The organism is Moritella sp. PE36, from assembly GCF_000170855.1.
GTDB lineage: Bacteria > Pseudomonadota > Gammaproteobacteria > Enterobacterales > Moritellaceae > Moritella.
In genome coordinates, this window is the sequence record NZ_ABCQ01000011.1 from 57,672 (window position 1) to 114,227 (window position 56,556).

Here is a 56,556-nt window from a genome sequence, read left to right on the forward strand (position 1 = left end):
CGGGTAACGCTATCGACCTAAAGAAAACCTATCGTTTCACTATTCCATCGTTTAATGCGGCGGGCGGTGACGGTTATCCAAAAATCACTACACACTCAGCGTTTGTCAACACTGGCTATGTAGATGCAGAAGTACTGAAAGAATACATCGAAGCAAACTCACCGATCAATGTCGCTGATTTTGCACCAAAAAATGAAATAACTTATCTGTAAGCTGCAATAAAACAACAATAAAAAAACAATAAAAAAACAATAAAAAAACAATAAAAATAATAGCCGCACAATAATGTGCGGCAAACCTTAAACGAGGTATAACAACAATGTTAAAGAAAACAGCTCTTGCCCTAGCAGTCTCTACATTATTTGTAGGCGCAGCAGCCCAAGCCGCAACCATCTATGATAACAACAATGGCGACACCCTTAAACTCTACGGCGAAGTCGGTGTTGGTGGCCATTTTGGTCCTAACTACGAATACGGCGAATTTTATCAATCTCCTATTGCTGACAATGAACAAGGTTACGGCAACGAATTGGAAAGAAGCTACATCGACGATAGCTTTGCCACTCTGGGTGTGAAAGGTAATTACCAAGAAGTTTACTATCGCCTTGAACTAGATTATGAACGTGAGAACTGGGTTGGAGGTTCAGGCGATATGGTACTGAGCATCGATAAGATGTTTGTCGGTTATAACATCACTGAAAACCATGCTATTGAAGTGGGTATCACCGATACCGCCTTTGACGATTATGATAAACATGGTGACTTAACATTTGATTCCACAGTAGAAACTGGTGAAGCCGGTGATCAGGCGAATACCATCAAGTATGAAGGTAAGATCTGGAACATTAAATTAGGTACTTCTTATTCATATCAAGCAGAATCATCATCAGGTGCACCGTTGGGTGATGTCGTTAATGGTTATATCGGTTACTTTGGTAACATCGTATCAGCGGTTGTAGGTGTTGAACAACGTGCAGGTTCGAACGGTGAATCTAAATACGGTGAGCAACAATTAGTTGGTTTTGGTATGCGTGTAAACGTAACCGACGCAATCACTCTGGGCGTTAATGGTTATATCGAAGATGAAGATAAAGCACAAGAATCAACAACAGTTATTAATAATTCATCAAATATTAATGATGACGTAAAAATATACAATGACTACCAAACTCTAAGAAATAAAGGTGCATTAGTATCTGCAAGTTACAAATTTACGCCTAAATGGGAATTAACTGGTTCTTATAACTACGAAGAATATGAAAAATGGGCAATCAAAAATATTGAATACGACACAACACCATACTCTTGGGGCGACGAACGTACTTGGAGCACTGTTGGTGTGAACTTCCGACCGTCAAGTTCCGTTATTTTTGCTATTGAAGGCAATTTCGGCGAAGCGGCACAAGATGCTTACGCTTACGCCCGTGTTTATTTCTAATATTCCTGTCGTTTAGATACGAGAAACAGTTAAACAAATTTAAGGTAATACCATGAAAAAGAAATTATTAGCACTCGCCATCGGCAGTGTATTATCCGCAGGCGCACAGGCGAGCATTAATGATATTATTATCAGCGAATATGTCGAAGGTACTAGTAACAATAAAGCCATTGAACTTACCAATACAGGTCCTGATAGTTATACCTTTCCAAGTAATATCGAACTGCAATATAGTTCGTTTAGCAACCAAGTTCGAGATGCGGCAGGAGCCAATGTATTAGAAGGCGTTACAATTGCAGCAGGAGCAACAGTTGTTATCTATAACGGTAGTGCAGACAGTACGTTAACAGATGCCATTACAGCAAGTGGCGTAACAGGTGTTAGAACGGCAAGCTTTGCTGAACAAGGTCACAATAGTTTAAATTTTAACGGAGATGATACCGTATCTCTTGTTGATACTACTGCCGGTACGGTTCTTGATGTTATTGGTGAAAACAGTGATTGGGGTGCCAATATCACTTATCGTCGTAGACTATTAGACGGTGACTTAACACCTGTTCAATCATCAACATTTGTGCAAACAGAGTGGGAAGGATTTGCGACAGATAGCTTTGATGACCTAGGAACAGCGACATATTCAGCATATCAAGCACCAATCAGTGCTGTAGCATTAGAAATGATACCTGCCGATGAAGGTTCATTTAAAGCAATGCTTGCACGCTATGTTGATGTAGAAGTCATCATTAGCGCTGATATTGACCCTAATGAAGCAGGTGATCAAGGTTTAGTGATCACGCGTAGTTTTGGATTTAACGTCAACGGCTACAGTAATAACATGAGCGCAGCCTACAAACGTGTAAATATTCAACCAAATCAGGAATTTACTGCAGGAAGTTCTTTCGCTGTAAATCAAGAAAATGAGAACAAAAATAACACGCTCATCATTGACAGCGCTTCATCAGTTGACGATGGTGAAATAGCTTATTACCCAACATTTCATACGGATGCCGCCAATAACGCTATCCGTATTAATGATAAAATTATAACGATACAAGGTAAAATCGTAGAAAGTGAATTTGGCTATAAACTCCTTGTAACAAAAGAAGTGGATAGTTCCAACTTCGACCGAACTGAGCGACCAGTAAACCCAACGCTTAGTACAACGGTAGAAGATGGACATTTTGCCATCAAAATTGCGACTCAAAATGTATTGAATTTATTCAACTCTCCATTTGGCGGAGCTGATAACTTGCATGGCGGAAATCGTGGTGCCAATACAGAGCTCGAATATTTACACCAAAAAGCCAAACTAGTAGAAGCTGTTTATGGCTTAGATGCTGATATTGTTGGCTTGATGGAAATAGAAAATAATGGTTTCTCAGATACCGGCACCATTGCTGAATTTGTAGATGCCATAAATGCTAAATATTACAATCCTAGACCTGAAGATAAAAATGATCCAGAGTCATATGTTAATAAGTATGTATTTATTGGCTTCGATTCAAATGATGATACCGTATTGGATGAACTAGATTCTATTGGTTCTGATGTTATCACATCCGGTATTATCTATCGTCCATCAAAAGTCAGTATCAAAAGTACTAAGATCATCCCTATGCCACAACAGCATGCGCCAGTAACTCGTGATGAGAATGGTAATGCAGTAATCGACCAAAAAGGTCTGGTATTAGAAAGTGGTGATAATTACCAACGAGATACAGTGACAGCAACGTTTGTAGTAAACCAAACTGGTAAAAAATTGACAGTTGCAGTAAATCATTTTAAATCTAAAGGTTCGACTTGCCACGAAGATTGGGCAGGTGTTGACTTCAGCGCAGATCAATTTAACAGCGCTGGCCAGTATACAAATGATGACGGTAACGATGATGCACCTGATTTAGATTTTCAGGGACAATGTGAGAATTTCCGTGTTGCCGCGGCAGTACAACTCGGTGACGAATTAGAGAAAATCGGTGGTGATCGTGTCGTAATTGGCGATATGAATTCATACGCAAAAGAAGATCCTATTTTAGTTCTGACTAAAAATACAACTAATAAAGTGATCAAAACAGCACGTGATACTTTCATCGGTAAGACACCTCAGTTTAGTAAGTCAGGTGACCCAGTCGTCGTTGAAAAAACGTATGGCTACATTAGTGCAGTAGGTAAAAAAGATGAGGAACGTGGAGAAGTTAGCTGGAGTTATGCATACGATGATTCAATTGGTTCTCTTGACCATATCTTAATTACACCGTCATTAGAGTCTCGCCTTATTGATGCAACAGACTGGCATATCAATGCAGCTGAATCCGTCTACTACGATTACAGCACTTATCGTCTAGATGAGACAAATGGCCTAGTATTTTCAAAAGGTGAAAATGGATCTACTAATTTTGTTGTAGACGATGCATATCGTTCATCAGATCACGATCCAGCCATTATGTCTATGTCATATAAATATGGCGAGGTAAGTGATGGTCAACTTCTCCACCTAGTTATTGAAAATGGTGCAGCCAATATTCCTTACAGTATCCCTGCCGCGACATCCGTAAAAGCGGGTGATACTGCAGAAATATCATTATCATCTGACGTTGATATGAGTGAGGTTTTACTTCCTACAGTCGCTATCACTGCAGATGGCCAATCATTAGCTCATATTGAAGTATATGGCATAAATGCAGGCACTTATAACGCGACAATGACATTGGTGCGAGATGGTAAATTGATGTCTGAGTTTACTCAATCAATAACAATTGAAGTGGCAAAAACTGATTCATTGACACCAAAGATTGTCATACCAGAAAGCGATAAGTCGGGCGGTTCATTCGGTATCTTCGGTATTTTATCACTATTAGGTTTAGGTTTCTTACGTCGTACTAAAGCGTAATAAATGGCTATCTAATTTAACGACAAGACAAGTAATCACTTATTACTGAGATCTAGGATATCAGTAATAAGTTATTTGATGTGATTGCTATTCGTCAATCGTTAACAATCCTCTTTAAGCTAAATTTATAGGTAACTAAATATGAATAACAAAACCAAAATAGCCATTGCGCTATTATCACTTACCTCGCTGGTTGCGTGTGATAGCAGTGATGAAACGGCAACAATTAGTAGTAACACAACTGTCGGAGTGACCGCGCCTGCTGGCGTCGATGTAGCTGTTAATGGTAGTTTTGAAAATTGGGAGGCTGATGGCACACCTACTGCTTGGCCAACCATTGATTCAGGAATAACCGTCACTCAAAATCAAAATATTGATTTTGTTAAAACAGATTTAAATTCTGCCATTGTTACGCTTACGAGTACTAGTAACCAAGATTTCCGTCAAAATTTAGATGTGGTCGGTGGTAAAACTTACACCATGACTATGTCTATTTATCATACAGAGGGCGGAATGAAAATACGCGCTTATATGGGGGGGAATTACGCGGATTATAACAATAATCGATCTGATCCTGCCTTAGTGAATCAGTGGCAAGATTATAGCTTTGAGTATGCAGCGACTGACACTAAGAATATCGAAATTGGTATGCGTTTTTATGATTATGGTTCTTTTGATGGTGAAGAAATTGTCTATATCGATAACCTAACCGTAATGGAAACGGGTGAAGATGTAGAGCCTGCACCTCTTCTACCACCACCTCGTATTGGTGATGATCCAGAAGCCCTAAAAGCATATTATCAGAGTGCTGAAGGCAAAACCGATTTTGAATTAAAAACGGCACTTTATAATATAATTAAAGGTCATACTAACAAAACTTATGGCGATTTATGGACTTTCATGTCTACTTACTCATTAGATACTTATTATGAAAATGATAATACTATCTTAGATATGTACACAGAGATCCCTTCTGCATCAGATAGTTTCAATTTCAGACCTGGTGCTACCGATGATGGTGGTAATCAATGCGGTAATTACTCAGCTGAAGGTGACTGTTATAACCGTGAACACTCTTTCCCAAAAAGCTGGTTTAACGATGCTTATCCTATGTATAGCGATGTTCATCATCTTTTTGCAACAGATGGCTTTGTAAATGGTAAACGTAGTAACTACCCGTATGGTGAAGTTGAAACCGCTACTTATACATCATCGAATGGCAGTAAATTAGGCTCACCAACGGCAGCAACAACAACGCTAGGCTTTACGGGCGATACCGTATTTGAACCGATTGATGAATTTAAAGGTGATTTAGCCAGAACTTATTTTTACATGGCAACGCGTTATGAAGAGACAATTGGCTCATGGGAAACTAACTCTACAAACTCAGATGCTGTATTAGATGGTAGTAAAGATGCAGTATTTGAACCTTGGGTAATTGCGATGTTAAAACGCTGGAACGAAAATGATCCAGTAAGCCCGAAAGAACAATATCGTAATGATGCAGCATTTCAATATCAAGGTAACCGTAATCCGTTTGTAGATCATCCTGAATATGTAAGCGAAATTTGGGGTAACTAATCGTTACTTTTACTCGAATAAATAAAAAAAGGCGAATAAACATCAGTTTATTCGCCTTTTTAATCACTTCACTTTATGACCGCATGTGATTGCGATTTAAAAAATTACATATTTATATTAATTGTAAACCATTTCACTTTTTGGCTCAAAATCAGCGACGTTAATCGGTGAGTTGGCTTCAATGTACTCTTTCAGTACTTCTGCATCTACATAACCAGTATTGACAAAGGCAGAGTGTGTAGTGATTTTTGGATAACCATCACCGCCCGCTGCATTGAACGATGGAATAGTGAAACGATAGGTTTTAGCTAGGTCGATATCTTTACCCGCAATGGCCACGTTAGACACTTGCCCGTTTGCAACAGTCATTGAGATCCCAGCGAATTGTGCGAATGCACCAGAGTCTTTCATCTTAGTGCCGACTACATTTAAATAATCCATCACTTCAGCACCTGTCATATCAACATAAGTGATGATATTGCCGAACGGTTGTACCGTTAATACATCTTTATAAGTGATGTCACCGGCATCGATTGACGCACGTACACCACCAGAATTCATGATACCGAAGTCTGCTTTTGCACGTTGCATGTGTGCTGTTGCGATCAAGCGACCAAGGTTTGTTTGGTTGTTACGTACAACGTTACGATCACCTTGTAATAGACCATCAGACTGACCAATCTTGATGTTTAATGCAACTTGGCCTTTTTCCTGAAACGGTTTTAACTTTGCGAATACAGCTGGATCTTGAGCGATCTCATCTTGAATAAGCACACGCACTTTTTTACCATCAACTTTAATTTTTTTCTTTAAGTTAACCGGTATAAGGTTATAAGCTTGCAGTGTGAACTCACCGTTTTTGAAGGTGTAATCAGCACGACCTACGTATTTACCCCATTCATGTGCTTGCACGATATAAGTACCATTTTGCACGTCAGGCGCACAGTCTTGACCAGGTTTGAATTTTGCGTATTCAGCGCCCTCCATACACACAGGCTCTTGTGAATGACCGCCCACGATCATGTCGAGATCGCCTTCGTTCAGGTAGCGTGCCAATTGCACATCACCCGGTGCATTGGAACCGTTGTCACCGTTAAGATAATGACCCATGTGCGTGGCTGCAATGATCACATCTGGATTTTCAGTTGCTTTTAATTCAGCGATTAATGCTTTGGCTTCCACTTTTGGATCGCGGAATTCTAATTCACCGATAAATTCAGGATTACCGATCTTGGCTGTATCTTCAGTCGTTAGGCCGATAACCGCAATTTTGATACCGTCTTTATTAAAGATCTTGTACGCGTCGAACATGCGCTTGCCATCTTTATAGATATTAGCAGAAATGAAGGGGAAGTTTGCCCAACCTTCTTGTTTGGCTAATACGTCGAGTGAATTATCGAATTCATGGTTACCTAATGTCATCGCATCGTAACCAATCATGTTCATACCGATGAAATCGGGTTCAGCATCTTGCAGATCTGATTCCGGTACACCAGTATTAATATCACCACCCGATAACAGCAGTACCGAACCGCCTTCGGCTTTAACCTCAGCGCGGATATTATTAATCAGCGTGGCACGTGCCGCCATACCGCGTTCACCGTATTTATTCTGCCAAAAATTACCGTGGTTATCATTTGTATGAAGAATGGTGAGATTATATTCTTTATCTTGTGTCCATTCGTGCTGAGGCTGTTGGTCAGCTGTAGCGCAACCAGTTGCAATGGCAATCGTTAAAGCAGAGAGCGCAATATTTTTAAGTTTCATAAGGTAGTCCGATTAATCAGGAATGTGAGAAAAATAAAACCTTTATTTAAAATAACAGGCTTTATGTTGGATAATACTATTAAATTTATAAGCTTAGAACCAGTAGTAAGCGTTAACGTAACCTAGCGCATAAAGTGCAGCCTAATACAGGGCATTATCGAGGGGGCATTCATAAATAAGCAAAAAAATACCTATCAACGCTTCGTTGACAGGTATTAGGTGTTATGACTATTTTATTTTGTACTTAGACCTTTATAGCAAAGACATTAAGCCACCAGCAAACAAGATACTGCATGTGTTTCATCACCAGCAAGCTGAGGTTTGGTCTCGGCACAACTTGCTTTCGCAACAGGGCAGCGGGTACGGAATACGCAGCCTGATGGTGGGTTTAACGGTGATGGTAAATCACCTTCCAGCATTTCAATTTTTTTCTGACGCTCAAGTATCGGATCAGGAATAGGCACGGCCGACATCAGTGCTTTGGTGTACGGATGCTTTGGCTCTGCAAACAAGGCTTTTGACTCACCCACTTCGACAGCATTACCAAGATACATCACCAATACCCGATCTGAAATGTGTTTCACAATCGATAAATCATGGGCGATAAAAATCAGGCTTAAACCCAGTTCTTTCTGCAGGGATTGTAATAAGTTCACCACCTGTGCTTGAATCGATACATCCAATGCCGACACCGGTTCATCACAGATAATCATTTTAGGTTTTAAAATAAGTGCACGGGCAATACCAATACGTTGACACTGACCACCCGAGAACTCATGCGGATAACGGTTGATCACGTTTGCCAATAAACCTACCTTGGTCATCATATCCTTCACCTGCTCTTTCACTTCCACTTTAGATAACTGTGGAAAGAAAGTGCGTAGCGGCTCGGCAATAATATCACCCACTGTCATACGTGGATTGAGTGACGCTAGCGGATCTTGGAAAATCATTTGAATTTCTTTACGCTTTTCACGCATTTCATTGTACGGTAACCGCGTTAAATCTTGACCTAACCAAACCACATTACCAGCGGCTGCTGGCACAAGCCCAATTAAGGCGCGGGCAAACGTCGATTTACCACAACCCGATTCCCCGACTATACCTAGCGTTTCACCTTCGTATAACTTGATACTGACACCGTCAACGGCTTTAAGCTTGCTCGGCTTCGCCCAAGGCCATAACGACTTCGACGGAATATCAAACTGCACCTTCAGGTCATTCACTTCTAATAGCAGTTTTCTGTCGGCGACTCTATTTGTCTTTGCCGCTTTTACAGCAACAGGTTCTTGCTTTACTACATCAGTCATTACCATGTCCCCTGGTCTGAGAAGCAGGCACGTAAACGATCGCCAGCAAACGGGATTAATTGCGGTTGTTCTTGTTTACAGTGTTCTTGTACACGATGACAACGATCTTGATATGCACAACCTTTTGGCAATGCTAACAAGTTAGGTGGATTACCCGGAATAGTCGGTAAAACATCATGCTCGGTATCTAAACGTGGTATAGATTTCAGCAGCCCTTCAGTATAAGGGTGGCTTGGAGTATAGAAGATGTCATTTACCTTGCCATACTCCATGGTACGGCCAGCATACATCACCAATACCTTGTCACAACTGCCCGCCACTACACCTAGATCATGGGTGATCATAATAATCGCAGTATTAAACTGGTCTTTTAATTCATTCAACAGCTGCATGATCTGTGCTTGAATGGTTACGTCTAATGCGGTTGTCGGTTCATCTGCAATCAGCAGTTTAGGACGACATAACAATGCCATTGCGATCATTACACGCTGACGCATACCACCCGAGAATTCATGGGGATACATATTAATGCGCACGCGAGCATCCGGGATTTTCACCGCTTCTAGCATAAATACCGATTCTTCAAAGGCCTCTTTGCGTGACATACCTTTATGATGCGTTAGTACTTCCATCATCTGTTCACTGACCTTCATGTAAGGGTTCAATGATGTCATCGGATCTTGGAAAATCATCGCAATCTGTTCTGCACGCACATGATTTAATTCTTTTTCTGGTAGATTTAAGATCTCACGACCTTCAAATTTAGCACTGCCAGAAATAATGCCATTCTTTGCTAATAGTCCCATGATAGCGAACACAGTTTGTGATTTACCGGAACCAGACTCACCCACAATACCCAGGGTTTCACCCGGTTCCAGTGAGAAATTCAAATCATTAACAGCAGTTACAGTGCCGTCTGGGGTGGTGAACTCGACTCTAAGGTCTTTTACATCTAATAAACTCATAATGCTTCCTTAATCTTATTCTTATCGGTCTTTTGGATCTAATGCGTCACGAAGACCATCACCCACATAGTTAAAGCAGAACAGTGTGACTACCATGAATAGCGCAGGAAAACCTAATTGCCAAATTGCTATTTCCATCGTTTGTGCACCTTCTTGCAATAACGCTCCCCAACTGGTCATAGGCTCTTGCACGCCTAAGCCGAGGAAGCTAAGAAAAGATTCAGTTAAAATCATACTTGGAATAAGTAGCGTTGAATAAACGGCAACGATACCTAATACGTTCGGTACGATATGGCGGGTAATAATGCCCCACTTGCTAACACCACAAACATGGGCAGCTTCGATGAACTCTTTACCGCGTAAACTTAGCGTTTGACCACGGACAATACGCGCCATGTCTAACCACGCAATCGCACCAATCGCCACAAAGATTAAGATAATGTCACGACCAAAGAAGGTCACTAACACAATGACCAAAAACATGAATGGAATAGCGTAAAGGATCTCAAGGATACGCATCATCACCCTGTCAGTTTTACCACCGATAAAGCCCGATGCAGCGCCGTACAATGTGCCGATAAGCACAGCAACGAATGCACCCATCACACCAACCATCATCGAAATACGACCACCGATAAAGGTACGTACTAATAAATCACGCCCTAAACTGTCAGTACCAAACCAATGTTCTGCCGAAGGAGCCTGATGCATCGCATACCAATCGGTATCATCAAACGCATATTGACTCAACATAGGGACGAAGATCACTGACAGTGTGATCAAAAATAAAATGAATAAACTGACCATCGCAGCTTTATTACGCATGAAACGAATACGCGCATCCTGCCATAAACTGCGGCCTTCAATTTCTAAATTTGTCGAGAAGTTGTTTAGTGCTTCTACTTTATCTGTTTTAGATAACATACCTAATCCCTTAGTAGCGAATTTTCGGATCAACATAAGCAAGTAGAATATCCACTACTGCATTGAATAAGATAAACAAGAATCCGATCAGGATCGTGACACCCATAACCAAGGAATAATCTCGGTTAAATGCCGCGTTAACAAATAGCTTACCAATACCCGGTAAACCAAAAATAGTTTCAATCACGACCGAACCAGTAATGATACCCACGAAAGCAGGTCCCATGTAGGAAACGACCGGCAGCATTGCAGGTTTCAATGCATGTTTCATGACAATATATGGAAAGCTCAGTCCTTTCGAACGCGCAGTACGAATAAAGTTACTGTTCAGGGTTTCAATCATGCTACCGCGAGTAATACGCGCGAAAGTAGCAACATATAACATCGACATACCCAACACAGGTAATACCATGTATTTAAACGAGCCATCTAACCAACCACCAGCAGGGAACCAACCAAGATCAATAGAAAAAAGATAAATAAGGCCAGGTGCGAGTACAAAGGAAGGCAGTACCACCCCGATCATTGCAGTTGACATAATACTGTAGTCTAACCACGTATTTTGATTTAAAGCCGCTATGGTGCCGACGAAGACGCCGAATACCAGTGCGAATACAAACGCGAAAGCACCAATTTTTGCTGATACCGGTAATGCCGAAGCAACCAGTTCATTAACGGTAAAATCTTTGTATTTAAAAGAAGGACCCAAGTCACCTTGAATAACGTTGGTAAGATAAGTGATGTATTGCTCAAACACGGGTTTATCAAGACCGTACTTAGCGTTAATATTTGCCATGACTTGTGGCGGCAGCGTTCTTTCACTTGAAAATGGACTACCAGGTGCGAAACGCATAAGGAAAAAAGAGACTGTGATCAATACCAGCATAGTGGGTATTGCTTCCAGAATTCGTTTTAAGATGAATTTAAGCATAATCTAACTCAATCTGTGACAATTTAAATATCAGAAAGGACTGCATGCGTTATTCCGCATGCAGTTTGGTATGGACAAACTATTACTTAGCGATGATGTACATATCTTTAGAGTAAAGTTTATCTTCAGCATTGTTTACTGCGTAGCCACCCAAGTATGGGCTTACTAAACGCGCTTTAACATACTGATAGATAGGCGCAATTGGCATATCTTTAGTGAGTAGCGCTTCTTGAGCATAATAAAGCTCTGTACGTTTTGCTTCAGACGTTGCTTTAACAGCTGCTTTTGTTAGCTTATCGTATTCAGCACTCTTATAGTGGATACCACCAGTAGTGTTACTGCCTTCCATTAATGACGTGAATGTAGACGCTTCATTATAATCACCACACCAACCAGCACGAGCGGCTTCAAAATCACCCTGTTTCTTGGTTTCTAGGTAGGTTTTCCACTCTTGGTTTTCGAGTGTTACCGATACACCTAAGTTTTTCTTCCACATCGACGCAATTGCTACCGCAATTTTCTTGTGGTTTTCTGACGTGTTATACAACAAGCTAAACTCTAGCGGGTTTGACTTGTTGTAACCCGCTTCAGCTAACAACACTTTAGCTTTGGCATTACGTTCTTTTTGCGACAGCTTGCCGTAAGCAGGTGTCTCAGGGTTGAAACCAGCAACGATTTCAGGGGTTAAGAAGTAAGCGGGTTTTTGACCTTGACCCAGAATTGCATTAGCAATAATGTTACGATCAATTGAGTATGAAATTGCTTTACGTACACGAACATCATCAAAAGGTGGTTTTTTAGTATTGAAGTTGTAGTAATAAGTACACAGATCACCTTTAATCGAAACTGATTCAGGGTATTCCTTTTTCAGGCGGCGGAAATGCTCATTCGGAATCTCATAAGTGAAATCAATCTCACCAGATAAGAAACGATTCATGTCTGCTACTTGGTTTTCGATTGGTAAGAAAGTCACTTTATTTAAAACTGTTTTTGCGTTATCCCAATATTGCTCATTACGAACGAGTACTAGACGTTCGTTGACGACCCATTTGTTAACGACAAATGCACCATTACCAACGAAGTTTTCTGGTTTAGTCCATTTATCACCGAACTTTTCAACTGTCGCCTTATGTACAGGCTTAACAGTTGTGTGACCCATCATCTTCACGAAATAAGGTACAGGGCTTTCTAGTGTTACTTCAAATGTGTAGGCATCGATGGCTTTAACACCTAAAGTAGATTTGTCTTTGTTACCGTTAATGATATCAGAAGCATTAATCATGGTAGTCATATCGAGATACCATGCATACGGTGAAGCCGTTGCAGGATCAACTGCACGTTGGAAGCTATATACAAAATCATCAGCCGTTACAGCATCGCCATTCGACCATTTCGCATCTTTGCGTAGGTAAAAAGTAAACACTTTATTATCTTTCGTTTCCCAACGTTCAGCAACACCCGGTACTGTATTACCATCTGCATCTTGATTGACAAGACCTTCAAGTAAATCACGGATTACGTGAGATTCAGGCACACCTTCGGTTTTTTGCGGATCTAAAGAGGCAACTTCGGTGCCGTTACCACGAACGAGCTCTTGGGTTTTAGCAAGCTTAACACCGGCTGGGACTTCAGCAGCAGTAGTAGTTAACGAAGTAGCGGCAAACACAAGACCTGCGCCTAATAATAATGATTGGGTGATTTTATTTTTTAACATGTACAACTCCAGTACGACAATTACATCCATGACCTTTAAATTTGTTTTATATTTCAATTTTTGTTGCATTAAAATACCGAGCATCTCTAAAGGAGTAGTATTCAAAGTAACAATTAATTCATTTAATTGCTATATATTCTAAACTATCATCAATCGACAACCGTTAAAACCTAGAATACGACAATACATAAGATTTAGTATCTAAATGTGACGCTAATGTACTTAATAACCCCCTATTGGAATATATGCTCAATAATTTGACAGTATTAATACTTATAGCTCAGCACTAACCTGCTGAATCAACGACTAAAGCAGATGTTAATGTGAGAGGATTCACGCTTTCGGTTTGTTTCGAAAACGAACCTAAACAACGGTTGACAGCGTCCAAAATGAACTTATATGCTCAACACACCAATCGAGACAACCTGTCCTATTGGTTTACTGAGGATAAAAAAATGAAATGGAACTTCAAAAAATTAGCACTTGCAACCGCTATCTCAAGCTCGATGTTAATGACGACACAAGCGAATGCAGGTTGGTTTGATAAACCTGAACCTACCTTTGCAAAAACCCAATATCCGATTGTGATGGTGGGTGGCGCATTTGCATTTGACAGTGCCATGGGCATTGATTATTGGTACGGCATTACCGATGCGCTACGCGAACAAGGCGCCGAGGTATATGTCACTAATCTGTCGAGTGCAGAACTTAACGAAGTACGTGGCGAAGAGTTGGTTTACGATATCGAGCAAATCTTAGCATTAACAGGAGCCGACAAGGTCAACCTTATCGCCCACAGTCAAGGTGCGCTGGCGTCACGTTTTGCAGCAAATGACGAACGCCTTACCGATCGCATTGCATCGGTATCAACCTCCCATGCAATGAATAAAGGCACGCACTTTTCTGAAGGGTTCAGAGATACCGTTGAAGAAGGCAGTACCATTGAAAAACTCGGTGTACCACTCATTAACTTTGTATTTAACACCCTAGAATTATTGTCTGCTAACGAAGATTCCGCTGACGGTGATTATGATAGTCCTGCACGTGGTAAGCAGGATTTATTACGCCTTGCCCAAGCGACCGATCGTGAGAAAGTAGCGCAATACGCAGCCGATTATACCGATATGGCGGTGATGCCGAGTCAGGACTGTATGACCATTAATAACGGTGAACAGGGCGAAGTAGACCCGGCATTCTATGGCCAGACGGAATCAAATGGCATTAAATTTTTCTCTTGGGGTGGTAACCAATACAGTACTAACTTCCTTGATCCGCTTGATTCAATGTTAGTGCCAATATTTGGACTGTTTGTACCTGAATACAAAGAAGAAGGTGGTTTTCAATGGGATGGTTTAGTACCCGTTTGTGGTCAAGCGATTGGTCAAGTCATCAAACTTGATTATAACGCTAACCATTTTGATGCCATTAATCAGTTAATGGGATTAGGCAGTTGGAAATTAAACATTCCAGCCATTTACACCAAACATGCCAATATGCTTGCCCAGCAAGGTTTGTAACGGCAATTTATCAACTGCAAAAGTCTTAACTGTAATCGATCTTAACTGCTACAGGTCGAAGCTTTAACAGTTAACACTGACTATTTATGTTCACAGGCCAAAGCTTAAATGAGCGCTGTATTGGTCTTTTATCAGGGTGATAGAATGCACAACATTAAAAAATCAGCGGCTATGATCAGCCTCTTTATTCTCAGTGCCAGCGGGATCTACCTGTCTGATAATAAAGAGGCTGGCGACAAATCATCAAGTAGTAAATCAACACGCCATATAACCGACAATATCACAGACAAACCCAGTGCCAGTAGTCGCGACCATATTATCGAACCCGAACAACAAGCAAGCTTCACATCATCAATTATATTACGCAAAAAAACCAATACGACAGTCACAGATATAGTGACTTTGGCTAACATTAACATGCCAAAATCACTGAATAATACTGATCCAAGTAGCTTGATCCACACTGATGGTGATAACCAGCTGCTCTTAAATCATGATATCAAAGTATTATTTGATTATTTTTTTAGTTCTGATGGTGACTTAAGCCCTGAAGAGCTGCTTATCAGCATGCAACAATATATTCACCAGGCTTACCCACAACCCGCGGCGCAGCAAGCGTTAGTGTTATTAGCTAAGTACGTAGATTATAAGCAACAAATGAGAGATTTTCATGCGCAGAACTCGGCACTGCAAGATTTACCCGAGCTGGATACCCTGAACTATAATGACAGTAATACTGATAGGAGTGATACCTTACAAACCGTTGAAACATTAATGCAAGATCGTCAGGACATGCGAGAAAAAATATTCTCGATAGCAGAAACGGATGCCATGTTTGGTCAGGAAATTAATTATGATCGATATATGCTAACAATAGCAAAACTCGATGCCGACTTATCACCGACAGAACGTCAACAACAAATAGCACAAACAGCCGAGCAGTACCTCACCGAAGCGCAGCGAAAAGCGCGTAAACAAACGTTTATATTGCAAAATTCACCGCCTAATTTTCGCATTGACGGTAATGGCGAATGCCAAGGAAATAACCAAGATTTCAGCACCCAGCAAGTGACCGCATTATGCGATTTAGCCCGAAAAAGGCTCGCGCGCAATGAAGCAAATAGCTGAGCCAGATGATTAAACGGGTTCGTCACGTAAACAAAAGGCTCACCACATGATGTTATCCATGTCGATGAGCCTTGTTATTATGACGTAAATGAAGTGATACCCAAACTACGTCAAGCTGCTATATCAGAGACTGGCTTGGGTATACGTAAACTAGTTATCAGCCACTACACTTATCGGTTCTGATAATTTCGCTTTACCCTGCATGATGCTGATTTCAACACGGCGGTTACGGCGTAATTCGTTTTCGTCATCGGTTAGCGGTTGGGTATCTGCCATGCCTTGTACAATCAAACGATTTTCAGTGAATTCTTTAACCTTCAACATCTCATGGGCAACTGAAACCGCACGCTGACTCGACAGGTCCCATTTCGAACGATAGAGTTCAGAGTGTAATTGCTCTTTACCCGTATGCCCAGCAATGGTAATAATCCCCGGTATCGTCGCTAATAGCTGTGCTACTTTTTGGATCACAGGACGGAAACGCGGTTGTAAAAATGCCGAGCCCGAAGGGAATGAGCCCTTTTCATTAATACGAATTATGATTTGCTGGCCCAAATTTTCCACCTCAACACCACCACTGTCGATTTCTTCTTTGAGCGCCTCAGCCAGTGCTTTGACTAATTCACTGGTATCTTCCGTGACTTCTATATTTTGTGTTGGGGTATTATCACGGGTAGAGGTTTCTGGTGATTTACCCCCATTACTGTCCTCGGCGAGTTTATTTTTGCCCCCCGCATTTTGATCTTCACCATCTTTAAAATCTAACTCAGCTTCGCTGTTATCAATCGTATGCTGCATTATCGTTTCAATCGGCGTTGGATCCGGGCGACCTGGACGAAATTCCTGGGCAATGACGGTGGTGCCTTTGGGAATGTTTTTTACTTCAATCTGATTTTGTACACCAAAAGCATGCTGCATCGAACCCGCGATTTGCTTAAATTTAACCACATCCATTTCTGAAAATGACAGCAGTAATACAAAAAAGCACATTAACAGGCTCATTAAATCGGCAAATGTTCCCATCCACGCGGGTAGCCCTGGGGGTGGGCAATCACATTCATCAGACATAGGTTATCTCTCTACTTATTTCAGCTGTCATCTGGACACTAACTAAACGTCAGTATCTGCCACTTCACGTTTTGATGAATTAAGGTAATTCTTTAATAAACTTTCGATGACTCTTGGATTTCGACCTTCTTGAATACCTAAAATTGCATCCATAATCAGGGTATTGTTCAGCATCTCTTCTTCAGAGCGTAATTTCAATTTACCCGCAATTGGGATCGCAATCATATTGGCAAAAACAGCGCCATATAACGTCGTTAACAAGGCAACCGCCATTGCCGGACCAATGGATTTTGGATCATCCATGTTTGATAGCATCGCCACTAAACCAATCAAGGTACCAATCATGCCCATTGCTGGCGCGACTTCACCAATCATACTAAATACGTGGATACCGGCTTTATGCCGTGCAGTGGTCAGCTTAATGTCTTTTTGTAAAGTCTGACTGACAACAGTGGCATCGTGGCCATCGACTAATAAATCGATGCCTTTTTGCATGAACTGATTTTTGACTTCCGCTTCTTCTAGGGCTAAAAAACCACCTTTACGCGCGGCATCCGCCATTTCTACTGCTTGTTCGATTAAATCTTCTGGTTTGTCGATTTTGAACATAAATGCTTTAACTGCAATTTTAGACGCCGCTAAAAATTGACCAAAATTAAAATGCATTAATACCACAAACAGTGAACCCACAAATACGATCAATATTGATTGCGTATCAATAAACGTACTTATATCGCCGCCCAACACCATTGCCATTAATACAAACGCAAACGAGCCAACTAATCCTATTAAAGTTGCTAAATCCACAACATTTCCCATCCCAAGCAAATTATCATCAAATGTCTAACGAGTGTATTCATCGATCTATATCGGCAAACACACAAAATCCTTAAGTAATCTTATCCTGCTTATTACTGCCATCGCACAGTTAAGCTGTATATACCTTATTAACTTGGGTATAATACCCGAGTATATTATCAGAGGGACACCCGATGGCGGTAAAAAAACCAGAAAATATGACGTTCGAGGCGTCAATTGCAGAATTAGAGACAATTGTGAACAGCTTAGAGCAAGGTGATTGCGAACTTGATAATGCGTTAAAGCAATTTGAACGCGGTATTAGCTTAACGCGTGCTAGCTCACAAAAACTGCAGCATGCTGAACAACAAGTAGCAATTTTACTCGCCAACGGTGATCAGCAAACGCTTACTCCCTTCAATTCTGACAGTAGTAATTAAATAGTGCAGCTTTCAAACTCGATTACCCGATACCAGGGTCGTATCAACGACTATTTGCAACAGCAAATAAACTTGTTACCAACACATGATACTCAACTTGCCGCAGCAATGGAATATGGTCTATTACAGGGCGGGAAACGTATTCGCCCAGTGATCGTTTATGCCGTTGGTGAGATGCTCGGTGTGAACCTTCGTGATCTTGATGGTCCAGCCGCCGCAATCGAATCAATTCATGCATACTCATTAATTCATGATGATTTACCGGCGATGGATGATGACGATTTACGCCGCGGTCAGCCAACTTGTCACATTAAATTTGATCATGCTACCGCTATCTTAGCCGGTGATGCCCTGCAGCCTTTTGCGTTTGAAATGCTACTCGATTGTGCGCTTGCGCCTGAAGCAGAAAAAAATCGTTTTGCCATGTTGAAATCGCTGACCCAAGCCAGTGGTTATAGCGGTATGTGTGGTGGTCAAGCAATGGATTTAGCCGCGACCGATAAACAGATCTCGCTGACCCAACTTGAAGCTATCCATAATAATAAAACCGGTGCATTAATCAATTGCGCAGCTAAACTGGGTTGCCTAGCATCACCCCATTGTTCGATTGAATTATTAGCGGCATTGGATAAATGGTCTAATGCCATTGGTTTAGCATTCCAAGTACAAGATGACATTCTCGATATAATCAGTGATACTGAAACGCTCGGTAAACCCCAAGGTTCAGATGTTGAATTAAATAAATCAACTTACCCTGCATTACTCGGTTTAGCTGGGGCACAAGAAAAAGCCCAAGCTCTGTATCAACAAGCGATATTCGCCTTAGAAACAATTCCGCATGATACGACCGTTCTCGCTTTATTTACGCAGTACATCATCGAGCGAAATAAGTAACAGATTCTAACAAAGTATAAAATTATAAAAATTATGAGCTTAGATATTTCGAATTACCCTACATTAGCATTGGCGGACATCCCTGAAGAGTTGCGTCAATTACCAGCAGATCGTCTCGATGACTTATGTGATGAACTGCGTAGTTATTTATTACACACGGTAGGTAAAAGTGGCGGTCACTTTGCTTCAGGTTTAGGCGTTGTTGAATTAACCGTTGCCCTGCATTATGTCTACAATACCCCATACGACAAATTGTTATGGGATGTGGGTCATCAAGCCTACCCGCACAAAATTTTAACCGGTCGTCGTGATCGTATGTCTACGATCCGCCAGAAAGGCGGTTTACACCCGTTCCCTTGGCGTGATGAAAGTGAATATGACCACCTTAATGTCGGTCACTCGTCAACCTCAATCAGCGCGGCACTTGGTCTTGCTGTTGCTGCCGACCAAGAAGATAAAAACCGTAAAACGGTCGCTATTATTGGTGATGGTGCGATCACGGGTGGCATGGCATTTGAAGCGTTAAACCATGCTGGCCATATCGACAAAGACGTACTGGTTATTTTAAATGATAACGATATGTCTATTTCAGCAAACGTTGGGGCGGTAAACAAACACTTAGCAAAATTATTGTCGGGTGTTGCTTACTCAAGTTTCCGTGAAAACGGTAAAAAAGTACTCTCAGGTATTCCGCCAATTAAGGAGCTTGCACGTCGCGCCGAAGAACATTTAAAAGGCATGGTCGTACCGAGCACATTATTTGAAGAGTTTGGTTTTAACTATATCGGTCCAATTGACGGCCATGATGTCAATGGTTTGGTGGAAACACTGCGTAATATGCGCAACCTTAAAGGTCCACAGTTCTTACATGTGATCACCAAAAAAGGCAAAGGTTATGCGCCTGCCGAGCAAGATCAGCTTGGCTATCACGCAGTACCTAAATTCAACCCAGCAGAAGATACATTGCCGGTAGCAGCCCCATCAAAGCCAACCTTTTCCAAGATATTTGGTAATTGGTTATGTGATGTAGCGGCAACCGATAAGAAACTTGCTGCAGTCACACCCGCAATGGGCGCAGGCTCGGGTATGATCAAGTTTTCTGAAACTTATCCAAAACAATATTTTGATGTAGCCATTGCTGAACAGCACTGTGTAACGTTCGCTGCAGGTCTGGCGATTGGTGGTCATAAACCTGTGGTTGCTATCTACTCGACGTTTTTACAACGTGGTTATGATCAGCTGATCCACGATGTGGCGATTCAGGACATTCCGGTATTATTTGCCATTGACCGTGCAGGTCTAGTGGGTGCAGATGGTCAAACTCACCAGGGTGCGTTTGATATTAGCTTTATGCGTTGTATTCCTAAAATGGTGATCATGACGCCAAGTGACGAAAATGAATGTCGTCAAATGCTGCATACAGGTTACCAGTATCATGGTCCTGCCGCAGTTCGCTACCCTCGTGGCAGCGGTACTGGTATTGACGTTGAGCAAGCATTTACTGAATTTGAAATTGGTAAAGGTATCGTTCGTCGTCAAGGTGAAAAAGTAGCAATCTTATGTTTCGGTACGCTAATGCATAACGCGATGCCAGCGGCTAAACGTTTAAATGCAACGGTTGTGGATATGCGCTTTGCGAAACCATTAGATGAAGCATTGTTAGCTGAGATGGCGAATAGCCATGATATCTTAGTCACTATCGAAGATGGTGCGATCATGGGCGGTGCCGGCTCTGGTGTGAACGAATACTTGATGGCGAATAAGTTGATGACACCTACATTAAACTTAGGTCTGCCAGATAAGTTTATTCACCAAGGTACTCAAGATGAGATCTACGCTGAATTAGGCTTAGACGATATTGGTATTGAAGCCAGCATTAAGGCGTTTATCGCGCTTTAATTCGCTTTGAAATAACGCACAAAATACCGATAAAGAAAAAGCCCTACTCGATGAAGTGACCCCGTTAAGTTGGACATTTTAGTTAGGCGGCTTGTAAGGCCTGGTTTCGATATTCTATCGGAGTCAGGCCTTTTAATTTGACCTTAATCCGTTTCGTATTGTAATACTCGATGTATTCGTCGAGCTTTTCTATTAATTCATCGGCATCTTTGAAGTTTTGCCTATGATACATTTCTGTTTTTAATAAGCCAAAAAAGTTTTCAGCTACTGCGTTATCTAAGCAGTTCCCTTTTCTGGACATACTTTGTGTGAGTCCATGAGCTAATAGCTGTTTTTGATACGCCCTATGGCGATATTGCCAACCTTGGTCACTATGCACTATTGGTTTTGAGTGCTCATCTAAATTATTAATAGCATCTTTCGGCATATCTGTAACTAATGGTAAACGGGCATCTTTAGCTATCTTGTAAGCGACTATTTCTTTGGTAAATAGATCTATAATTGGTGATAAATAAACTCTCTGATCCCTAACCTTAAATTCAGTTACATCGGTTGCCCACTTTTCATTTGGCTTAGTGGCATTAAAGTTTCGTTCAAGTACATTGGGCGCTGTTTTTCCCGCCCCGCCCTTATAAGAACTGTATTTTTTAGGTCTTACGGTCGATTTTAAATTTAATTGAGCCATCAGCCTTTGTACCGTCTTATGATTTATCGTAATACCTTGTCTTCTAAGTGTTAGATGAATCCGTCGGTAACCATAACGCCCTTTATGTTCATGGTAAATAAGCTTGATAAGTGCTAGCTCACGCTCATAAGTATTCGTTTTTTCACTTACTTTTACTTGATAATAAAATACACTTTTAGCCAACTGAATGACTTGAAGAAGGTGTTTTAAAGCATGATTATTTTTGAGAGCTAAAACTATTTCCGCCTTTTCTTTGTTTGCTGGCGCTTTGCCTGCTCTAGCTCTTCCAACTTTTTTAATACGGCATTCTCAGCTCGTAGATAAGCAAGTTCTTCTTTTAGTTCTTCTGTTGTCATTTCACTATCTGGCTTTACACGCGTGTTGGGTTGTTGCTTCATTGGAGACCTGCCTATTGAGGAACGTTCAAGTCCTCTGAAGCCTGACTCGTTATATGTTTTTAGCCATATAGAAAGTGAACCGGGAGAAGACAGATTTAATACGGCACTAGTGTGAGTGAGCGACCAGCTATTTGTCCACATTAATTTTAATGCTTGTAGCTTTGTTTTTGCACTACTGGCATGTGAATTTGGTAGGAATGCATTTGTTCCGTGAATTGCAAAGACTTGAGTCCAATATCGGATTTGCCGAGAGGATATCGATAGTTCATTTTCTAATGTATAAGATGATTTACCATCTAGACACTTTTTTGCAGTGATGAGTTTAAACTCACGACTATATTTGGACATAAAAAAGACCCTCAATAATTGGTTGTCCAACTATTGGGGGTCACTTCACGATTCACATCCAGTAGGGCTTTTTGCTTTTACATTTCGCCGAATTGATTAAAAACGCCCTACCCGCTGTAAACCCATCCCTGGGAGCTTGGGCTGGCATCCATGCCAGCAACAGTAGGCTTATTTTAATTAATCCGGCTTATACATTTATCTTTATATCGTTTATCCAAAATTAGAAGTTGTGTCTCTCTAATTAAAAGTTAAATACGCTGTTCTTCAACTGCATGGCAGGCAATTAACGATTTACCGTATTTAGTTAATATCGGTTGTTCCACATTACAACGTTCATTCGCAAACTGACAACGAGTATGGAATGCACAGCCTTTTGGCGGATCAAGAGGCGATGGTAATTCCCCCACCAGCTTGATGCGTTCACGACGATGCGCAGGGTTTAACTGCGGTGTACTTGATAACAAAGCTTGTGTATAAGGATGACGAGGATTGGCAAACAACTCTTCTTTGGTTGTGTGCTCAACAACACGGCCCAGATACATTACAATCACGTCATGAGCAATATGCTCAACCACTGATAAATCATGGGAAATAAACACATAGCTTAAGTTTAGCTCGTCTTGTAAGTCCATCATCAAGTTTAATACTTGCGCCTGTACCGATACATCCAATGCTGAAACGGGTTCATCTGCCACCACCACGCTTGGGTCTAACATCAAACCACGCGCAATGGCGATACGCTGACGTTGACCACCCGAAAACATATGCGGATAACGATCGTAATGCTCAGTCTTCAAGCCTACTTTAGCCATAATCGCTAACGATTTTTCTTTACGCTGCTGTTTGTTTAACTTGGTATTAATCTCTAAAGGTTCTTCTAAGATCTGCCCCACTTTTTTACGTGGATTGAGCGAACCATACGGGTTTTGAAATACAATTTGAATTTTTTGACGTAATACCTTAAACGTCGCTTTATCCATTTTTAGCAGATCTTGACCTTCGAAATCAATTTCACCATGGGTTGGGGTCTCGATCATGGTCAGCAAACGACCCAGCGTCGACTTACCACAACCCGACTCACCTACAATCGCCAATGTTTTACCAGCATCAAGTGTAAATGATACGCCATCGAGCGCTTTTACTGTCGCATCTGGTTTACGGAAACCTTGTGGTACTTGGTAGTGTTTTTTCAGATCCACCGCTTTTAATAATGGCTGTTTCTCTGCAGTATTTAAACTTACAACGTCACTCATGCTGCAGGTCTCCCTTCAATAGTTAACGGCGTATGACATTTAACCTGACCTAGCGGGCTTTCATAAGCACCAGGCTCTTCGCTGCGACACTTATCTGTTGCATAAGGACAACGTGGATTAAGCAAACAACCCACAGGACGGTCATAAACGCCAGGAACAACACCTGGTAACGTGGTAAGACGAGATTGACCTATTGCCGATTCTGGTGATGATGCGAGCAATGCTTGGGTATACGGATGCTTAGGATGCTTAAATACTTCCTCTGCAACCCCGGTTTCGACAATTTGACCTGCGTACATAACCACAACACGATCAGCCACTTCCGCAACTAAGGCCAAATCATGGGTGATCAGGATCAGACCCATGTTATTTTTCTTCTGCAGATCAATCAACAAATCAATAATTTGCGCTTGGATAGTAACGTCCAATGCGGTTGTTGGTTCATCGGCGATCAACAATTTTGGATCACAGGCCAGTGCCATCGCAATCATCACACGCTGGCTCATACCACCAGACAGTTGATGTGGATACACATTTACACGGCTTTCCGGCGCAGGGATCCCCACTAAATCAAGTAGTTCAATCGCACGTGCTTTCCGCTCTTTTTTACTGCCGCCTTGGTGTACTTGCAGTGCTTCCATGATCTGATAACCCACCGTGAAACACGGATTCAAACTGGTCATCGCGTCTTGAAAGATCATTGAGATATCAGCGCCCGTCAATTTACGACGTTGCTTTTCTGGCATCTTTAATAGGTCTTGTCCTTCATACAACAGACTATCTGCAGTTACTTTTCCCGGATGTTCAATCAAGCCCATGATCGACATAGAACTGACGGATTTTCCGGAACCAGACTCACCAACAATACCCAGTATTTCACCTTTATCAACACTATAACTAATATTATCAACCGCTCTGAAGCCGCTGAATGTGACTGATAAGTTTTTAATTTCTAACAGTGACATAAACCAACCTCTTACTGTTTCAATTTAGGATCAAGTGCATCACGCAAACCATCACCCATTAAGTTAAATGCTAATACGGTTAACAAGATAGTCACACCAGGGAAAGTAACAACCCACCATGCGCTTTGTACGTATTGGCGAGCATCCGCTAACATAGTGCCCCACTCCGGCGTTGGCGCTTGCGCACCTAAACCAAGGAAACCCAGTGCCGCCATATCAAGAATTGCGTTTGAAAAACCCAGTGTCGCTTGTACGATCAGCGGAGCTAAACAGTTTGGTAATACCGTATTAAACATAATGCGTATTGGACCCGCACCAGCAATGCGTGAAGCGATCACATAATCTTTATTCATTTCACTCATCGTCGAAGCACGTGTTAAACGCACATAGTGTGGAATCGACACCACCGCAATCGAAATCGATGCATTAACAATACTGGGTCCCATAATCGCCACAATCGCGATCGCTAATAATAGGCTTGGCATGGCTAACATGATATCAACCAGACGCATGATCACGGTTTCCACTCGGCCACGGTAGTAACCCGCAACCAGGCCTAATAAGATGCCGATACCCAGAGATAATGTGACTACTAACATACCCACAAACAGCGATAAACGCGCACCGTGGATCAAGCGCGATAAAATATCACGACCAACCGCATCGGTACCAAGCAGATAACCGCCAGTCCATGATGGTGGCTGTAATAGCGCATCACGGAACTGCTCAATTGGCGAATAAGGGGCAATAAAATCCGCAAACACCGCCACAAAAATCATGATTGCAATATAGACTAGGCCAACGACCGCACCTTTATTCGAACTAAAATATTTCCAAAACTCTTGTAATGGTGTTAACGGCTTCAGCTCTATCACTGGCGCGTTGTTTGAAACTTCACTCATAATCTATTCCTTGTATCCTGTACCCTTGTATCCGGTATTCTATTTCGCGTGACGAATACGTGGATTAACCACACCGTAGATAATGTCTACCAGTAAGTTAACTAAGATGATTAATGTGGCAATAATTAAAATACCCCCCTGTACGACGGGATAATCACGACGGCCAATCGATTCAATTAACCATTTACCAATACCCGGCCAGGCAAAAATAGTCTCGGTTAAGATCGCACCAGATAATAAGATACCCACTTGCAGACCAATCACAGTGATCACCGGAATTAAGGCATTACGCAGTGCATGGATAACAATCACACGCCACGGCGCTAGCCCTTTCGCACGTGCGGTACGGATATAATCTTCACCCAACACTTCTAACATTGAAGAACGCGTCATCCGGGCGATAACGGCTAAGGGAATGGTGCCTAATACAATCGAAGGTAAGATAAGGTGATGAATAGCAGAACCAAATGCGCCAACCTCATCAGATAGCAAGGAATCTATCAGCATAAAGCCTGTCACGTGATCAATCCACAGTGATACATCGATACGCCCCGAAACCGGCGTCCAGCCCAGATTTACCGAGAACACTAACATTAATAATAATGCCCACCAGAAGATCGGCATGGAGTAACCGGTTAATGACACCCCCATTACGGTGTGATCAAATACAGAACCACGTTTTACTGCGGCAATAATACCAGCGGGTAAGCCGATTATAATCGCGAACATTGCGGCTAAGAATGCCAGTTCAACCGTCGCCGGAAATAATTCAAAGAATTCTTCTACAACTGGTTTTTTGGTTACCAGAGAGTTACCTAGATCACCTTGTAGGATACCCCCTACATAAGAAAAATATTGCTTCCAGATGGGCTGGTCTAAACCAAGCTCGGCAGCTAACATGGCGTGACGCTCTGGCGAAATGCCGCGTTCACCCGCCATGATTTCGATCGGGTCACCGGGGATCATATGAATGAGCGTAAAGGTCAGTAAGGTAATACCGATAAATGTCGGGATCACAGTACTTAGTCGCTTTAAAATAAATTGGAACATAGAAAACTCTGCGGGTATTTAAAGGGTTATCGGTAAAGATAACGCGAGCCGTTAGGGTCTCGCGTTATCTTATTTTCGTTATTAAAACGAGATACTTTCTAAGCTAGCGCTATACTTACTGTTCTAAGCTAACGCTATACTTATTTTTCTAAGCTAACGCTATAGAAGTTGTGACCACCAAGTGGATCAATCACGTAACCTTTAACTTCTTTACGCACTGGTTCAAATACAACTGAGTGGGCAATGGTTGCCCACGGCGCTTGTTGTTTGAATATTACTTGTGCTTTTTCATACAAGTCAGTTCTTACCGCTTGGTCTGCTGTGGTTTTAGCTTCTTTAACAAGTTTGTCAAATTCAGCATTACACCACATAGAACGGTTAGCACCGCCAACCGCGTCACAACCCAGTAATACCGCTAGGAAGTTATCTGGATCACCATTATCACCAGTCCAACCCAGTAGAATAGTTTCATGCTCGCCTTGCGACGCACGTTTTAGGTACTCGCCCCATTCAAACGTCACAATTTTCGCTTTCACGCCAATTTTCGCCCAATCAGACTGCATGATCTCAGCCATACGACGTGCGTTCGGGTTATATGGACGTTGTACTGGCATCGCCCAAATATTGGTTTCAAAACCATCTGGGAAGCCCGCTTCAGCCAATAATGCTTTGGCTTTAACTAAATCAAATTCGTAATCTTTGATGTCGGTGTTATATGACCACATTGTTGGTGGAATCGGGTTGGTTGCCGCTTTACCCGAACCATTGAATACCGCGTCAATGATTGCAGGCTTGTTCACCGCCATGTTCAATGCTTGGCGTACACGTACATCATCAAATGGTTTTTTGTTGACGTTAAACGCAAGGTAACCAATGTTCAGGCCTTCTTGAGAAAGCAGGTTGATGTTTTCATCTTCTTCCATCATTTTACGATCTGATGGATTCGGGAATGCCATGATCTGACATTCGTTGTTTTGCAGTTTAGCAAAACGTACTGATGCATCTGGTGTAATAGAGAACACTAAACGATCGATAGCGGGCTTGCCATCCCAATAGTCCGCATTACCCGCATAACGAATAAGTGAATCTTTTTGATATTGCAGTAGTGCAAATGGACCAGTACCAGAAGGCATTACGTCAAGTTGCGCTGCCATGCCTTTTTCAAGGAATACTTTCGCTTGCTCAGCTGACATGATTGAAGCAAAGTCCATCGCTAAGTTAGCAAGAAAAGGGGCTTCAGGTCGATTAAGGACGAACTGTACTGTGTAATCATCTACTTTCTTAATTTCTTTGAGCAATGAGCCCATGCTCATAGCATTGTAGTACTCGTATGAGCCACCTGATATTTTATGGTAAGGGTTTTCGGTATTACCTTGGCGGTCGAATGAGAACACAACATCGTCAGCATTGAATGAACGCGTTGGGGTAAAGTCTTTCGTGGTATGGAATGGTACATCGTGACGAAGTTTGAACGTATAAACCAGACCATCTTCTGATACGTCCCAGCTTTCTGCTAGTGCAGGAATAACTTCGGTGGTACCTAACTTAAATTCAACCAAGCGGTTAAAAATCGTTTTTGATGATGCATCAAACGTGGTACCTGTGGTAAATAATGCCGGATTGAAACCTTCAGGGCTTGCTTCTGAACAATATACAAAAGAAACAGGTTTTGTTTTTGCTGCTGAAGATGATTCTTTCGCTACTTTATCGTCTGAACAACCACTTAAACCTAAGGTGATTATACTGGCAATAGATAGCGATAACGCGACTTTCCCTTTATTCATGCCTTACTCCATTATGCGATGTTGATAACGTTAACAGCAGATACTAGACCAGATCTGAGTTAACGCCATTTTTGCAGGTAGGTATAAATTACCCGCGAATTGTAATTTTCACAGAGAAATTACGTTCTTAGCGCAGTGATGTAAACCTCTGATAAAGGAATAAATAATGACAACAGGACGTAAAAACCTCGTCAAATAGTGGGATCAGCTAGTTTAATTATTTAAATCCACAGATTTAACAAGGGATTAAAGTTATGCTGCAAAGATAAAATATAGTTTAAGCATGACCAACTTATGGATATCCCTTATAATTCAATGGAATAATTGATAGCTAAAAGTAATAACCATAGAAAGCAGAGGTATACGAGGCAGGATAGATGACTGAATGTGATTTAAATCACGAATTTTGTAAAATTGGCTATATCGATGGTTAGCGGTTATAAATCAAACCCGTATAATTTAACGAATTAGAGTTATAACACAGTTAAATAAATCGTTATAGCACTCAAGGCTGGCGTTAATTAACGATTTAATAAAATATACAGTATTTTATAGGCCAAACAACTATTAGTCGTTTACGCCTTAAACTTCATAGCCACGAGACTAATCAATATTAACAAAAGCGTAAACTCAGCTAAAAACGCTTCAAAAAGACATTTTTACAGAATTAAGTACGCGAGCAACTGAACACCTAACAAAGCAAAGATACCAGCCAGTACATCATCAATCATGATACCAAAACCACCGTGGGTATTTTTATCTAACCAACCAATCGGGCCCGGCTTTACAATATCAAAAAATCGAAACAGTGCAAAACCAAGAATAACCCACATCCAACCTTGCGGCGCCGCAATCATAGTAATGCCATAACCGGCTATTTCATCCCAAACAATGGCACCGTGATCATGCACGCCCATGGCTTTACTGGCACTTGCGCAAATATATACCCCAATCACAGATGCTAACGCAACAATAGCAATGTATTGCCATAAACCTAACTCAAATACACTGGTCATGAGCAGATATAGCGGGATAGCCGCAAGCGTGCCCATCGTGCCAGGCGCTTTCGGTAACAAACCACTACCAAAACCAACGGCCGCTAGATGCACTGGATTAGCGTAGTTTAATTTTTGTAGTTCTGGCGATAAAAAATCTTTTTTCATTGGAAGTGGTCCCATCCTTGTAAAGCGAGCGTCGTTAATTGCTTCTCATTAAAATAGTTAATTTGTTGTTCTTGTTCCGATTGTCCAGCACTGACTATTTCACCAATATGCGTATAAGGTAAATCATGCTCAGCCATTACGTCTTCTAATTGTGCTTTATTCTCTGCTGACACGGTAAATAGTAATTCATAATCATCACCACCAGCAAGTGCATACTGTGGCCATAGCGCTTTACTTACATAAGTTTGCAAAGCCGTTGATAAAGGTAACGCAGAGAGTTCAATATTTGCCGATAGCGCAACACCACAAGCGCGGCTAGACGCCTTTAGTATATGCTTTAAATCTGACGCCAATCCATCAGAGAGGTCGATACAACTATTCGCAATACCAACCAAGGCTTGGCCGGTGCTGACTCTTGCAGTTGGACGTTGATGACGAGCAATTAAATAATCTTTGTCGTTCTTCGTTAATAATGCTTCATCGCTATTCTCTGGATGAAGGTCTGTACGGTTATTGGCATCAATTAATAGTTTTAATCCTGCATTAGCGTCACCAATCGTGCCACTGCAGTAAATTAAATCACCAGCTTTGGCACCGTGCCTTGGTAAGGCTTTACCTTGCTCAACAAAGCCTTGTAAGGTAAGCGTTAACGTCATATTACCTTTGGTGGTATCTCCACCGATAAGGCTGACACCATAACGATGTAATTGCTGATGTAAACTATCACTGAATGCGCTTAGCCATTCAGTATCAAAACTCGGTAAGGTTAATGCTAATGAGGCCCAAGCGGGTTGTCCGCCCATCGCCGCTATATCACTGATGTTCACGGCTACGAGCTTATGGGCGATATCCGTAGGGTTGGCATCGCTAAGAAAGTGAATACCACTGACCATGGTATCTGTGGTCACCACTAATTGCTTACCAGCAGGCACAGACAAGATCGCACAGTCATCACCGATCCCCGTTATGACATCGTCACGTGGAACCGATTTATTCGTAAAATATTGTCCAATTAAATCAAACTCGCCTGTCGCCATAGTACTGCTGTTTCCATTATTATATCCAAACTAGTCTCTGATATAGCATCGTGAAGTAACTTGGGCATAGGTTGCCATTAATCTTGCTATTGTACTTTTAATTAAGACCAAGTTGTATTTTTAATTAAGACCAAATTGTATTGTTAATTAATGCCTAAAGAGTGAATTTTAGGCATAAAAAAAGCCAGCAACCTGTGCTAGCTTTTTTGCATTGAAGAAAATAATTAAATTATTTTTTCAAACGTAATTGCAATTTACTTACAATCTTATCTAATACGCCGTTAACGAATTTGTGGCTGTCTTCAGCACCAAAGTCTTTCGCTAATTCGATAGATTCATTGATCACAACTTTATAAGGTACATCTTGACGCTTTAGTAGCTCAAATGTAGAAAGACGTAAAATTGCTTTCTCAACCAAGTCTAAATCATTCAAAGGACGAGATAGGAATGGACTCATTAACTCATCAAGTTCAGCTGAGTTTAAGCTTACGCCTAATACCAACTCACGGAAATAAGTCGCATCTGTGCCACTAAAATCTTGATCTGTTACAAATTGGTGTTCAATATTTGCAACAGTTTCTTGTGTCATTTGCCATTGATAAATTGCTTGTGTGGCAAACTGACGTGCCTTACTACGTTCCGAAGGTTTCATTTTTTCTCCAATAATACATCAACTTGATGCAAAACATTGACCATTTCAAGTGCACTTAGAGCAGCCTCCGACCCTTTATTACCAGCCTTGGTACCAGCACGCTCAATTGCTTGCTCAATTGTGTCAGTAGTTAACACACCAAATGCAACAGGAACATCATAGTCCATTGCAACTTGAGCAAGACCTTTATTACATTCGCCAGCTACGAATTCAAAATGTGGTGTACCACCACGAATTACCGTACCTAAAGCAATAATTGCATCAAACTGTTTTGTCGCAGCTACACGCTGAGTAACAAGCGGTAATTCTACAGCACCAGGAACACGCACAATCGTGATGTTGTCTTCGCTAACTTGACCAAAACGTTTTAGTGAATCGATAGCACCCGCTAACAAACTTTCATTGATGAAACTGTTAAAACGAGAGATTACAATTGCAATTTTTGCTTCTGGAGCAGGAACATTTCCTTCGATAACTTTCATGTGTACAAATCCTATATCACGGCGCGTAATTTTACGGCCAATTTTAATTATTATGAATCGGCTGACGAAAGGGCTCGGATTGTACCAAGCTTTCGCCAGCAAGCAAACTTATTCTACGACTATCGCTAAAACTTATTCCATGGCTATTTCTAAAATATATTCTAAGACCAGCCTAAAACTTATTTCGAGATATATTCGACAACTTCTAAGCCAAAGCCAGATAGTGAATGGTAACGTTTGTCTGAGCTTAATAGCTTCATCTTAGACACGCCCATATCCGCTAAAATTTGTGAACCGACACCAACACGGCGTGACGTACCCTGCCATTTAGCTTTTGGCTGGGTTTCGCCTTTATCTTCTTTGGCAAATTGTTTCACTTTTTCAATGATATCAAGGGAGTTTTCTTCATTGCCTAAGATAACCATGACGCCGCCATCTTGACTGATACGTGCCATTGCATCCGCTAATGACCATGAGATTTTGCTCGCTCGGTCGGTATGCAAAATATCGGTCATGGTATTTTGTACATGTACACGTACCAATGTTGGCTGCCCAGCAACAACTTCACCTTTGCGTAATGCATAGTGAACTTGATTATCAATGGTATCGCGGTAAGTCACTAAATCAAAATCACCGTATTCTGTCGGTAATTTACATTCAGCGACACGCTCGATGGTGGTTTCATTGCTATTACGGTATTCAATTAAATCAGCCACTGTGCCTAATTTGAGACCGTGTTTTTCAGCAAAGATTTCTAGATCTGGGCGACGCGCCATTTCACCGTCATCTTTTAATATCTCAACAATCACACCAGCTGGTTCACAACCGGCTAGACGTGCAAGATCGCAACCTGCTTCAGTATGACCAGCGCGTGTTAATACGCCGCCGTCTTGTGCTGCAAGTGGGAAAATATGCCCAGGCATGACGATATCAGCAGGTTTTGCATCACCTGCAACGGCAGATAAAATTGTCACCGCACGGTCGGTTGCAGAAATACCAGTGGTCACGCCTTCAGCCGCTTCAATCGAAACAGTGAAGTTAGTTGAAAATTGCGCCGTATTGTCTTGAACCATCAAAGGCAGTTGCAGTTTCGCTACACGGTCTTTGGTTAATGTCAGACAAATTAAACCACGACCGTGTGTCGCCATAAAGTTAATCGCTTCTGGCGTGACTTTGTCAGCCGCCATGATCAGATCGCCTTCATTCTCGCGATCTTCATCATCCATCAAGATAACCATTTTACCTAGGCGGATGTCTTCAATAATATCTTCAATACGACTTAGTGCCATGCTCATAGCCCTTTTATAACAATTAAAAACTGATCGTTAATAGATGTTTTACTTTAAAAATCCATTACTCGCAAGAAAATCCATGGTGATGCCCTGTTCCGGTGTGCTTGATTCAGCGGCTTTATCACCTAGCATAATGCGTTCTAAATAACGGGCAATCACATCTACTTCTAAGTTAACTTTACGACCGACTACATAACTTTCTATCGTTGTTTCTAATGCAGTATGCGGTACGATCGTCAATTTGAATTTAGCGCCGTCAATTTCATTGATCGTTAAACTAATACCATCAATGGTAATTGAGCCTTTTTCGGCGATATAACGGGCTAATTCGTTCGGTGCTTGTAACCAATACTCAGTCGCACGACCAAGTTTACTGATCTTAACAATCTCGGCAACGCCATCCACGTGGCCACTGACTAAGTGACCACCGAGACGCGTGCTTAGGGTTAACGCTTTTTCTAAGTTAACCTTATCACCAATACGGTAATGCGCAAAACCAGATCGCTTGATCGTTTCTAATGACACATCAGCGCGGTAACCATTGCCGAGTAGTTCAACAACCGTCAGGCATACACCATTGGTCGCGATACTGTCACCAAGTTTCACGTCACTTAAATCAAGATCACCACTATCAACAGTGATGCTCACATCAGCCCCTTTGGGGGTTAAACCAGTGAGCGTGCCCACGGTTTCAATAATTCCTGTAAACATTAGTATTCCGGTTTTGCTGTAATGCGAAGATCGTCACCAATCTGCGTGATATCGGTAAAGCTAAATGTAGGCACTTGCGCCATTTCAGTTAGCTCGCTTAATACTGCTAGTCCTCTGGCACTATCACCCATCAGCTTAGGTGCCAGATAAATAATTATCTCATCCACCAGCTTATTTTCAAGTAACGCACCAGCAAGTGTTGCGCCCGCTTCAACCCACAGGTCATTAATATTCTGCTGGGCTAGCGTTGTCATTAACTGGTTTAGATCTATGTTATGGTGACTATCTTGCTCAATTTCAATTCGTGATACCGATTCATTCACCAATAACTGTTCTGTAGACGAATTCTTAGTCGCGACATTAACTGTATTTTTAACGCCATTAACTAATAGTATCTGACCGGGCTGCGCAAATAGCTTTAATTCTTTAGCTGACGGTTCAAGGTGCGCATCCAAGCGGCGATGATTATCCAGAACGACACGTATAGGCTGACGTACTTGTGACTGCTCTGCTTGAATTAATGACTTCTCTGCATAATCTAACGGATAATCGGCTTGGCTTGTGCCTAACTCACTATAACGGACATTGAGTGACGCATCGTCCATGATAACCGTACTGGCGGTGGATAAAATTGCACTGGCTTGAGCACGGTATACTTGTACATCAGAACGAGCTGCAGAACCGGTGATCCATTTGCTCTCACCGTTTTTCAATGCTGTACGCCCGTCTAAGCTTGCTGCCATTTTTAGACGTACAAAAGGACGTTGTTCGCGCATTCGTAAGATAAAGCCTGGATTCAAGGCATGGGATTGCGCCGATAACAGCCCCACACGTACTTTAATACCCGCGGCAATTAATATTGCAATGCCCTTACCTGCCACTTGCGGATTCGGATCGACCATGGCAATGACGACTTCATGAACGTTAGCATTAACCAAGGCTGCTGCGCAAGGCGGTGTACGACCATAGTGGCTACATGGTTCGAGTGTCACATAACAAGTGGCACCTTGGGCATCATCACCCGCGGAATTTAAAGCATGGACTTCAGCATGAGCCTCACCCGCACGTAAATGAAAACCTTCACCAATGACTTTATCTGCTTTAACGAGCACACAGCCAACATTTGGATTCGGAGCCGTGGTAAAACGGCCTTTTTGTGCAAGTGCGATCGCACGTTGCATATGTAAATGGTCAGTATCATTGAACTGACTAATTGAAACTATTTCTTCCAATAGCAGGTCTAACTCAGCACGTGATTTGTTTGGCATAATCAATGAGGACTCAGATAACGGATTATTTGTCGAGTTTGGCGATTTCTTCATTAAATTCTTTTACATCTTCAAAAGAACGATAAACAGAAGCGAACCGTACATAAGCCACTTTATCGAGCTTTTTCAATACGTCCATCACCAGTTCACCCACAAAACTTGATTCGATTTCACGCTCACCAGTGGCTCTTAAACTCGATTTGATCTGATTAATACCAAGTTCAATCTGCTCTGCGGCAACCGGACGTTTTTCTAACGCACGATAAATACCACTAACCAGTTTATCTTCGTTAAAAGGTTCACGTGTATCATCCGTTTTAATGATGCGTGGCATCACTAACTCGGCAGTTTCAAAGGTAGTATAACGTTCATGACATTTCGCACACTCACGGCGGCGACGCACCTGATGGCCTTCAGCCACAAGACGAGAGTCGATAACTTTAGTTTCAGTCGCTGAACAAAATGGACAGAACATAAACAATCCTATTGAATAATATTATTCTGAGTCTATCGTTAAACAGCAGGCGGGTACAGAAAAGTGCAGGTAATTTCGTGGAATTAATAAATAAGTTAACAAATTGTTGAATAATCAGTCGGTTTCCAACCTCTACTTTAATGAGATAAAAACCGACCTAAATTTACTTCACGCTTACTCAGCGTTACGGTTCACATCACTTACAAACTGACTTGAAGCAGAAATACCTTGCCGATCAAGTTGGTTGGTTCCCGCACCCAATAGTGGTAAACGCGCCTTGTGATTATAGCTTAATCTACTTAGCATTAACGCCGAGTTAACTTGTTTTACTGATGGCGTTTTTACTTTGTTTGATTGACTACGGCTGCTAATTTCATTTTCAATCGCTTTAATCTGATCAGCACCCTGTATTAATTCTTTATTTTTCACTGTCGTGGTACGACGACGCTTAGCATTAATATCAGTGTTCGATTTAACTAATTCAGCAACTGAAGTGGTACCGGTCCCACTATTATCCGTTGCTAAATGTGCTCGGAAGAGCTTTTTATTTATTTCGGCTAAGAATTTATTCTGAACTTGCTCAGGTGTCGCTTTGAACTTGTTGTCAGCAGAGCGTTGACTCGCAAGGATCACAGGTTCAGCAATAACAAGTGTTTCATTGTTACGATTTAATTTCTTTTTAATACCGGCGAGGAAAGCGTTGTGGGGTTTTGATTGTGCCTTACGCGACACCTTCGCTATCGTGCGAGATGCAACGACTGGCTTTAGCGCTTCAGGTTTTAGCTCTCTAGGTTTAAATACGGCAGCTTGTTCAATCAATGGCGTATCAACGACAACCATAGCCGCAGTCACTGTGATTGATTCAACAGGTTCAAAAATATAAGTCGAGGCTGATTGCGGTCTCTTTGCAGGTTGGATTACTTCCACACTTTGCTTACGCTTTAACTTGTTTTGGATACCCGCTAAGAATTTATTTGTCATTTTACGCGGTTGCTTTATTTCCACATTTGCAATGGTATTTAACGCTTGGGGAGATGTTGACGCTAACTGCGTAGGCAAGATAGGTTGAGCTACGTCATTGCTTTTAGTATCGACATTGCCGTAAACACGCCTGTGGATCCCAGCCATAAAGCTATTTTTAGCTAATGTTTGTTTCACTTTGTTATTTGCTTCAGCAATATTAGCCGCTGCTACAAGCGCTTGCTGTACTTTAAACGCTTCGTGTTTAGCAACACGTAATGCATGCTGCTCAGCTTGCTGACGGGCGAGTTGTTGTTCAATTAACACCAAATGAGGATCACGACGCGTGAGAACCTTGTCAATTTGACGCTCAACGTTGGCATTTGCAACGATATCATCAAGACCATCCAGTAAATTATTTACTTTTTTAGCTGGAGATAAATTGTTTACGACATCATTCATATCAGCGTGTTTACGACTAGCTCGACTTTGCGCCGCATTTTTTTCCACGATTTGACGTGGGAACTGACTATAATGCATCGCACCATCGGCATCGCGCCAACTATATACTTTAGCAAATGTCGAAAAGCTCACCGAGCCACATATTAACGCTAATAATAAACGTTTATAATTACCTTTTGAATTCAGCATCATCCCTTATACCTCACCCTATCCATTGCTTGAACTTGAGCATTCCTTCCCAAGTATTTATTTATTCATTGTCCTAACCGCTAAACAGAACGACATGTTACGATTATGTTAACACCTGTGCGCTGAATTTAAAACTACCGGATTATATTTACCGCCCACCGACGTCACAATTAAGATTTAAATAATGCTGAAACGTTATGAACAGTTAAATATCAATGTATTGAATATGCGATTAGCATCAGAATAACGATTAGTTAGTTCGGCATTCTTACCATATTTACCACAATGTTCCTTTGCCATATCAACCACTTCTATCGTTTCAAACTGACCAAGTTGATATTCATAAGAAGCACCATTTTCAGTTTTAGTTAATACGTCAACTGAACTACAACCACTTACTACAACAGCAAATACTACAATGCACATCCTTTTACCTAGTTGCTGAGGTATAGCTTTTAATACATTTATCAGTAGCAATTTATTCATCATATTTCCCATCCTTGGTCTATGAAACTAGATTAACAGCAGTACATGAAACTAACAGCTGATCATATGATCCTGAGGCAATAAAAAAGCATGGAAATAGCATGATTTGGGGTATGAGGTGGTATTAGGCATGGTAAATACGTTGATTTTTAGGCACAAAAAAACCGTAAATGACCAACTTAAAACTTTAATTAAAGCTCAGTCGCATTTACGGTTAATACATGAATCAAAGTTCATAGACCTTGAGGTCTACACATTTAATTACTTGTATACAGGATAGTCAGCACATAGTGCTTGTACGTTAGCACGTACAGTAGCAGCTACTTCTTCATTACCGATGTTATCTAATACGTCACACATCCAACCTGCAAGTGCAGCAGCTTTATCAGCTGGGATACCACGGCGAGCAAGTGCTGGTGTACCGATACGTAGACCAGATGTAACAAATGGTGAACGCGGATCGTTAGGTACAGAGTTTTTGTTTACGGTGATATGTGCATTACCCAGTGCCGCATCTGCGTCTTTACCTGAGTATTCTTTGCCAATCAGATCAACTAAGAACAGGTGATTTTCAGTACCGTTTGATACGATTTTGAAACCACGTTCTTGTAATACTGCAACCATGCTTTTCGCACAATCGAGTACATTTTGTTGGTAAACCGCAAATTCTGGTTCCATCGCTTCTTTAAATGCAACCGCTTTAGCAGCGATAACGTGCATTAAAGGACCACCTTGACCACCAGGGAAGATTGCTGAGTTTAATTTTTTCTCAATCGCTTCGTCTGCTTGCGCAAGGATAAGGCCACCACGTGGACCACCTAATGTTTTATGCGTCGTTGTAGTTACAACGTGTGCATGTTTTATTGGGTTTGGATATAGACCAACAGCAACTAAACCTGCAACGTGTGCCATATCAACGAATAGGTAAGCACCTACTTTATCAGCGATTTCACGGAATTTAGCCCAATCAACAACACCAGAGTATGCAGAGAAACCAGCAACAATCATTTTTGGTTGATGTTCAATTGCTAACGCTTCAACTTCAGCGTAATCAAGTTCACCCGTTTCAGGGTTGATTCCGTACTGAACTGAATTGTAGATTTTACCCGAGAAGCTTACGCTTGCACCGTGTGTTAAGTGACCACCATGAGCAAGGCTCATGCCTAGTACAGTATCACCTGGTTTAACTAATGCCATATAAACAGCAGCATTTGCTTGTGAACCAGAGTGTGGTTGTACATTCGCGTAATCAGCACCAAACAATTGCTTAGCACGTTCGATTGCTAAAGTCTCAGCAATATCAACATACTCACAACCGCCATAGTAGCGTTTGCCTGGGTAGCCTTCGGCATACTTGTTAGTAAGCTGAGAGCCTTGAGCTTCCATTACGCGTGGGCTTGTATAGTTCTCTGAAGCAATTAGCTCGATATGATCTTCCTGACGAGTTACTTCTTGTGTCATTGCTGCCCATAATTCTGCATCATAGTCAGCTATATTCATATCACGTGTAAACATCCGTTTTCTCCTGATTGAGATAATACAAGTTGGTCCGTTAAGTTAACATCTAGTTAGCAATCTTAACATCTAGTTAGTAAGTTTAACATTTTACTAGTAAACCTAAAATTTAGCTAGCAACGCCAAACAGGAGCACATTGTAACGTGAATGTTGCCGACTTCCTACTAGAATGCCTTGAGAAAATTTCAATTTTGTGTGAAAACACTGCATTTTAAATTAACTTTGATCAAAACTGACTCCTCGGTTAATTTAATTCGCTATAATGCGCCACAATTACAGCATTTACACTAGCCCCTCACCCTTTGGAGAACACAATGGATGAACTAACTCAATTATGTCAAACCCGCTCAGAGATCTACTGGTGGCTTTCAACAACATTAGCAACAGAGTTATCTGATGAACAGCTGGGTAAATACCAGTCCGCTGAGATCCAAGCTTTCTTACAAGGGTTAGCCGCAACACCAGCGTTAACAGCGCCAGTTGAGAAGTTGATCAGTTCATTAGCCGCTGCAAACCTACGTAACGATGCGCGTTTAGAATTATGCGCTGATTATGCCCAAGTATTCTTAGGTAACAGTAAATCATCAGCGCCCCCGTATGAGTCAGTATTCACCAGTGAAAATGGTCACTTGATGCAAGAATCATATCAGCAGATGACCGCGTTGTTAGATGAGCACAACATCAATATCAATGACAAATACAGCGAGCCAGCTGATCACATAGCTATCCAGTTAGACTTCATGGGTAACTTGATCTTAAAAACATTAGATTCTGAATCAGAAGAGGCGATCCGCGCTAACTTTGCACTACAGCACGACTTCTTACAAACGCACTTACTTAACTGGTTAGGTGATTTTGAAATGAAAGTAAAAGCCTGTGATAAATTTGGCTTTTATGCGGCGGTAGTAGCACTGCTATTAGCATTCGCGCAATTAGATTCGGATTGGTTAGAAACAGAGTTAGATTAAGAACAAGAGCGACCCCACCCTAGCCCTCCCCTTAAGAAAAGGGAGGGAACAAGAGCAGTGCGGATCTTGCTTTTTCTCCTCCCCTTAACTTTAGGGGGAGGTTGGGAGGGGGTTATTTCAAACCACGAATAAATTCTTGTAGATCAGCGCCTACTTCAGGGTGACGCAAGCCATACTCAATGAAAGCTTTCATGTAACCTAACTTTGAACCACAGTCGTGTAACTTACCACTAATGTGGAAAGCTTCTACTGTTTCTAATTTCATCAGATCATCAATAGCATCCGTTAACTGAATTTCATCACCCGCGCCAGGTGCTGTACGTGCTAGCAAGTCCCAAATTGCGGCAGGTAAAACATAACGGCCAGCAACAGCAAGATTTGATGGCGCTTTATCTTGTGCAGGTTTTTCAATAACAGCCGTCATAGGTGTAGATTCACCAGCGCTAAGTTCAACACCACCACAATCAGCAACACCATAACCCGACACTAAATTCATTGGCACAGGTTCAACCATGATCTGACTAAAACCGGTTTCATCAAAGCGGCGCATCATGCTGGCTAAGTTTTCAGTTTTTAGATCTGCACTGACTTCATCCATCAATACATCAGGTAATACTACCGCAAACGGTTCATCACCAATAATTGGTTTTGCGCACAATACTGCATGCCCTAATCCTTTAGCGACACCTTGGCGAATATGCATGATCGTTACACCTTTTGGTGCAATTGCCTGTACTTCCGCTAACAACTGACGTTTAACACGTTTTTCTAACGTAGATTCTAATTCAAACGAGGTATCAAAATGGTTCTCAATGGCATTTTTAGAGGCATGAGTAACAAGTACGATCTCGGTGATACCTGCAGCTGCACATTCATTAACGATATATTGAATAAGTGGCTTATCAGCCACTGGTAACATCTCTTTCGGGATCGCTTTGGTTGCAGGCAACATACGTGTACCGAGACCAGCTACTGGAATTACCGCTTTAGTTATCTTCAAGATTTTATCCTTTTATTCTTTGCGTTTTACAATTTACGATTTACGATTTATACGCTATAAAAGTCACGGTACCAGTCAACAAAGGCTTTCACGCCTTCTTTCACTTTTACTTTCGATGTGTAACCTGTAACTGCAAACAAATCTTGGGTATCAGCATAGGTTGCATAAACATCTCCCGGCTGCATTGGCATAAAGTTTTTCTTGGCTTTAATGCCTAACGAGTCTTCTAATGCTTCAATGTAATCCATTAATTTAACCGGGCTACCATGACCTATATTGTAAACTCGATAAGGCGCGCTACTGGTTGCTGGGCTGCCTGTTTCAACTTTCCATTCAGTATCTGGTGTTGGTATTACATCTTGAATTTGCAATACCCCAGCAACGATATCATCGATATAGGTAAAGTCGCGTAACATGTCACCGTTGTTATAAACATCAATGGTTTCACCAGCAATGATCGCCTTAGTAAACTTAAACAGCGCCATATCCGGACGACCCCAAGGACCATACACGGTAAAGAAGCGTAGACCCGTTGTCGGCACGCCATATAAATGCGAGTAAGTATGCGCCATCAATTCATTTGATTTCTTCGATGCTGCGTATAACGAAATAGGATGGTCAACACTGTCACTGGTACTAAATGGGGTTTTGTTATTTAAGCCATAAACCGAGCTAGATGAGGCATACACTAAATGCTTCACCTGATTATTACGGCAACCTTCTAACACGGTTAAGAAGCCGGTTAAGTTGCTATCAGCATACGCCATTGGATTATCAATGGAATAACGTACGCCCGCTTGAGCAGCTAGGTGAATAACGCGATCAAATTGATGCTCTGCAAATAACGCCGCGACACCGTCACGATCGGCGAGATCCAATTCAAGAAAGGTAAATAGCGCTGATTTTGTTGTATTGGCTAAACGCGCGTGTTTTAAATTAACATCATAATAGTCATTTAAATTATCAACACCAATCACTTGATGGCCTTGTTGACATAGTAACTCTGCACAGCGCGAACCAATGAAGCCTGCTGCGCCAGTAATTAAATATTTCATTTATTTTTCACTTATATTTATAAATTATACTTTCACTTTATTAATATAGTATGAACCTAATCATTACCAAATAAGTCGCGAGTATAAACTTTGTCAGCGACGTCAAGCAGTTCGTCCGCTAAACGGTTCGATACTATGACATCAGCAAGGGCTTTAAATTCATTGAGGTCGGTAAGCACCGGAGATTTAAAGAATTCACTCTCAGTCAATACTGGCTCATACACCACAACTTTAATGCCTTTGGCTTTAATGCGTTTCATGATGCCTTGAATTGATGAAGCACGGAAATTATCTGAGCCAGTTTTCATAATTAAACGATAAATACCAACAACTTGCGGGTTTTTAGCAATAATAGCGTCAGCGATATGATCTTTACGTGTCGAATTGGCATCAACAATGGCGCTAATTAAGCTGTTAGGCACATTTTCATAGTTGGCGCGTAATTGCTTAGTATCTTTTGGCAAGCAGTAACCGCCATAACCAAACGACGGATTATTGTAATGACTACCAATACGTGGGTCTAAACCCACACCTTGAATGATCTGACGGGTATCTAAACCATGGGTTTCAGCATAACTATCCAACTCATTAAAATAAGCTACGCGCATAGCAAGATAAGTATTGGAGAAAAGTTTAACCGCTTCAGCTTCGGTAGAATCAGTAAATAGTACCTCAATATCTGTTTTAACCGCACCTTGCATTAACAAGCCAGCAAAAATTTCGGCACGCTTAGACTGTTCACCGACAATAATACGCGATGGGTGTAAGTTATCGTATAACGCACTACCCTCACGTAAAAACTCAGGTGAAAATAAGATATTATCGCAACCAAGGCGTTGTTTTACTTCTTTAGTATAACCAACAGGTACCGTCGATTTGATCACCATCACCGCACTCGGGTTAATCGCCATCACATCTTTAATCACCGCTTCTACTGATTTGGTATTAAAATAATTATGTACCACATCATAATCTGTCGGCGTCGCGATAATCACATAATCAGCATTAGCATAAGCAAGTTGCTTGTCAGTCGTCGCGATAAGATCAAGTTCTTTATTCTCGAGGAAATCTTCAATCTCATTATCAGAAATAGGCGATTTTTTGTTGTTAATAAGTTCGACTTTTTCAGCAATAATGTCTAATGCAATCACGCTATTATGCTGCGCTAATAACACAGCATTTGATAATCCAACGTAACCTGTACCAGCAATGGTAATATTCATGGTGTTGACCTGATTATGGGTGGAAATAACTTGAGAGATATTCTAGCATTAAATTATAACTACAAGTTAATGCTAGCATTTAAATTGTCTATATGAGCGGCGTATTTTATTTAACGCCTTACTCAATGAGGTCAAAACTAAGTGCGGTCCCACGATAAATTATACCCTTAGCGACCTTACCTAATACAGCGTCATAATGTTTCGGTGCTAAGCCAAAACCAGGACGAATACTGCGAACATTTTCAGCCGTTAATAACTCACCAGCAGCGATATCTTTAACCACATATAACGAACGGCGAAATTTAACATTACCTTTTTCGACGTCTGTTCTTTCGTAATTCACTTTACCTAGTGCTTGCCAAGCGGTGTGGGTATCACGACACAGCTGACCGAATTCTGCCGGCTCAAGCGAAAAGCTATCATCTGCACCGCCACCATTACGATCTAAAGTGACATGTTTTTCAATCACACAAGCGCCGAAAGCTACCGACACAACCGCAGTTGCATTATCAATAGTATGATCTGATAAACCGGAAAGTACATCAAAACGCGCTGTAATATCACTAATAGTACGCAGATTATATTGCTCAGCTGGAGCCGGATAACCACTGACGCAATGTAACACGACTAATTCTTCACAGCCATTTTCTCTTGCTGTGGTTACCGCATCTTGGATCTCGGCCTTATTCGCCATTCCCGTTGAAATAATCATCGGTTTACCGGTTTGTGCCACCCGCTTAATCAAGGGTAAATCTATAACCTCAAACGAAGCGATCTTATAAGCTGGCGCATCCAACTCTTCTAACAAATCAACCGCAGTAAAATCAAACGGTGAACTAAAAATAGTGATACCTAACTCTTTTGCTTTAGCAAATAAAGCTTGATGCCACTCCCACGGCATATGTGCGCCCTTATACAGCTCATATAAGCTTTGTCCATGCCACAAACCACCCTTGATCTGAAATTCATCACTATCGCAATCCATAGTAATGGTATCTTGAGTATAGGTTTGTAATTTTATCGCATCAGCACCTGCTTCTTTCGCCGCTGCCATGATTGCAAAAGCACGATTGATATCGCCATTATGATTAGCCGATAGTTCGGCAATAATATAGGGCGGAAAGTTAGGACCAATTTTACGACCATCGATAGTAATAGTTTGCTCAGTCATGATGTTAATGAATACTCTTCGATAAAGGGAGGCATAGCTATTTAAGCCTGTGGATAGCGGATAAAGGTTTCTACTGTTAAGCGTTGGAAACGAGACTGAGTGAACAACTGTTGTGACACTGTATTAGCCATTAACACTTTAGCATGAATAGTGAAATACGGGTGAAGCTCATCCAAGTATGCAAGTGCTCGCTTAGCAAGCCCCTGACCATAATAATTTGGATCAATAAAAATAGACAGTAAGTATTCCCCAGCCCCTATTCTATCTAAACGCACGACCCCGACATTGCAACGGCTGCGATACTGCTTATTATCAGTTGCATCTAGTATCGTTATAATATAAAAATAATCTTCAGACTGACCGATCTTATTTATCATCCAAGTTTGATGTTCAGACCAACTCGGCACTTGTTTATTTAACGCAAATTGTCTTGTCGCAGGCTGGCACTGCCAATCATATACCGGTTTAATATCCGCCAATGCCGCACGGCGTAATAGTAACGTTTCGGTTTTATCTAAATGTGTAATCGCCTGTAATACCCGGTTCAATCCCAGTCCATCGCATAACTTAAGGTTATTCTTTCTCAACGCTGACCAATTCTGCAATAACCGCTGATAGGTTAACATCAACAGCTGAGCAATATCGTCGAGTTCAACTTTGTATGCCGCGTCAACAGCAACTAAGTTACGACTTATAGTCTGCTGATTTTCAGCCAATGGAATGATAATACTCGGTAACCCCAAACATGCACGTTCCCAAGAGGTCGTGCCTGGCGCACCAATCGCGACTTGATGTTGCACCATTAATTCAGCCATATTATCGACAAAGTCTAACTGGGTAACCCACTCACTATGCTGTAGACAAAAATCCTGGACTTGCTGGTAATGCGGTGCGCGTGGTCCTAATAGCACAGTAACCAAAGGTCTTGTTAGCACAGGCTCTACAGCAAGGGCCATTAATACCGACAAAGTCGCGTTAGGTTGATCAATGCCGCCCATGCTTAATAATAATTTAGGCATGAGGGGGAGTTTATCGTCGGCTAGCAACTGTTGACGATAATCACTAAACTGCGGGTTTAATAATGCGAACTCACAGCCAGTTAATACCTTAGTTTCATCATGACTTGGTTGAGGTTGAGGTTGAGGTTGAGATTGATATTCATCACTGCTGCGTAATAAGGTCTGATCTAAGATCAAATCTGCATGGTGACTACGTACTAAATCATCAATCACCATGACCTTACAATGTAATACTTGCTGTATACGCTGTTGCCAGTTTGCATTCAATGCATAATGATCAACGATAACCAGATCTACCGCAGCCACCAGCGTTAACAAGTTGTCCGAATCTTGTTGCCAAGGCACTTGTAACCACGCCACGTAATCGGCGTTAGTCGTAGGAACCTGTTCAGTTTTTGATTGCGCTAATTTATAAACGCAGAAACCTTTATTTTCAATAAAAGCAACTAAATCGCCAGTTTGAGGACGACAAGCAAAACTAACTTGATGACCCTGCGTTGTTAGTCCTTCTGCTAATACCAAGCAACGCATCACATGACCACTGCCGATATGTACCGACGCATCGGTACGAATGACAATATTCACCTAAACCTTCATGACCGCATATAACGCTTCCGCAAATTCCCAATCCTCCAAGGTATCTACATCTTGCACCCTTTTACGCGGTATCAAGATAGCTTTTGAACAAAGTGAGAAAAAGGGTTTCCCTGCTTTAAATGCCGAGACCTTACCCCAATAGAATTGACCAGCATCGTGGAAAGCTTCTTGTAAGTCTTGCGAACGGGTATTTACATGCTCAGGCTGCAACATTTGTACACTGCCATTGTCGTTTAATGAAATAGCCCGCTGAATAGGGAAAGCAAAGGACGTTGCGCTAAAGGCATAATCAATATCACCTGCAGATACAAGTGCTAATCCCTTCGATAAGTCGTTTGATGATATAAACGGCGCCGTTGCATAAATACAGCAAAGTAAATCCACGGTTATATTTTGCGACTCACACCATCCTATCGCATGTTGAATGACATCCATGGTTGTTGCATGGTCATCGGCAATCTCGGCAGGACGCATAAACGGCACTTCAGCCCCATATTTCCTGGCAATATCGGCAATTTCTTGATCATCTGTCGACACGATTATTTTATCAAAGCAGCCAGATTCTTGCGCAGCTTCAATTGAATAAGCGATCATGGGCTTGCCATGAAATAACTTGATATTTTTACCCGGAATACGTTTACTGCCACCGCGGGCAGGAATGATCGCTATTTTCATATGAATTGTTTAACCATCGATAAGTAAGGCGGTACGAAGTGCAGCTACCACTTCATCTTGCTGTACATGCGTCATGCCGTGGAATAACGGTAATGAAATTGCCTGTTGATAATAATGCTCAGCCGCAGGGAAATCACCATAGGCAAAGCCCATTACCTGATAATATGGCTGAGTATGTACTGGGATGTAATGCAAGTTAACACCAATACCCAGCTCGCGTAATTGCCTGAATACTTCTCTCTGAGAAAAAAGCTTCTTAGGACAGTTTTTCTGAGATGCCTGTTTTTTAGATAACGTTGTATTATCAAACTTCAGCCCTACGACATACAAATGCCAAGCCGAATTGGTCTGTTTAAGTTGCTTAGGCAAGGTTAGCGGCAAATCGGCTAATAACTGATTATAACGTAAAGCAAGACGTCGACGCTCAGCAACAAACTGCGTCAATCGCTGCATTTGACTAACCCCTAACGCCGCTTGTAACTCCGTCATCCGGTAATTAAAGCCAAGCTCTACTTGCTGATAATACCAATCGCCCTGCTCTTCAATTGGCAGTCCAGTGACAGGCGTCATCAAGGTTTTATCGCGAGTAATACCATGACTGCGTAATAACGCCATCTTATCAGCTAACGTTTGTTGATTGGTTAATGCAGCGCCGCCTTCTGCGGTGGTCACTATTTTCACCGGATGAAAACTAAATATGGTTATATCACTATAGTCTCCACAACCTATCGGTTTATCTTGATAAGTCCCACCAATCGCATGCGCGGCATCTTCAATGATCTTAAAACCGTATTGTAATGATAAGGCATGAATAGCGGCCATATCACAGGATTGACCACATAAGTGCACAGGAATAACCACTTTCGGTAGTTTACCTTCTGCTTTAGCGGTAATTAATTTTTTCTCAAGCGCCTTGGGACAAAGATTATAAGTAATAGGGTCAATATCAACAAAATCAACCTTAGCGCCACAATATAAGCCACAATTCGCCGAAGCTACAAAGGTAATCGGCGTCGTCCACAACCAATCCCCCACACCAAGGTCTAGCGCTAAACAAGCAAGATGTAAGGCGGATGTAGCGCTGTTACAAGCGACTGCATACTTAGCACCAGTATGATCAATCAAGGTCTGCTCAAATAACGGTACTTGCGGACCTTGGGTAAGAAAGTCTGATTGCAATACAGCTATCACAACATCAATGTCTTGTTGGTTAATATCTTGTTTACCATACGGGATCATGACAACACTCATTATTAGAAGGCCTTACAACTTTTGATACAGAGTTATAATTTTTGATAAAGAGTTATAACTTTTGATAAAGAGTTATAACTCTGCCAACCGATCAAAATCGCGGATCTGTTGAATATCAAGGAAATCAGGATTATTACCGGAATGGTATTCATAACCTTGTGGTACTGCTTGGCCTTTTTCGCCTAATTGATTGACACTATAATCAATATTTTTATCGAAAAAGATAATAGTCGGACAGATAACATAGTGATCAGCAAATTCTAAGGTTAAATGCGAGTCATCCTTAGGGCACATGATCTCATGTAATTTTTCACCAGGACGAATACCGATGATTTCAGTTTTAATACCAGGCGCGTAAGCCTCAACTAAATCCATAATATGCACAGAAGGGATCTTAGGAATAAATATTTCGCCGCCCTGCATTCGCTTAAAGTTGGTCAACACAAAATCAACGCCATCTTGTAGGGTGATCCAAAAACGGGTCATATCTGGATGAGTGACGGGTAACGACTCAGCCCCTTTGTCTAACAAACCTTTAAAAAACGGCACCACAGAACCACGCGAACCAACAACATTACCATAACGCACACAAGCAAAACGGGTTGGGCCACTACCAACCATATTGTTTGCCGCAACAAATAGCTTATCCGACGCTAATTTTGTCGCGCCATACAGGTTAATTGGATTAGCGGCTTTGTCCGTAGATAAAGCAATAACCTTTTCGACTTTGTTAGCAATTGCTGCTTTAATCACATTTTCGGCACCGTGGATATTGGTTTTAATACATTCCATCGGGTTGTATTCTGCGGCAGGTACTTGTTTTAGCGCGGCTGCATGGATCACAAAATCGACATCCTGCATCGCTTGCATCATACGCTCAGCATCGCGCACATCACCAATGAAATAACGCATGCAAGGATCATTAAACTCCTGCTGCATTTCAAACTGCTTGAGTTCATCGCGGGATAAGATGATTAAACGTTTTGGCTTATAGTTAGCAAGTATGGTTTTCGTGTATTTTTTCCCAAAAGAACCAGTGCCGCCAGTGATGAGAATGGATTTGTTGTTAAACATATTTATCCTTTTTTAGCGCGAGAAAAACTAAACGCATGTTCAGATACAATTCCCGAGTGTCAAAAAAATCAGCATATCATTAATATCAGCAATAATTATACCGCTTTTAAGCAGATACTAAAATCCCCCTCCCCTTACTCTTTTACAAAAGTAGGGTGAGGGGGATTAAATGCAAAATACGCCAATAAATTATAGCTGTTGAAAATATTTCTCAAATTTATCGACAGTATTCTTGGTTGAAAACTCGTTCGCTAATTTTGCTTTACCTGCTACACCAAACTCAGTAATCGCTTGTGGGTTACAATGGAAAAAACGTACTTTTTCAGCAATTGCATTCGCATCTTTTACTGGTACGACAAATCCTGTCGTGCCATCGACTACTACCTCTTTACCACCACCGGTTGTCGTCACGATTGTAGGTGTACCACATGACATAGCCTCCATGACCGCTCGCGGTAAACCTTCGCCACTGATAGACGGTTGTACAAGTACATCACAGGCGGTAATGATTTCAGGGGCATCTTTACGATAACCCGTTACATGAATACGAGCTTTCATCGGGTGTTTCGCAATAAGGCTATTGTAAGGTTCTTGATCAAGTCCCTTACCAACTAATACTAAGTGAAAGTTATCTAAATCTATAAGCTGACTAGCAGCCTCTAACATAACTTCAATGCCTTTACTTGGCCGCACATTACAAGCACATACCACAGTAAAATCGGTTTCTTTAATACCGAATTCAGATAAATCCGCCGCCTTATGGTCATACCAAGCCAGGTTATGCCCTTTATGGATAGTAACAACTTGATCTTTACCTTTCCAAGCTTGCTGCAGAATATCCTGTCTTACCGCTTCAGAAACACAAATAACACCATCAACTCGCGGATGTAAAATAGTAAGGTAAGCACTCGGATCATGACGATATAATCCACCTGTTGTGCCACGATAAGCAACTAACTTAACCGGTAAACCGATACAAGCAAAAGCCGCATTGGGGATCGTTTTAGAATTGGTTGCATAAACAACATCATAATCATGTTGTTTTAATTCATGTCGTAGGATCTTTATTGTCTCAAAGCATATTTTACGCTTCGGATAGCCGAATATAACTTTAACTCCAGCCTCTTGATAATAGCTCAAGGCATTTGAATCTTCAGGTATCATAACGGTTACGTCATGCCCTTTATTAGCAAGACCAATAAATGTTTCAACTTCAGGACGTACGCTATTGTATGCATTGGCAAAACCAGGAAATGCTAATATTCTCATTGTTAACCTATCAAATTATGTAGTAGTAAAGACCCATTCAGTTGATTACATTAGTCTTTTGGTGCTTACTTGGTATGATTCTTTTTATTGTCACTGATATGTTTAAACTTCAACAATGTATATTTGTTAAAGGTATATTGAAATTGTATTGCCGCGATCAAAAAACCAATTCGACCATCTAAAAAACCACGACGTAAAAAGTAATGACGGATAAAAGCAAAAACAGCAGACAAGGAACCTTTTAACATTGAGCCTTTTTTACCTTTGTCATACTTTTCTTGCGCCCAAGCTTCTGCGTAACCAGTACGTTTTTGTAAATAAATACTCAGGTCAGAAAACGTATAATGCAGCAGGTTATGCTGCAGGTCGATAATTGGCGCGTCTTTACACTCTAAAGATTCGTGCACCATTTTTTGATTGTAACGATAGCGACTACGGTTATAAATACGCGGTAATTTATCAGGGTACCAACCACTGTGATAAACAAATTCACCACAAAAATGAGTCAATCGGTTAACACTAAATACCTGTTCATCATTCGCATTGGCTACTGCGGCTTGAATTTCTAACGCTAATTTTTCAGGCACAACTTCATCCGCATCAATTGAAAAGATCCAATCATTCGTTGCTAAGGCTTCGGCGCGACGTTTCTGCTCACCAAAACCAGGCCAATCTTCGCGGACAAATACCTTATCAGTATATTTTCTGACAATAACAAGGGTTGTATCTGTACTGCCTGAATCAACAACTACAATTTCATCAGCCCACATCACAGATTGTAAGCATGCTGCTATTTTACTTTCTTCATTCTTACAAATTATGCAAACAGAGATCTTGTTATTCATTGCTGGAACCTTTATTTAAATATTGAGCGGTATCGACATAGACTTTATCTTAGCAATGACGTTTACAAACCATACTATGCCGTTTATAGATGTGTCGTTATCGGTTATAATATCTAAATTTAATATTATGAACTGCACGTTTGGTCGTTTCAGATAAGTTGAAAATTTCTCTTCTTAAACGCCCAGAAAGAGAACGAGAGGCATTTTTTTCATAACCAATATCTGATTCAAAATGAATATCTTCAGAGACACAAGGAGGCTCAAGTCCAAACGGTTCGGCACCGTGAATCCAAAAACGGTCCATATAAATATCAACAGCCATGTACCACGCTGTTGAATATTTTAAAAATTTCTTAGCACCATTAGGTGTTAAAAAATAGCCCATAGTACTCATATGGCCCTTACTTGCTCTATGGATACTAAGATTTCCAATAGTTTCGATAGTTGTAAGTCTTGCTTTGCGTCGACGATGTGCGGATAGTCTAACAAACTCATATTTAGAGTCTAATTCCGGCACTAAATCATAGAATTCAATAAAACGCTTTTTATCAATCGCAATATCGTCTTCAATAACTATGATAGGTTTGTTCAACTCAACACATTTTTGCCAAAGTAAATAATGACTTGCGTAGCATCCTATCTGACCTTTCGTCAAAGACTTAGATCTGTACGCCTGGCTTAATCCATCATCATACATATCCAATATCGAAAGCCTAGATTCATGGCCATTAACGGCTGGGAACATTTCATACTTAACAGGCATTGAATCAAGTTGCGCTGAGATATATTCTTTTCGCTCAACAGAATGTTCTAAATTTACTACAAAGATATCAGTCATAAATGTTAGCGATTAACCCCATAACTTTTAGTTTTCAGCGTAAAAATTAATAATAAATACATAAACAAAGTAGCGCCATGATTAAAAGGTACATCAGTTAAACCTGCCGTTGCATAAACGATCGAAATCCCTATACCTATTTGCTGATTAACGCCAGGCAATAAGAATAGTAGAGGATAAGTTAATAACGCTAATAACAATATTAAGCTAACTATACCGCCACTAACTAAACGGTCTATATATTGATTATGATAATGTTTAAATTCAACAAGCCGTTTATATACTCCGCCTCTTGCTACAATTTCATTCAACTTTTCTTGATCTCCATTACCATGACCAAGTATCGGCCGCTCAGCTATAACTTCCGGCGATATCATCCACAATTCTAATCTAATGCCAATGGATGAAGTAAAATCACCCGATTTAATTTGGACTATTTCAGTGCTAGTTTTATCAATCCGTTGTTGAATCTGAGGTTTCGCAACATATACTCCAATAGATAAAATAACTAAGGTAATTAGCGTATAACGCCAATTGATATGTTTAATCTTCACTTTCAAAAACAAGATCAGGATAGCGGCGATAACAACACTTAACCATATACCTCTCGTTTGGTTAATAAGTAACGCGGCAATTGATAGACTAAAACATAATGACAGCATCATTTTATTTCGATTATTTTTTTCATCAAGCAGTAAAACTAACGTTACAATTGCAATAACAGCGCCAATCGTCGCATGAGGTATCGCGTTGAGCGGCCAATCAACGCGGTGAATTTGAAGATATTCGCTTAAATAATAGGTACTCGACAACACAACTGTAGAGCCTAGAGCAACCAACCATTTTAAATGGTACTTAGAAAGAAGTATTCGAGGAAAAGTAAGTAGTAAGAGCATAGCACCGAGCAACGCCCTCATTTCTCGAGAACTGGAACCGTGATAATAATAGCTAAAAACAGCATATATGGTCAGGGTAAATATTAACCATAAACCTCTATCTCGTAAATTTTGTTTTATTGAATCAAAACCATAATGTAATAATGTCGCTGTTATGGATATCAAAATAGCAACAATCATTAATTTATCACCATTTCGAAACAACAACAACCCACTAAAGGCCCATATGAAGGGCATTAATATTAGTGCATTGTATAATTTTTCTTTCATTTTACATCTGACCTTAAGTATATTAGCTAGATAATGACAGCCTAATCAAAGAGCTTATACTAACTTAACTATAAAGATAGTTCACTCGGTTACTGCTGAATAATAGAAGTTTACAATATTTACAAATATCAAGAGTAGTTTCAGAGAGTTCAGAACCAAGCTGATAGTCAATATCATGTACACTTGACACTACAATGTTAATAGCTCTTTAATCACACGAGCAATATTATCAACTGCTTTTCCATTATATAATTCAACAGAGCGACCGTCATTAAGCTTAGAATATTCTATCTTAATAGCACCCCATAATTCAGATGCTTCAATAATACCGGTAGCTAAGCCATAGCCAGCATAAGACTCTAGCGTTGAGTATACAGTCTTTTCTATTGACACTAAACCTAGTCCTAAACATTTTCCTTCGAGGCCTACCGTTGAGTTTGCTGTAACGACTAAGTCAACTTTAGCCAATACTGCATTTAAATCTTCTACCGGTTTAGAAATTTCGCAATATTCATAAGCGTCATAATTATAAACTCGATTAGGGTGGGGTCTGAACACAACCTCAATCTTACCTTCTTTTGCTAATCGATTTAACTCCTCTCTAACTTCTATATCTATATTTTCATTCTGGGCGATTACCCCTTTAAACCTTAAATGAGTTTTGGGAAGATCATCGTCAGCAAGTAAAACTTTAGGCTTTGCTGTTGAAAAATTTGTCCTACATTGCTCTTTAAGACTATCAAATACAGGGCTACCCGTTACAACAACATCTGTAGAGCTTAAATTACTGTGATTTAAAACAATACCTTTAAGAGTCTCTGATAATACACAAATTTTAGTCGCTAAGTTATTTTCCACGATATCAAGCAAACCACCAAAAAAACCAAGATTATCATTAATACAAATACTTGGTATTTGCAACGCTTTAGCTGCAATCAATGCAGCTCTCTCGGCCCTTGGAGAGTTTGTTGTTACAACTAGGTCAATATCTAATTGCTTTATAATTTTGGTTAAGCTCCTAGTCGGCAATAAACAAGCTCGACCTTCTTCAATAAATTTTTCATGCGCTAACTTAACACAACCTAGTTCTGTAACAAGATCTGAAAAAGAAGCGCCTAAATAACTAATAGACTCAGCAATAGACACTACATTATCATTTGGAATGTTCTTAACTAACTCTCGTCCAAAAGTAATGGATTCATTAGTTTTGATACATTCAAAATCATTAAATCCAACATATGGAATACCAGATTTTGACATAAAAGGTTGGGCTATAGTTAATGCCAAAACTGTAATATCATATTCATTTTTTAAATGGTGATATAACGGAGCAATAATTTTCATATGCCCTCCTCCATAACAAACCATCAATAATTTTTTCATTTAACTCTCGCTGTGAGTAATTTAATCGAACCTACATAATAGTTCGACACTGCCCATACTAAAAATAGTTACAATCATATCTTGAAAGTATTTGCATTTTCTTAAGATCACAAGGTTCAACACTAAAAAAGTCAACATCAACTTCATTTTATAAATCGACAGTATGTTGATTAAAAGAATGTTCAGGGCAACCGCATGAGTGTTTATTTTTTAGACGACCCTGCAATCAACACTCTTTCCAACATTACTGTGTTCATCAAGCAATACCTTTGTTTCCCTGCGATACTCACCTTCGTTGACTCAGCCCTAAGCATATTGAGAGCCATGTGACGCAGGCAAGACAGGTTTTACGCTCCGTTGCTTTGTATATCAGGCACGTATCTTCATTCATACTGACGTCAAGTACCCAATGCATCGACTGTATGCCCCAGTGTTCGCGAACAGCACTCGTAGCTTACTTTGCTGTTAATATTTTCGAACTAATGTAATAACGGTATTCTTGGCTTGTCGATTTTCCTTTTTCACATCGGAAAACCTCAACCATTATGATGCTTTTTAGCCCTGTCCAACGAGAGAAATTACCTTCTAAAACATCACAACTTAACACATAGCATTGACGAGACTCTACACGGCCATGACCCGTTGTCAAATTCAATGCCTTGCGCTGTCGTTGTTCTTTGATGACTAAAAGATTTCTCTACCGTTTTACGCAATTTACCTTGGTTATTTTTAACCGCAAGTAAGTAGTCCCCGCCTTGATTAACTATGCTTTGGCAATTTTGGTCTGGCATGCCATCGCATCGATTGTCACGAGAGCGCCACGTAAGTCCAGCATCTTTAAAAGTTCGGGAATGGCGGTGATTCCGTTGCATTTTTGATCTGTTTTTATCAGCCCAAGTACCAGCTTATTCGAAGTAGCGTAAGCACTAATCATATGGATGGTACTGGTCCTGTCTTACTTCGACATAAGAATAATCTATTATAAACTCAAACAGTGGTTTTTCGTGTTGCTCAACAATGACTTTAAACAGTTGATATTCATAATAGCGTCTTCTTATTTGAACTTATCTAATATTATCGATTACATTTACTTTATTGTTTCTAAAAACTCAAAAGCAGACCAAAAACCTTCTCCGCCATTTTTATGTCCCTGCCATACTTCTGGGATAAATGGCACATTGGGATTATCGCTGTCTAGTAATGACATTAATGCAGGAAAATTAACATCGCCCTTCCCTATTTCAATCCCTTCTCCATCAGCACCTTTAGCATCAACAATATGTAAGTGCACGTTATATGGAGCAACTTTTTCTACAAATTCGAGCAAGTCCCAACCATAATAACTGCATGACATCATGGAGTGAGAAATATCTAAGCAAATTTTTATTTTAGGATTGTTTTTACAGAACTCAACTATTTCATCCGCACCAACAAAAAGATTGTGGTAGCTTTGACCACCAAAATGCCATGGGAAAGGGGGCATAGTCTGAATAGCAATTGTCACACCATCTAAATCAAGTTCATTCAGCGCTTCTGAAATCAATTGATATTTAGCAGCATTGAGTTTTTCATCAGTAAACCCATTACGATTCCAACCACCGGCATTAACAACAATCACAGGATCTTTCGTTTTAGGGAAATATTGATTGAGATTGCGTGTGATATTCACAACGTCTTGCAACA

50 protein-coding genes and 1 pseudogene (1 of these 51 cut by a window edge) are annotated in these 56,556 nt (G+C 40.9%); 10 read left to right on the plus strand and 41 right to left on the minus strand.

Annotation, left to right across the window (positions count from 1 at the left end; genetic code table 11):
- The 4 genes from ushA (PE36_RS08870) to PE36_RS08885 all read left to right on the plus strand — a co-directional run.
- Positions 1–212, plus strand: partial view of a bifunctional UDP-sugar hydrolase/5'-nucleotidase UshA gene (gene ushA, locus PE36_RS08870; RefSeq protein ID WP_006031664.1) — the final stretch only. The gene continues 1,456 nt to the left of window position 1, outside the view; only the last 212 of its 1,668 coding nucleotides appear in the window; the start codon falls outside the window, past its left edge; it ends in the stop codon at positions 210–212.
- A gap of 107 nt (positions 213–319) precedes the next feature.
- Positions 320–1,438, plus strand: coding sequence for a porin (locus tag PE36_RS08875; RefSeq protein WP_006031665.1), 1,119 nt, complete (start codon positions 320–322; stop codon positions 1,436–1,438).
- Between the two features lie 52 nt (positions 1,439–1,490).
- The gene (locus PE36_RS08880; protein WP_006031666.1) at positions 1,491–4,325 is read left to right on the plus strand and encodes an ExeM/NucH family extracellular endonuclease; all 2,835 of its coding nucleotides are present in this window, start codon (positions 1,491–1,493) and stop codon (positions 4,323–4,325) included.
- 141 nt (positions 4,326–4,466) lie between these two features.
- On the plus strand, positions 4,467–5,906 hold the full coding sequence (locus PE36_RS08885; protein ID WP_006031667.1) for an endonuclease: 1,440 nt from the start codon (positions 4,467–4,469) through the stop codon (positions 5,904–5,906).
- Positions 5,907–6,023: 117 nt separating this feature from the next.
- On the opposite strand, the gene ushA (PE36_RS08890) is transcribed toward PE36_RS08885, so the two are convergent.
- The 6 genes from ushA (PE36_RS08890) to PE36_RS08915 form a co-directional block, all read right to left on the minus strand.
- Entirely contained in the window at positions 6,024–7,673 is a 1,650-nt protein-coding gene (ushA, locus tag PE36_RS08890; protein WP_006031668.1) for a bifunctional UDP-sugar hydrolase/5'-nucleotidase UshA, read from the minus strand.
- A 266-nt stretch (positions 7,674–7,939) separates the two neighbouring features.
- Positions 7,940–8,989 (minus strand): murein tripeptide/oligopeptide ABC transporter ATP binding protein OppF, encoded by a 1,050-nt coding sequence (oppF, locus tag PE36_RS08895; RefSeq protein ID WP_006031669.1) that lies wholly within the window; start codon positions 8,987–8,989, stop codon positions 7,940–7,942.
- On the minus strand, positions 8,983–9,948 hold the full coding sequence (locus tag PE36_RS08900; RefSeq protein WP_006031670.1) for an ABC transporter ATP-binding protein: 966 nt from the start codon (positions 9,946–9,948) through the stop codon (positions 8,983–8,985). The genes oppF and PE36_RS08900 overlap by 7 nt, the downstream gene beginning before the upstream one ends.
- Positions 9,949–9,969: 21 nt before the next feature.
- Positions 9,970–10,872: an oligopeptide ABC transporter permease OppC gene (oppC, locus tag PE36_RS08905; protein WP_006031671.1), complete on the minus strand. Its 903-nt coding sequence runs from the start codon at positions 10,870–10,872 to the stop codon at positions 9,970–9,972.
- 10 nt (positions 10,873–10,882) lie between these two features.
- The gene (oppB, locus tag PE36_RS08910) at positions 10,883–11,803 is read right to left on the minus strand and encodes an oligopeptide ABC transporter permease OppB (RefSeq protein ID WP_006031672.1); all 921 of its coding nucleotides are present in this window, start codon (positions 11,801–11,803) and stop codon (positions 10,883–10,885) included.
- 82 nt (positions 11,804–11,885) lie between these two features.
- The gene (locus PE36_RS08915) at positions 11,886–13,517 is read right to left on the minus strand and encodes an ABC transporter substrate-binding protein (protein WP_043994378.1); all 1,632 of its coding nucleotides are present in this window, start codon (positions 13,515–13,517) and stop codon (positions 11,886–11,888) included.
- Between the two features lie 455 nt (positions 13,518–13,972).
- On the opposite strand from PE36_RS08915, the gene PE36_RS08920 reads away from it, so the two are divergent.
- Positions 13,973–15,034: a triacylglycerol lipase gene (locus PE36_RS08920; RefSeq protein WP_006031675.1), complete on the plus strand. Its 1,062-nt coding sequence runs from the start codon at positions 13,973–13,975 to the stop codon at positions 15,032–15,034.
- 144 nt (positions 15,035–15,178) lie between these two features.
- Positions 15,179–16,162, plus strand: a complete 984-nt coding sequence (locus PE36_RS08925) for a lipase secretion chaperone (protein WP_043994375.1) — start codon at positions 15,179–15,181, stop codon at positions 16,160–16,162.
- 150 nt (positions 16,163–16,312) lie between these two features.
- On the opposite strand, the gene PE36_RS08930 is transcribed toward PE36_RS08925, so the two are convergent.
- Complete coding sequence (locus PE36_RS08930; RefSeq protein ID WP_043994376.1) at positions 16,313–17,230, minus strand: flagellar motor protein MotB; 918 nt, start codon at positions 17,228–17,230, stop codon at positions 16,313–16,315.
- A 42-nt stretch (positions 17,231–17,272) separates the two neighbouring features.
- Positions 17,273–18,037 (minus strand): flagellar motor protein PomA, encoded by a 765-nt coding sequence (pomA, locus tag PE36_RS08935; protein WP_006031678.1) that lies wholly within the window; start codon positions 18,035–18,037, stop codon positions 17,273–17,275.
- A 185-nt stretch (positions 18,038–18,222) separates the two neighbouring features.
- Between pomA and xseB the strand changes: the two genes are divergently transcribed.
- From xseB to dxs, 3 genes are read left to right on the plus strand one after another with little or no spacing between them, the layout of a single operon-like run.
- Positions 18,223–18,468: an exodeoxyribonuclease VII small subunit gene (gene xseB / locus PE36_RS08940; RefSeq protein ID WP_006031679.1), complete on the plus strand. Its 246-nt coding sequence runs from the start codon at positions 18,223–18,225 to the stop codon at positions 18,466–18,468.
- Between the two features lie 3 nt (positions 18,469–18,471).
- Positions 18,472–19,362, plus strand: coding sequence for a (2E,6E)-farnesyl diphosphate synthase (gene ispA / locus PE36_RS08945; RefSeq protein ID WP_006031680.1), 891 nt, complete (start codon positions 18,472–18,474; stop codon positions 19,360–19,362).
- A gap of 33 nt (positions 19,363–19,395) precedes the next feature.
- Entirely contained in the window at positions 19,396–21,261 is a 1,866-nt protein-coding gene (gene dxs, locus PE36_RS08950; RefSeq protein WP_006031681.1) for a 1-deoxy-D-xylulose-5-phosphate synthase, read from the plus strand.
- Between the two features lie 82 nt (positions 21,262–21,343).
- On the opposite strand, the gene PE36_RS08955 is transcribed toward dxs, so the two are convergent.
- The 18 genes from PE36_RS08955 to glyA form a co-directional block, all read right to left on the minus strand.
- The gene (locus PE36_RS08955) at positions 21,344–22,246 is read right to left on the minus strand and encodes an IS3 family transposase (protein WP_157517771.1); all 903 of its coding nucleotides are present in this window, start codon (positions 22,244–22,246) and stop codon (positions 21,344–21,346) included.
- Entirely contained in the window at positions 22,183–22,692 is a 510-nt protein-coding gene (locus PE36_RS08960; RefSeq protein WP_006031683.1) for a transposase, read from the minus strand. Before PE36_RS08960 ends, PE36_RS08955 begins: the two co-directional genes overlap by 64 nt.
- Before the next feature lie 248 nt (positions 22,693–22,940).
- Positions 22,941–23,945: a peptide ABC transporter ATP-binding protein gene (locus PE36_RS08965; RefSeq protein ID WP_006031684.1), complete on the minus strand. Its 1,005-nt coding sequence runs from the start codon at positions 23,943–23,945 to the stop codon at positions 22,941–22,943.
- Positions 23,942–24,910 carry a dipeptide ABC transporter ATP-binding protein gene (gene dppD / locus PE36_RS08970; RefSeq protein WP_006031685.1) on the minus strand — a complete coding sequence of 323 codons (969 nt, stop codon included), beginning with the start codon at positions 24,908–24,910 and terminating at the stop codon, positions 23,942–23,944. The genes PE36_RS08965 and dppD overlap by 4 nt, the downstream gene beginning before the upstream one ends.
- 11 nt (positions 24,911–24,921) lie before the next feature.
- Positions 24,922–25,812 (minus strand): dipeptide ABC transporter permease DppC, encoded by an 891-nt coding sequence (gene dppC, locus PE36_RS08975; protein ID WP_006031686.1) that lies wholly within the window; start codon positions 25,810–25,812, stop codon positions 24,922–24,924.
- A 39-nt stretch (positions 25,813–25,851) separates the two neighbouring features.
- On the minus strand, positions 25,852–26,862 hold the full coding sequence (locus PE36_RS08980) for an ABC transporter permease subunit (RefSeq protein WP_006031687.1): 1,011 nt from the start codon (positions 26,860–26,862) through the stop codon (positions 25,852–25,854).
- Between the two features lie 140 nt (positions 26,863–27,002).
- Complete coding sequence (locus PE36_RS08985) at positions 27,003–28,646, minus strand: ABC transporter substrate-binding protein (RefSeq protein ID WP_006031688.1); 1,644 nt, start codon at positions 28,644–28,646, stop codon at positions 27,003–27,005.
- A gap of 659 nt (positions 28,647–29,305) precedes the next feature.
- Positions 29,306–29,809, minus strand: a complete 504-nt coding sequence (locus PE36_RS08990) for a phosphatidylglycerophosphatase A (RefSeq protein WP_006031689.1) — start codon at positions 29,807–29,809, stop codon at positions 29,306–29,308.
- Positions 29,806–30,846 (minus strand): thiamine-phosphate kinase, encoded by a 1,041-nt coding sequence (gene thiL / locus PE36_RS08995; RefSeq protein ID WP_006031690.1) that lies wholly within the window; start codon positions 30,844–30,846, stop codon positions 29,806–29,808. Before thiL ends, PE36_RS08990 begins: the two co-directional genes overlap by 4 nt.
- A 229-nt stretch (positions 30,847–31,075) precedes the next feature.
- Positions 31,076–31,498, minus strand: a complete 423-nt coding sequence (gene nusB, locus PE36_RS09000) for a transcription antitermination factor NusB (protein WP_006031691.1) — start codon at positions 31,496–31,498, stop codon at positions 31,076–31,078.
- Complete coding sequence (gene ribE / locus PE36_RS09005) at positions 31,495–31,980, minus strand: 6,7-dimethyl-8-ribityllumazine synthase (RefSeq protein ID WP_006031692.1); 486 nt, start codon at positions 31,978–31,980, stop codon at positions 31,495–31,497. The genes nusB and ribE overlap by 4 nt, the downstream gene beginning before the upstream one ends.
- Positions 31,981–32,159: 179 nt before the next feature.
- Positions 32,160–33,269 carry a bifunctional 3,4-dihydroxy-2-butanone-4-phosphate synthase/GTP cyclohydrolase II gene (gene ribBA, locus PE36_RS09010; protein WP_006031693.1) on the minus strand — a complete coding sequence of 370 codons (1,110 nt, stop codon included), beginning with the start codon at positions 33,267–33,269 and terminating at the stop codon, positions 32,160–32,162.
- Between the two features lie 48 nt (positions 33,270–33,317).
- Positions 33,318–33,983: a riboflavin synthase gene (locus PE36_RS09015; protein WP_006031694.1), complete on the minus strand. Its 666-nt coding sequence runs from the start codon at positions 33,981–33,983 to the stop codon at positions 33,318–33,320.
- Positions 33,983–35,305: a bifunctional diaminohydroxyphosphoribosylaminopyrimidine deaminase/5-amino-6-(5-phosphoribosylamino)uracil reductase RibD gene (gene ribD / locus PE36_RS09020; protein WP_006031695.1), complete on the minus strand. Its 1,323-nt coding sequence runs from the start codon at positions 35,303–35,305 to the stop codon at positions 33,983–33,985. The genes PE36_RS09015 and ribD overlap by 1 nt, the downstream gene beginning before the upstream one ends.
- The gene (nrdR, locus tag PE36_RS09025) at positions 35,277–35,726 is read right to left on the minus strand and encodes a transcriptional regulator NrdR (protein ID WP_006031696.1); all 450 of its coding nucleotides are present in this window, start codon (positions 35,724–35,726) and stop codon (positions 35,277–35,279) included. Before nrdR ends, ribD begins: the two co-directional genes overlap by 29 nt.
- Positions 35,727–35,900: 174 nt before the next feature.
- Complete coding sequence (locus PE36_RS09030) at positions 35,901–37,340, minus strand: DUF4124 domain-containing protein (RefSeq protein ID WP_006031697.1); 1,440 nt, start codon at positions 37,338–37,340, stop codon at positions 35,901–35,903.
- 192 nt (positions 37,341–37,532) lie between these two features.
- Entirely contained in the window at positions 37,533–37,826 is a 294-nt protein-coding gene (locus PE36_RS09035; RefSeq protein ID WP_006031698.1) for a hypothetical protein, read from the minus strand.
- Positions 37,827–38,084: 258 nt separating this feature from the next.
- A complete protein-coding gene (gene glyA / locus PE36_RS09040; protein ID WP_006031699.1) occupies positions 38,085–39,338 on the minus strand; it encodes a serine hydroxymethyltransferase in 1,254 nt (417 codons plus the stop codon).
- 315 nt (positions 39,339–39,653) lie between these two features.
- On the opposite strand from glyA, the gene torD reads away from it, so the two are divergent.
- Positions 39,654–40,307: a molecular chaperone TorD gene (gene torD, locus PE36_RS09045; protein ID WP_006031700.1), complete on the plus strand. Its 654-nt coding sequence runs from the start codon at positions 39,654–39,656 to the stop codon at positions 40,305–40,307.
- Positions 40,308–40,419: 112 nt separating this feature from the next.
- On the opposite strand, the gene galU is transcribed toward torD, so the two are convergent.
- The 15 genes and pseudogenes from galU to PE36_RS09120 form a co-directional block, all read right to left on the minus strand.
- Complete coding sequence (galU, locus tag PE36_RS09050; RefSeq protein WP_006031701.1) at positions 40,420–41,307, minus strand: UTP--glucose-1-phosphate uridylyltransferase GalU; 888 nt, start codon at positions 41,305–41,307, stop codon at positions 40,420–40,422.
- A 47-nt stretch (positions 41,308–41,354) separates the two neighbouring features.
- Entirely contained in the window at positions 41,355–42,362 is a 1,008-nt protein-coding gene (locus tag PE36_RS09055) for an NAD-dependent epimerase (protein WP_006031702.1), read from the minus strand.
- Between the two features lie 56 nt (positions 42,363–42,418).
- Positions 42,419–43,585 carry a nucleotide sugar dehydrogenase gene (locus PE36_RS09060; RefSeq protein ID WP_006031703.1) on the minus strand — a complete coding sequence of 389 codons (1,167 nt, stop codon included), beginning with the start codon at positions 43,583–43,585 and terminating at the stop codon, positions 42,419–42,421.
- A gap of 118 nt (positions 43,586–43,703) precedes the next feature.
- Entirely contained in the window at positions 43,704–44,756 is a 1,053-nt protein-coding gene (pseI, locus tag PE36_RS09065) for a pseudaminic acid synthase (protein WP_006031704.1), read from the minus strand.
- 41 nt (positions 44,757–44,797) lie between these two features.
- Complete coding sequence (gene pseG, locus PE36_RS09070) at positions 44,798–46,360, minus strand: UDP-2,4-diacetamido-2,4,6-trideoxy-beta-L-altropyranose hydrolase (protein ID WP_006031705.1); 1,563 nt, start codon at positions 46,358–46,360, stop codon at positions 44,798–44,800.
- Positions 46,361–47,047 carry a pseudaminic acid cytidylyltransferase gene (pseF, locus tag PE36_RS09075; protein WP_006031706.1) on the minus strand — a complete coding sequence of 229 codons (687 nt, stop codon included), beginning with the start codon at positions 47,045–47,047 and terminating at the stop codon, positions 46,361–46,363.
- A gap of 9 nt (positions 47,048–47,056) precedes the next feature.
- Positions 47,057–48,286, minus strand: a complete 1,230-nt coding sequence (gene pseC, locus PE36_RS09080) for a UDP-4-amino-4,6-dideoxy-N-acetyl-beta-L-altrosamine transaminase (RefSeq protein ID WP_043994383.1) — start codon at positions 48,284–48,286, stop codon at positions 47,057–47,059.
- 84 nt (positions 48,287–48,370) lie between these two features.
- Positions 48,371–49,372: a UDP-N-acetylglucosamine 4,6-dehydratase (inverting) gene (gene pseB, locus PE36_RS09085; protein WP_006031708.1), complete on the minus strand. Its 1,002-nt coding sequence runs from the start codon at positions 49,370–49,372 to the stop codon at positions 48,371–48,373.
- Positions 49,373–49,561: 189 nt separating this feature from the next.
- The gene (locus PE36_RS09090; RefSeq protein ID WP_006031709.1) at positions 49,562–50,641 is read right to left on the minus strand and encodes a glycosyltransferase family 4 protein; all 1,080 of its coding nucleotides are present in this window, start codon (positions 50,639–50,641) and stop codon (positions 49,562–49,564) included.
- Between the two features lie 65 nt (positions 50,642–50,706).
- The gene (locus PE36_RS09095; RefSeq protein ID WP_006031710.1) at positions 50,707–51,486 is read right to left on the minus strand and encodes a glycosyltransferase family 2 protein; all 780 of its coding nucleotides are present in this window, start codon (positions 51,484–51,486) and stop codon (positions 50,707–50,709) included.
- A gap of 97 nt (positions 51,487–51,583) precedes the next feature.
- A complete protein-coding gene (locus tag PE36_RS09100) occupies positions 51,584–52,324 on the minus strand; it encodes a glycosyltransferase family 25 protein (protein WP_006031711.1) in 741 nt (246 codons plus the stop codon).
- A 5-nt stretch (positions 52,325–52,329) separates the two neighbouring features.
- Entirely contained in the window at positions 52,330–53,490 is a 1,161-nt protein-coding gene (locus PE36_RS09105; protein ID WP_006031712.1) for an O-antigen ligase, read from the minus strand.
- 189 nt (positions 53,491–53,679) lie between these two features.
- A complete protein-coding gene (locus tag PE36_RS09110) occupies positions 53,680–54,873 on the minus strand; it encodes a hypothetical protein (protein ID WP_157517770.1) in 1,194 nt (397 codons plus the stop codon).
- Between the two features lie 203 nt (positions 54,874–55,076).
- Positions 55,077–55,828 (minus strand): annotated as a pseudogene (locus tag PE36_RS23990) (ISAs1 family transposase); the annotation flags it as partial.
- 132 nt (positions 55,829–55,960) lie between these two features.
- Positions 55,961–56,556, minus strand: a 596-nt coding sequence (locus tag PE36_RS09120; RefSeq protein ID WP_006031716.1) for a sugar phosphate isomerase/epimerase, incomplete at its 5' end; no start/stop codon positions are given.

Bases quoted from the DNA above. Each gene is read 5' to 3' on its own strand.
- PE36_RS09090 (WP_006031709.1), bottom strand. From the start codon at position 50,641: ATGAGAATATTAGCATTTCCTGGTTTTGCCAATGCATACAATAGCGTA.
- PE36_RS08920 (WP_006031675.1), top strand. From the start codon at position 13,973: ATGAAATGGAACTTCAAAAAATTAGCACTTGCAACCGCTATCTCAAGC.
- torD (WP_006031700.1), top strand. From the start codon at position 39,654: ATGGATGAACTAACTCAATTATGTCAAACCCGCTCAGAGATCTACTGG.
- PE36_RS09055 (WP_006031702.1), bottom strand. From the start codon at position 42,362: ATGAAATATTTAATTACTGGCGCAGCAGGCTTCATTGGTTCGCGCTGT.
- PE36_RS09105 (WP_006031712.1), bottom strand. From the start codon at position 53,490: ATGAAAGAAAAATTATACAATGCACTAATATTAATGCCCTTCATATGG.
- PE36_RS08885 (WP_006031667.1), top strand. From the start codon at position 4,467: ATGAATAACAAAACCAAAATAGCCATTGCGCTATTATCACTTACCTCG.
- PE36_RS08925 (WP_043994375.1), top strand. From the start codon at position 15,179: ATGCACAACATTAAAAAATCAGCGGCTATGATCAGCCTCTTTATTCTC.
- PE36_RS09060 (WP_006031703.1), bottom strand. From the start codon at position 43,585: ATGAATATTACCATTGCTGGTACAGGTTACGTTGGATTATCAAATGCT.
- PE36_RS08880 (WP_006031666.1), top strand. From the start codon at position 1,491: ATGAAAAAGAAATTATTAGCACTCGCCATCGGCAGTGTATTATCCGCA.
- nrdR (WP_006031696.1), bottom strand. From the start codon at position 35,726: ATGTTCTGTCCATTTTGTTCAGCGACTGAAACTAAAGTTATCGACTCT.
- PE36_RS08985 (WP_006031688.1), bottom strand. From the start codon at position 28,646: ATGAATAAAGGGAAAGTCGCGTTATCGCTATCTATTGCCAGTATAATC.
- PE36_RS08980 (WP_006031687.1), bottom strand. From the start codon at position 26,862: ATGTTCCAATTTATTTTAAAGCGACTAAGTACTGTGATCCCGACATTT.
- dppD (WP_006031685.1), bottom strand. From the start codon at position 24,910: ATGTCACTGTTAGAAATTAAAAACTTATCAGTCACATTCAGCGGCTTC.
- PE36_RS09095 (WP_006031710.1), bottom strand. From the start codon at position 51,486: ATGAATAACAAGATCTCTGTTTGCATAATTTGTAAGAATGAAGAAAGT.
- nusB (WP_006031691.1), bottom strand. From the start codon at position 31,498: ATGAAACCTTCGGAACGTAGTAAGGCACGTCAGTTTGCCACACAAGCA.
- pseI (WP_006031704.1), bottom strand. From the start codon at position 44,756: ATGACTGAGCAAACTATTACTATCGATGGTCGTAAAATTGGTCCTAAC.
- PE36_RS09035 (WP_006031698.1), bottom strand. From the start codon at position 37,826: ATGATGAATAAATTGCTACTGATAAATGTATTAAAAGCTATACCTCAG.
- PE36_RS09100 (WP_006031711.1), bottom strand. From the start codon at position 52,324: ATGACTGATATCTTTGTAGTAAATTTAGAACATTCTGTTGAGCGAAAA.
- ushA (WP_006031668.1), bottom strand. From the start codon at position 7,673: ATGAAACTTAAAAATATTGCGCTCTCTGCTTTAACGATTGCCATTGCA.
- PE36_RS08990 (WP_006031689.1), bottom strand. From the start codon at position 29,809: ATGAAAAAAGATTTTTTATCGCCAGAACTACAAAAATTAAACTACGCT.
- oppB (WP_006031672.1), bottom strand. From the start codon at position 11,803: ATGCTTAAATTCATCTTAAAACGAATTCTGGAAGCAATACCCACTATG.
- PE36_RS08960 (WP_006031683.1), bottom strand. From the start codon at position 22,692: ATGTCCAAATATAGTCGTGAGTTTAAACTCATCACTGCAAAAAAGTGT.
- pseC (WP_043994383.1), bottom strand. From the start codon at position 48,286: ATGATCCCGTATGGTAAACAAGATATTAACCAACAAGACATTGATGTT.
- PE36_RS09015 (WP_006031694.1), bottom strand. From the start codon at position 33,983: ATGTTTACAGGAATTATTGAAACCGTGGGCACGCTCACTGGTTTAACC.
- ribD (WP_006031695.1), bottom strand. From the start codon at position 35,305: ATGAAGAAATCGCCAAACTCGACAAATAATCCGTTATCTGAGTCCTCA.
- glyA (WP_006031699.1), bottom strand. From the start codon at position 39,338: ATGTTTACACGTGATATGAATATAGCTGACTATGATGCAGAATTATGG.
- ribE (WP_006031692.1), bottom strand. From the start codon at position 31,980: ATGAAAGTTATCGAAGGAAATGTTCCTGCTCCAGAAGCAAAAATTGCA.
- PE36_RS08930 (WP_043994376.1), bottom strand. From the start codon at position 17,230: ATGTCTGATGAATGTGATTGCCCACCCCCAGGGCTACCCGCGTGGATG.
- PE36_RS09110 (WP_157517770.1), bottom strand. From the start codon at position 54,873: ATGAAAAAATTATTGATGGTTTGTTATGGAGGAGGGCATATGAAAATT.
- PE36_RS08875 (WP_006031665.1), top strand. From the start codon at position 320: ATGTTAAAGAAAACAGCTCTTGCCCTAGCAGTCTCTACATTATTTGTA.
- PE36_RS08965 (WP_006031684.1), bottom strand. From the start codon at position 23,945: ATGAGTGACGTTGTAAGTTTAAATACTGCAGAGAAACAGCCATTATTA.
- dxs (WP_006031681.1), top strand. From the start codon at position 19,396: ATGAGCTTAGATATTTCGAATTACCCTACATTAGCATTGGCGGACATC.
- pseB (WP_006031708.1), bottom strand. From the start codon at position 49,372: ATGTTTAACAACAAATCCATTCTCATCACTGGCGGCACTGGTTCTTTT.
- PE36_RS09030 (WP_006031697.1), bottom strand. From the start codon at position 37,340: ATGATGCTGAATTCAAAAGGTAATTATAAACGTTTATTATTAGCGTTA.
- xseB (WP_006031679.1), top strand. From the start codon at position 18,223: ATGGCGGTAAAAAAACCAGAAAATATGACGTTCGAGGCGTCAATTGCA.
- ribBA (WP_006031693.1), bottom strand. From the start codon at position 33,269: ATGGCACTAAGTCGTATTGAAGATATTATTGAAGACATCCGCCTAGGT.
- pseF (WP_006031706.1), bottom strand. From the start codon at position 47,047: ATGAAAATAGCGATCATTCCTGCCCGCGGTGGCAGTAAACGTATTCCG.
- thiL (WP_006031690.1), bottom strand. From the start codon at position 30,846: ATGGCGACAGGCGAGTTTGATTTAATTGGACAATATTTTACGAATAAA.
- dppC (WP_006031686.1), bottom strand. From the start codon at position 25,812: ATGAGTGAAGTTTCAAACAACGCGCCAGTGATAGAGCTGAAGCCGTTA.
- PE36_RS08915 (WP_043994378.1), bottom strand. From the start codon at position 13,517: ATGTTAAAAAATAAAATCACCCAATCATTATTATTAGGCGCAGGTCTT.
- oppF (WP_006031669.1), bottom strand. From the start codon at position 8,989: ATGGTAATGACTGATGTAGTAAAGCAAGAACCTGTTGCTGTAAAAGCG.
- oppC (WP_006031671.1), bottom strand. From the start codon at position 10,872: ATGTTATCTAAAACAGATAAAGTAGAAGCACTAAACAACTTCTCGACA.
- PE36_RS08900 (WP_006031670.1), bottom strand. From the start codon at position 9,948: ATGAGTTTATTAGATGTAAAAGACCTTAGAGTCGAGTTCACCACCCCA.